General features: G+C 61.1%; 52 protein-coding genes and 4 pseudogenes (1 of these 56 running past the window's edge). 30 read left to right on the top strand and 26 right to left on the bottom strand.

All coding sequences use genetic code 11. From position 1 onward, the window contains the following. The 6 genes from M9924_20310 to M9924_20285 all read right to left on the bottom strand — a co-directional run. On the bottom strand, positions 1 to 349 hold the start of the coding sequence (locus M9924_20310; protein MCO5066729.1) for an SDR family oxidoreductase. It extends 437 nt beyond the left edge of the window; only the first 349 of its 786 coding nucleotides appear in the window; the start codon lies at positions 347 to 349; its stop codon lies off the left edge, out of view. Between the two features lie 39 nt (positions 350 to 388). Further along, on the bottom strand, positions 389 to 1,483 hold the full coding sequence (locus M9924_20305) for an ABC transporter ATP-binding protein (protein MCO5066728.1): 1,095 nt from the start codon (positions 1,481 to 1,483) through the stop codon (positions 389 to 391). Next, positions 1,476 to 2,471 (bottom strand): NAD(P)-binding domain-containing protein, encoded by a 996-nt coding sequence (locus tag M9924_20300; GenBank protein MCO5066727.1) that lies wholly within the window; start codon positions 2,469 to 2,471, stop codon positions 1,476 to 1,478. Before M9924_20300 ends, M9924_20305 begins: the two co-directional genes overlap by 8 nt. A 23-nt stretch (positions 2,472 to 2,494) precedes the next feature. Continuing rightward, the gene (locus M9924_20295; GenBank protein ID MCO5066726.1) at positions 2,495 to 4,273 is read right to left on the bottom strand and encodes an iron ABC transporter permease; all 1,779 of its coding nucleotides are present in this window, start codon (positions 4,271 to 4,273) and stop codon (positions 2,495 to 2,497) included. A 54-nt stretch (positions 4,274 to 4,327) separates the two neighbouring features. Then, entirely contained in the window at positions 4,328 to 5,311 is a 984-nt protein-coding gene (locus M9924_20290; protein ID MCO5066725.1) for a fumarylacetoacetate hydrolase family protein, read from the bottom strand. Positions 5,312 to 5,549: 238 nt separating this feature from the next. Continuing rightward, positions 5,550 to 6,647, bottom strand: coding sequence for an extracellular solute-binding protein (locus M9924_20285; GenBank protein MCO5066724.1), 1,098 nt, complete (start codon positions 6,645 to 6,647; stop codon positions 5,550 to 5,552). A gap of 103 nt (positions 6,648 to 6,750) precedes the next feature. Between M9924_20285 and M9924_20280 the strand changes: the two genes are divergently transcribed. Next, positions 6,751 to 6,954: a hydantoinase B/oxoprolinase family protein gene (locus M9924_20280; GenBank protein ID MCO5066723.1), complete on the top strand. Its 204-nt coding sequence runs from the start codon at positions 6,751 to 6,753 to the stop codon at positions 6,952 to 6,954. A gap of 134 nt (positions 6,955 to 7,088) precedes the next feature. On the opposite strand, the gene M9924_20275 is transcribed toward M9924_20280, so the two are convergent. The 8 genes and pseudogenes from M9924_20275 to M9924_20240 form a co-directional block, all read right to left on the bottom strand. After that, positions 7,089 to 7,427 (bottom strand): transposase, encoded by a 339-nt coding sequence (locus tag M9924_20275; GenBank protein MCO5066722.1) that lies wholly within the window; start codon positions 7,425 to 7,427, stop codon positions 7,089 to 7,091. Positions 7,428 to 7,493: 66 nt separating this feature from the next. Then, on the bottom strand, positions 7,494 to 7,682 hold the full coding sequence (locus tag M9924_20270) for a hypothetical protein (protein MCO5066721.1): 189 nt from the start codon (positions 7,680 to 7,682) through the stop codon (positions 7,494 to 7,496). A gap of 74 nt (positions 7,683 to 7,756) precedes the next feature. Continuing rightward, positions 7,757 to 7,891: a transposase family protein gene (locus M9924_20265; GenBank protein ID MCO5066720.1), complete on the bottom strand. Its 135-nt coding sequence runs from the start codon at positions 7,889 to 7,891 to the stop codon at positions 7,757 to 7,759. A gap of 194 nt (positions 7,892 to 8,085) precedes the next feature. Continuing rightward, positions 8,086 to 9,039 carry a LysR substrate-binding domain-containing protein gene (locus tag M9924_20260; GenBank protein ID MCO5066719.1) on the bottom strand — a complete coding sequence of 318 codons (954 nt, stop codon included), beginning with the start codon at positions 9,037 to 9,039 and terminating at the stop codon, positions 8,086 to 8,088. A 35-nt stretch (positions 9,040 to 9,074) separates the two neighbouring features. Beyond that, positions 9,075 to 9,392 (bottom strand): annotated as a pseudogene (locus M9924_20255) (transposase). A gap of 1 nt (position 9,393) precedes the next feature. Further along, a pseudogene (locus M9924_20250) lies at positions 9,394 to 10,481 on the bottom strand (IS1595 family transposase). Between the two features lie 344 nt (positions 10,482 to 10,825). Further along, positions 10,826 to 12,442 carry an MFS transporter gene (locus M9924_20245; GenBank protein ID MCO5066718.1) on the bottom strand — a complete coding sequence of 539 codons (1,617 nt, stop codon included), beginning with the start codon at positions 12,440 to 12,442 and terminating at the stop codon, positions 10,826 to 10,828. Positions 12,443 to 13,190: 748 nt separating this feature from the next. Continuing rightward, a complete protein-coding gene (locus M9924_20240) occupies positions 13,191 to 14,039 on the bottom strand; it encodes a TauD/TfdA family dioxygenase (protein MCO5066717.1) in 849 nt (282 codons plus the stop codon). A 589-nt stretch (positions 14,040 to 14,628) separates the two neighbouring features. Here M9924_20240 and M9924_20235 point away from each other — a divergent pair. Next, a protein-coding gene (locus M9924_20235) for an IS6 family transposase (protein MCO5066716.1) occupies positions 14,629 to 15,326 on the top strand; the annotation gives its coding sequence in 2 pieces (ribosomal slippage) (positions 14,629 to 14,815 and positions 14,815 to 15,326; 699 coding nt in all). A 54-nt stretch (positions 15,327 to 15,380) separates the two neighbouring features. Here M9924_20235 and M9924_20230 read toward each other — a convergent pair. Beyond that, positions 15,381 to 15,695: pseudogene (locus M9924_20230) on the bottom strand (transposase). A gap of 139 nt (positions 15,696 to 15,834) precedes the next feature. On the opposite strand from M9924_20230, the pseudogene M9924_20225 reads away from it, so the two are divergent. Continuing rightward, positions 15,835 to 17,389, top strand: a pseudogene (locus M9924_20225) (ISL3 family transposase). Positions 17,390 to 17,736: 347 nt separating this feature from the next. Here the strand turns inward: M9924_20225 and M9924_20220 are convergent. Further along, entirely contained in the window at positions 17,737 to 18,636 is a 900-nt protein-coding gene (locus M9924_20220; protein MCO5066715.1) for a LysR family transcriptional regulator, read from the bottom strand. 164 nt (positions 18,637 to 18,800) lie between these two features. On the opposite strand from M9924_20220, the gene M9924_20215 reads away from it, so the two are divergent. The 10 genes from M9924_20215 (at position 18,801) to M9924_20170 (ending at position 29,983) form a co-directional block, all read left to right on the top strand. After that, positions 18,801 to 19,616 (top strand): enoyl-CoA hydratase/isomerase family protein, encoded by an 816-nt coding sequence (locus M9924_20215; protein MCO5066714.1) that lies wholly within the window; start codon positions 18,801 to 18,803, stop codon positions 19,614 to 19,616. Beyond that, a complete protein-coding gene (locus M9924_20210; protein ID MCO5066713.1) occupies positions 19,613 to 21,286 on the top strand; it encodes an acyl--CoA ligase in 1,674 nt (557 codons plus the stop codon). Before M9924_20215 ends, M9924_20210 begins: the two co-directional genes overlap by 4 nt. Then, positions 21,283 to 22,785 carry an extracellular solute-binding protein gene (locus M9924_20205; GenBank protein ID MCO5066712.1) on the top strand — a complete coding sequence of 501 codons (1,503 nt, stop codon included), beginning with the start codon at positions 21,283 to 21,285 and terminating at the stop codon, positions 22,783 to 22,785. Before M9924_20210 ends, M9924_20205 begins: the two co-directional genes overlap by 4 nt. 49 nt (positions 22,786 to 22,834) lie before the next feature. Beyond that, a complete protein-coding gene (locus M9924_20200; GenBank protein MCO5066711.1) occupies positions 22,835 to 24,592 on the top strand; it encodes an ABC transporter permease subunit in 1,758 nt (585 codons plus the stop codon). After that, positions 24,582 to 25,706 (top strand): ABC transporter ATP-binding protein, encoded by a 1,125-nt coding sequence (locus M9924_20195; protein MCO5066710.1) that lies wholly within the window; start codon positions 24,582 to 24,584, stop codon positions 25,704 to 25,706. The genes M9924_20200 and M9924_20195 overlap by 11 nt, the downstream gene beginning before the upstream one ends. Positions 25,707 to 25,829: 123 nt before the next feature. Continuing rightward, positions 25,830 to 27,293, top strand: a complete 1,464-nt coding sequence (locus M9924_20190) for an amidase family protein (GenBank protein MCO5066709.1) — start codon at positions 25,830 to 25,832, stop codon at positions 27,291 to 27,293. A gap of 84 nt (positions 27,294 to 27,377) precedes the next feature. Further along, a complete protein-coding gene (locus tag M9924_20185) occupies positions 27,378 to 27,689 on the top strand; it encodes a hypothetical protein (protein ID MCO5066708.1) in 312 nt (103 codons plus the stop codon). Further along, positions 27,686 to 28,510 (top strand): enoyl-CoA hydratase/isomerase family protein, encoded by an 825-nt coding sequence (locus M9924_20180; protein ID MCO5066707.1) that lies wholly within the window; start codon positions 27,686 to 27,688, stop codon positions 28,508 to 28,510. The genes M9924_20185 and M9924_20180 overlap by 4 nt, the downstream gene beginning before the upstream one ends. A 268-nt stretch (positions 28,511 to 28,778) precedes the next feature. Beyond that, positions 28,779 to 29,399 (top strand): hypothetical protein, encoded by a 621-nt coding sequence (locus M9924_20175; protein MCO5066706.1) that lies wholly within the window; start codon positions 28,779 to 28,781, stop codon positions 29,397 to 29,399. Beyond that, the gene (locus M9924_20170; GenBank protein ID MCO5066705.1) at positions 29,396 to 29,983 is read left to right on the top strand and encodes an RES family NAD+ phosphorylase; all 588 of its coding nucleotides are present in this window, start codon (positions 29,396 to 29,398) and stop codon (positions 29,981 to 29,983) included. The genes M9924_20175 and M9924_20170 overlap by 4 nt, the downstream gene beginning before the upstream one ends. A 172-nt stretch (positions 29,984 to 30,155) precedes the next feature. Here the strand turns inward: M9924_20170 and M9924_20165 are convergent, their stop codons facing one another. Then, the gene (locus tag M9924_20165) at positions 30,156 to 30,356 is read right to left on the bottom strand and encodes an SDR family oxidoreductase (protein ID MCO5066704.1); all 201 of its coding nucleotides are present in this window, start codon (positions 30,354 to 30,356) and stop codon (positions 30,156 to 30,158) included. A gap of 451 nt (positions 30,357 to 30,807) precedes the next feature. Continuing rightward, entirely contained in the window at positions 30,808 to 31,803 is a 996-nt protein-coding gene (locus M9924_20160; GenBank protein MCO5066703.1) for a hypothetical protein, read from the bottom strand. A gap of 142 nt (positions 31,804 to 31,945) precedes the next feature. Between M9924_20160 and M9924_20155 the strand changes: the two genes are divergently transcribed. The 6 genes from M9924_20155 (at position 31,946) to M9924_20130 (ending at position 37,914) form a co-directional block, all read left to right on the top strand. Next, entirely contained in the window at positions 31,946 to 32,737 is a 792-nt protein-coding gene (locus M9924_20155) for an aldolase/citrate lyase family protein (protein MCO5066702.1), read from the top strand. A gap of 42 nt (positions 32,738 to 32,779) precedes the next feature. Then, complete coding sequence (locus M9924_20150) at positions 32,780 to 33,718, top strand: DUF6282 family protein (GenBank protein ID MCO5066701.1); 939 nt, start codon at positions 32,780 to 32,782, stop codon at positions 33,716 to 33,718. Between the two features lie 107 nt (positions 33,719 to 33,825). Further along, a complete protein-coding gene (locus M9924_20145; GenBank protein ID MCO5066700.1) occupies positions 33,826 to 34,545 on the top strand; it encodes an SDR family oxidoreductase in 720 nt (239 codons plus the stop codon). Positions 34,546 to 34,595: 50 nt separating this feature from the next. Beyond that, the gene (locus M9924_20140) at positions 34,596 to 35,384 is read left to right on the top strand and encodes an IclR family transcriptional regulator (protein MCO5066699.1); all 789 of its coding nucleotides are present in this window, start codon (positions 34,596 to 34,598) and stop codon (positions 35,382 to 35,384) included. Positions 35,385 to 35,549: 165 nt separating this feature from the next. Then, on the top strand, positions 35,550 to 36,641 hold the full coding sequence (locus M9924_20135) for an amidohydrolase (protein ID MCO5066698.1): 1,092 nt from the start codon (positions 35,550 to 35,552) through the stop codon (positions 36,639 to 36,641). Next, a complete protein-coding gene (locus M9924_20130; GenBank protein MCO5066697.1) occupies positions 36,631 to 37,914 on the top strand; it encodes an amidohydrolase in 1,284 nt (427 codons plus the stop codon). Before M9924_20135 ends, M9924_20130 begins: the two co-directional genes overlap by 11 nt. A gap of 17 nt (positions 37,915 to 37,931) precedes the next feature. Here the strand turns inward: M9924_20130 and M9924_20125 are convergent, their stop codons facing one another. The 8 genes from M9924_20125 to M9924_20090 all read right to left on the bottom strand — a co-directional run bounded on the left by M9924_20125 (position 37,932) and on the right by M9924_20090 (position 47,275). Beyond that, the gene (locus M9924_20125) at positions 37,932 to 38,672 is read right to left on the bottom strand and encodes a TetR family transcriptional regulator (protein MCO5066696.1); all 741 of its coding nucleotides are present in this window, start codon (positions 38,670 to 38,672) and stop codon (positions 37,932 to 37,934) included. A gap of 192 nt (positions 38,673 to 38,864) precedes the next feature. Next, positions 38,865 to 39,617 (bottom strand): hypothetical protein, encoded by a 753-nt coding sequence (locus tag M9924_20120; protein MCO5066695.1) that lies wholly within the window; start codon positions 39,615 to 39,617, stop codon positions 38,865 to 38,867. A gap of 133 nt (positions 39,618 to 39,750) precedes the next feature. Further along, the gene (locus tag M9924_20115) at positions 39,751 to 41,025 is read right to left on the bottom strand and encodes a Rieske 2Fe-2S domain-containing protein (protein MCO5066694.1); all 1,275 of its coding nucleotides are present in this window, start codon (positions 41,023 to 41,025) and stop codon (positions 39,751 to 39,753) included. 169 nt (positions 41,026 to 41,194) lie between these two features. Next, a complete protein-coding gene (locus M9924_20110) occupies positions 41,195 to 41,980 on the bottom strand; it encodes an enoyl-CoA hydratase/isomerase family protein (protein ID MCO5066693.1) in 786 nt (261 codons plus the stop codon). Continuing rightward, positions 41,973 to 44,129: an acetate--CoA ligase family protein gene (locus M9924_20105; protein MCO5066692.1), complete on the bottom strand. Its 2,157-nt coding sequence runs from the start codon at positions 44,127 to 44,129 to the stop codon at positions 41,973 to 41,975. Before M9924_20105 ends, M9924_20110 begins: the two co-directional genes overlap by 8 nt. Then, on the bottom strand, positions 44,126 to 44,908 hold the full coding sequence (locus M9924_20100; GenBank protein ID MCO5066691.1) for an aldolase/citrate lyase family protein: 783 nt from the start codon (positions 44,906 to 44,908) through the stop codon (positions 44,126 to 44,128). Before M9924_20100 ends, M9924_20105 begins: the two co-directional genes overlap by 4 nt. 16 nt (positions 44,909 to 44,924) lie before the next feature. Then, positions 44,925 to 46,076 carry a lactonase family protein gene (locus tag M9924_20095; GenBank protein ID MCO5066690.1) on the bottom strand — a complete coding sequence of 384 codons (1,152 nt, stop codon included), beginning with the start codon at positions 46,074 to 46,076 and terminating at the stop codon, positions 44,925 to 44,927. A 155-nt stretch (positions 46,077 to 46,231) separates the two neighbouring features. Beyond that, positions 46,232 to 47,275 (bottom strand): PDR/VanB family oxidoreductase, encoded by a 1,044-nt coding sequence (locus M9924_20090; GenBank protein MCO5066689.1) that lies wholly within the window; start codon positions 47,273 to 47,275, stop codon positions 46,232 to 46,234. A gap of 429 nt (positions 47,276 to 47,704) precedes the next feature. On the opposite strand from M9924_20090, the gene M9924_20085 reads away from it, so the two are divergent. From M9924_20085 to M9924_20035, 11 genes are all read left to right on the top strand, one after another. After that, on the top strand, positions 47,705 to 48,715 hold the full coding sequence (locus M9924_20085) for an ABC transporter substrate-binding protein (GenBank protein ID MCO5066688.1): 1,011 nt from the start codon (positions 47,705 to 47,707) through the stop codon (positions 48,713 to 48,715). 93 nt (positions 48,716 to 48,808) lie between these two features. Continuing rightward, positions 48,809 to 49,603 (top strand): ABC transporter ATP-binding protein, encoded by a 795-nt coding sequence (locus M9924_20080; GenBank protein ID MCO5066687.1) that lies wholly within the window; start codon positions 48,809 to 48,811, stop codon positions 49,601 to 49,603. Further along, the gene (locus M9924_20075; protein ID MCO5066686.1) at positions 49,603 to 50,376 is read left to right on the top strand and encodes an ABC transporter permease; all 774 of its coding nucleotides are present in this window, start codon (positions 49,603 to 49,605) and stop codon (positions 50,374 to 50,376) included. Before M9924_20080 ends, M9924_20075 begins: the two co-directional genes overlap by 1 nt. A 17-nt stretch (positions 50,377 to 50,393) precedes the next feature. Further along, positions 50,394 to 51,188, top strand: a complete 795-nt coding sequence (locus M9924_20070) for an SDR family oxidoreductase (GenBank protein ID MCO5066685.1) — start codon at positions 50,394 to 50,396, stop codon at positions 51,186 to 51,188. Between the two features lie 368 nt (positions 51,189 to 51,556). Next, positions 51,557 to 51,907: an NIPSNAP family protein gene (locus tag M9924_20065; protein ID MCO5066684.1), complete on the top strand. Its 351-nt coding sequence runs from the start codon at positions 51,557 to 51,559 to the stop codon at positions 51,905 to 51,907. Positions 51,908 to 51,966: 59 nt separating this feature from the next. Next, positions 51,967 to 53,241, top strand: a complete 1,275-nt coding sequence (locus M9924_20060; protein ID MCO5066683.1) for an FAD-dependent oxidoreductase — start codon at positions 51,967 to 51,969, stop codon at positions 53,239 to 53,241. 291 nt (positions 53,242 to 53,532) lie between these two features. Beyond that, positions 53,533 to 54,672, top strand: coding sequence for an ABC transporter substrate-binding protein (locus M9924_20055; GenBank protein ID MCO5066682.1), 1,140 nt, complete (start codon positions 53,533 to 53,535; stop codon positions 54,670 to 54,672). A 3-nt stretch (positions 54,673 to 54,675) separates the two neighbouring features. Further along, a complete protein-coding gene (locus M9924_20050) occupies positions 54,676 to 55,395 on the top strand; it encodes an ABC transporter ATP-binding protein (GenBank protein MCO5066681.1) in 720 nt (239 codons plus the stop codon). Beyond that, the gene (locus tag M9924_20045; GenBank protein ID MCO5066680.1) at positions 55,367 to 56,356 is read left to right on the top strand and encodes a branched-chain amino acid ABC transporter permease; all 990 of its coding nucleotides are present in this window, start codon (positions 55,367 to 55,369) and stop codon (positions 56,354 to 56,356) included. The genes M9924_20050 and M9924_20045 overlap by 29 nt, the downstream gene beginning before the upstream one ends. A gap of 5 nt (positions 56,357 to 56,361) precedes the next feature. After that, a complete protein-coding gene (locus M9924_20040; protein ID MCO5066679.1) occupies positions 56,362 to 57,135 on the top strand; it encodes an ABC transporter ATP-binding protein in 774 nt (257 codons plus the stop codon). Further along, positions 57,128 to 57,671, top strand: a 544-nt coding sequence (locus M9924_20035) for a branched-chain amino acid ABC transporter permease (GenBank protein ID MCO5066678.1), incomplete at its 3' end; no start/stop codon positions are given. The genes M9924_20040 and M9924_20035, both read left to right, overlap by 8 nt.

Below are 57,671 nucleotides of genomic sequence, written 5' to 3'. Positions count from 1 at the left end.
CTACCATCTTCTCGAACTGTTCACGCCAGACCTCTGGCGATTGACCACCTGCTGGCGCCGGCGGAGGCCCCCCAGAGATATTCACCAGAATATCGATCGAGCCAGCCCACTCCTGAATTTTTCCTACGACCGTCTGAAACGAATCGATCTCACGAAGGTCGCATGGGAACGCCTTCGCACGTCCAGCGGCCTTCTGGATTACGTTCCCGGTGGCGGCGAGGCTTTCTTCGCTTATGTCTATCATAGCGACGGACGCACCTTCTGCGGCGAGTGCCTCAGCGATGGCACTGCCAAGTCCACCCCCGGCACCTAAAACAAGAGCCGTTCGCTCCTTGATCTCAAGATCCATCGACAGTGCTCCCTATATGTAGGAATCGAAACTCGAAATTTATCGCTCGTTCTCGTCCACAAGGATGTGCACGTCGTCAGGATCTACAACGACGGAAATGCGGATGCCTTCGTTGCAACTGATGTCAGAACTGCATTTTGCCCGGAGGAATGAACGAGGTTTGGCGCCGGCTGGCAAAAGGTCCAGTTCCACCTGTCCGCCGATGAACCTGCGGTTAACAACTACACAATCGAATATCTGTTGTGCCGATTCGTCCTGGTCTCCAATGAACGGCTTTATCTTCTCAGGGCGAATAAACAAATGTACGGCACCTGTCGCCGACTCGGACGAAATGACCTTTCCGATCTCAGTCTCAATAGCGCTTGCGCCGTTGGGACGCGGAAATGCATGACCAGATAGAATATTCGCACCGCCAATGAACTGAGCGGCCGACACAGTTCGCGGCCGTTCATACAGCTGCTCCGGAGACGCCAATTCCAAAATCCTTCCGTTCCACATCAGGGCGACCTGATCGGACATCGACAGTGCTTCGTTCTGATCGTGGGTCACGCAAATTGTCGTAATCCCCAACTCTTTCTGGAGGGCTCGGATTTCACCACGCATCTGGTCTCGCAAAGAAGCATCGAGGTTGCTAAGCGGCTCATCGAGCAACATTAAGCTCGGCTCGGCGACTGTTGCCCTTGCGAGCGCCACCCGTTGCTGCTGACCACCGCTCAGCCGGGAAGCATTTCGGTTGGCAATGCCTACGAGACCTACCTTGGACAAGGCGGCAAGGGTACGTTCCTTAATTCGTTCCTCCTTTCGGATAATTAGCGGAAAGGCGACGTTGTCATAGACGCTCATATGCGGCCAAATAGCATAGGATTGGAACACCATGCCTAGGTTCCGTCTGTTAGCGGAGATGTTAATACCATCCGCGGCGGAGTAAACGATCTGATCGCCGATGGCGATGGTGCCGCTCGAAGGATGTTCAAGGCCGGCAAGGCACCTCAACAAGGTAGTTTTGCCGCATCCACTGGGGCCAAGCAGTGTAAGAAATGAACCTTTCGGGACCGAAAGGCCGACGCTATCAACGGCCTTAACCGTTTCGCTGCCGGTTACAAAGAACATCGTTACATCTTTGACCTCAAGCATCTATTTCGCCTTGTTTACCACCGTCAGTGGGTGCATTCGTCACCTCATATTCCGGCGCTTCGCCGGCAAGGACGCGACGAATGTTGCCGACTGCCACCTCCGTCAGTTTCGCCTTCACCTCTTTCGTAATCCCCGCGTTGTGAGGCGTGAGGAAAACATTCGGATGCTTGAGAAGCGGGTCTTGCGGGTCCGCAGGCTCTTCCCAAAACACGTCGAGCCCTGCCCCGGCAATTCTGCCTGTTTCCAAGGCCTCCGTCAGGGCTGCTTTATCGACGATAGAAGCGCGAGAGATATTAATAAGATACGCGGATCTTTTCATCATACCCAACTCGCGTTGACCGATCATTCCGACAGTATTTGCTTCCAGCGGTAAATGGAGAGAGACGAAGTCAGACTGACTCAACACATGATCCATACTGGAAAAGTCACCCATGAAAGACAAACCAAGGTCTTTTTCAGCGCGCCTGTCGATGGTCCGTTTGACGGTCATGACTTTCATGCCCAAGCCCGCGACCAATCTCGCGAGCTCGGTTCCAGTATTACCCAACCCGATCAGGCCTAATGTCTTTCCCGCTAGGGATACTGCTTCGACCTTTCCGAGCATCCTGTCCTGGACGTGTTTCAGATTCTCTCGCGCGCGCTTGGCAACCGCCATTATTAGAAACAATGCATGCTCTGCGACCATCCGATCTCCCCCCGAAACCCGCGCCGGTATCGCCGCTACGCGAATCCCCCGCTGACGTGCCGCCTTGATATCCACACCTACGAGATGATGACCGAGACGCTGCAGCAATTTGAGATTACGGCAAGCATCTAGGATATCCGCAGACACGGGCACGTCCCGAAGAAGAAACACCGCGGCATGCCGGCCCTGCTCCTGGAGACTACGGCTCGGATCATACTCAAGAACCTCGTACCCTTCACCGAGAGCCTGTTTTATGTTATTGTGGGAGTCCAATCCAGGCGCAGCTTTCAAGATCGTAATCATGGAATTGTTTCCTTGTTTAGACATCAAATCTTATAGAGTACTTGCCGATCCAACCGCGAAAACAAAACCATCAAAAGGAAGGCGATGCCACCTAGAAGCGCTACGACCATCGTCACGTAGGCCGAGAGAAGGCCGAAGTTTCCACCTTCCCACATGTCAAGAACAATAACGGAAAACACCTCGGTACCTGCTGTTACCAAAAATATAGACGCCGAATATTCCCGAAATGCCCTCAGTGCGATGAATATTGCCGAGCTTAACAAGCTCGGCATCATGATCTTTACTACGATTCGAAAAAAAACGGAGGTCCAGCGCGCCCCGCTCACGAACGCAGCTTCCTCGAGTTCGCGGTGCAACTGGCTAAGTCCTGCGGAGCAAATACGGACCGCGTACGGCAAAAACAGTGTTATGTAGGCCAGCAGCAGGATCCACAATGTACCGTAGATGGGAAACGGCACGAACAAATATACCCACATGAAGCTGACGCCGACGATGAGACCTGGCATCGCCACAGGCAGCGTCGCCATCTGATCAAGAATGATCAGTAGCCACCGCGGGCGATCGAAGCGAAGGATGATCCAAGATATGAGCATCCCAATCATGGTAGTGATCACGCCCGCTAGCGATCCCAACAACACGCTATTTGTGAGCGCACGCACTGCCGGTCCGTAGTTCAGCGCCGCCGAGAAATTGTCAAGCGTAAGATACTGTAGACTCTGGATTGAAGGTACTTGCGGAAACTGCATGAAGGCGTTCCAAAGGAACACCAACATGGGGAGTCCCGTGCCCAAGCTCAGAACAGTGCCAATCAAAATGGCAAGGGGCCACCGGAGTTTGCCGATCCGGGTTATCCGGGGCCGAAAGGCCTTACCAGTCACAGTGATAAACTTCTTAGAGTCCGCGGTCGCCCGGTGGTAGACAAACATACCGACGATACTTACTACCAGATAGATCAAACTCAAGGCGTTAGCAAGGTTGAGGTCGGGCGGGTAGCGATAAATCGTCAGGTAGATTTCAGTCGAGAAGAAGAACATCCTCCCCGGCAAGCCTATCAGGAGCGGGACCATCAGAGATCCCAGCGAGAGGATGAAGAAGATCAGCCAGCCAGCGGAAATCGCGGGAATGAGCAGCGGTACTGTAATTTTGCGAGCCACGATCGTACCGTTCGCACCAGCTACTAAAGCAGCTTCCTCCAGTTCCGGGTTCATCGCGTGAAAGGCGGGCCTGAGCCATAGGAAGGCCAGCGGTAGTTCCTGCAGGACGCTCACCCAAACCATTCCACTAAACGAATAAATGTCGAATGGGTCACGATCAAAGCCGAAGTACTCTGTGAACACCGCGTTGAGCATGCCGTTATTTGGCCCGAGCAGCATAATCCAACCCGTGACGAACAGCACGGAAGGGACGAGTATGGGAATGAGCGCGAAAAGCTGAGAAAAGCGGCGAAGTGGAGCATCTGTTCGCTCAACGAGCCAAGCGATTACGCCGCCGAGCAAAGTGACGAGGGTTGCGGTAATCGTGGCCAGAAGTACAGAATTATACAAAGAATGATAATATTTCCCGTCCGTATAGGCCGCTATCAGTGCGTCGCCAGACGAGACGACACCGGTACTAGCGCTGTATTTGACGACACTTCCGAATATCAGCCCGACAACCGGCGGACCGATCAACACGATCACGCCGGCAAGAGCGACCCCGAGAAATAATCGCTTGGAGGTTAGGCCGGCGCCAGTTTTTCGGCGGGACGCCGCGTTGGGTTGCCAGTTCGACTTTGCGTTCCCAAGTTTTACACCGAATGCCATGACGTGATTCTTTCTCGAGTCCGAGAAGACGGCTTTGCCGTCAGTTCATCCCAACTAGGCGATCTCCGGAAGTGGCTCCAGAACGGACTTCCACTTCTTTTTTCCGATCATGTTTTCGAGGACTCCGATCTGCTCCATTTCGCATCGGACGACTTGCCCGACCTTGAGGAATTTTCCAGTTGTATGCGCATTTCCCTTGGTGCTGCCGGTGATGATGATGTCGCCAGGCCCGAGGCGGATGTGGCGGGAAACCGCGGCAACAAACCGCTCTACCGGGAACAGCATGTCTGAGGTATTGCTCTTCTGCCGAAGTTCATCATCGACATGCGTTGTGAAATCCAGATTGTTCGGGTCCTTGCCGAGAAACTCCGCTGGCACGATCCAAGGCCCACAAGGACCACAAAAGTCTCCTGCTTTTCCGTGTGGCGAATCCAGCCCGTTCGTCCATGAAGGCAGGTCGCGCACACACGCATCGTTGAAGATGCTGTATCCGAAGATATAGTTGGCTGCGTCGCGCTCGGAAACATCAGAGCATAACTTGCCAATCACGATGGCAAGTTCATTCTCGTAGTCCCATTCCTTGCTGTCCTCAGGAAAGAAAATTGTTTCGTTGTGGCCGACTAAAGCGCTCGGATGCTTGAGGAAAGACATCTTAACGTCTTTCGGCCAACGTCCTTCCGTGGGCTTGTAGCCCATCTCGACCAAGTATCCTCGATAGGAGCTCCCACATCCGACCAGCCGCGCCGGTGCAAGCACCGGCGGCAGCAATCTCACGGAGTCGACGGCTTGCGACAACCCTGACCACTCTTCCTGTTTGGCGACTTCCAGCATATCGCGAAAGTATCCTGTGCGCTGGTGGTGAATCCGGATGAACATCGCCATATCGTGCGGAACCAGTGCCTCCGCAATCTCCCGACAATTGGGTAAACGCTCCTTCTCGAACAAATACAAGGAAGTCAGAGATCGCAGATCCCAAATATAACTACTGTCAACGAGGCCCAACTTAGGACCGTTATCAAAGTACGTAGCCAACTTCATAACATTCTCCATTCGGTAATGCTGCAGGAACGTCAGTCCTTATTCTGCTTAGTATATTCACTTGTCTTCAGCGTTCGACGTCGCATGGCGCTATCCGTTTCAATGCGGCCCTCTTCCAGAAGGCGACTGACATATTTTCAATGGGGAAGATTCGTATCGCCCGGGCCCAAGTATTTCTTAAGCCCGCGCTAACCTCGAGCTGGAAACCGACGGACCAAACAAACAGTAGGATGAGTGATCACCTACGCAGGAAAGTCCTCTCCACAATGGGGCTTAACTTGCCCATATCCTCATCTGTGAGCGGTCTCTGCATATGCAGGTTCGCAAAGTCAATAATGCTATTGGTATAGTTCCCGGCACGATTGGCGAAGGCCCGGCCCGGCTCCAAGGGGTCCAAGACTTCAAGCACCTTCGCATCGGTCAGGTACTCCATGAACAACGCGGCACCGTAGGGATGCGAAGAACCCTTGGCGATGCTCACCGAAAGACCGGTCGCGAAGGTCGGATTCTCGAACTCGAAGTCAATTGGCGCGCCTGAAGCCTTTAGAGGCGCAGCGCGGTAGGCACCAATGTTCCATGCTATATCGATCTCGCCCGACGACAGCGCACCCGACAGAGCGCCGATGCTGGGGTATAGGACGCTATTCAACTCTCCGAGCGCCTCTACCCATTTCATACCCTCCTGGTCGCCGTAGATTTGGAGGAAACCGTCAACGATGGGTTCCATGTTAAGTATCGACCCGACGCGGCCATTCCAATCCCCGTCGATCAGAGCTTGGAAGCTACGAGGCGCCTTATCGAGCGGAACCTTGTCCGTACGCCAAGCGATCGCATAGGGAAGAATCTCATACACCAGGCCGGTCCAACCCTCGGCCGCGCTACCATAGCGGAATCGGGGATCGAAGTCGTCCCAACTCACCGGTTCGTACGGTGCCAAAAATTCCTTCAACCGATCGGTGAGGATAAGATCATAAATGATAATATCTGCGCTTATGCTCCCCGCATCGCGCTCAGCCTGCAGCTTCTGCGCGATCTGTGCCGTCGTCATCCGTACGAACGAGATATTCAAGTTGGAATACAGCTTCTTGAAATGCTCCGTTAGAATCTGCGCCCGGTCGATACCTAGGACCCCATAGACCACGATGTCGCCTTCTTGTGCCGCGCCCTCTACGAGCTTGGCAGTGCGCTCAAGGCTCGACATGGCGGAAATGGAACGCCAAACTCCCTCATTCAATGTTGCACCCTGCTGCGCAACGGCTGGGCCACAAAGGGATGATACTACCGCTAACCCCACGCCGGACAGCAATGCACGTCTTCCAATCGATCCGGCACCCATCATGATCTTCCTTTCGACAGCTATCCAGATGGCGAAGGTAAGGTGATGAAGGGGCGGTGATATTGCAAACGAGAAAATCTCTGCTGCCCAATAAAATTGTCTTATGACGCCGCTACAGGTGCGCCGCACGTTAGATACTTCAGGAGGGCATCCGCATCCCTCCGAGAAGGCTTTCTTTCGTGACGAGATTAACGAGACGGTACGGCAGATCATTCTCACGAATGTGCGCATGCCGACCCACAACCGGGCCGACATGAACGTGCAGATTGCCTGCGTCAACATCGGCGAACCCAAATTACTGATATGATCCAGTGCTTGGACGTGAAGGTGTTTAGGGCGGCGACGGCAGACCCTGCTCGACTATGCTGTCAATGATCGGAAACTAGGCCCCTTCTTTTTGCCGAAAGAGGACCCAGTTTGGGGTCGTGAGGGGCACGCCGGTTAGCGTCGAGGTGTGAGACCAAAGCAAGCGCCCGCACTCGATGAGCGTCTGAAGCGTAAGGCATCATCAAACGCCGAGGCAACCGACAATGCCGTAATCACGCCGATGCCAGGTGAGGTCATGAACAGCCCGCACCACCGGCGTCGCTCTGGCGACAGCGGAGAGGCGTCGGTCCAGCATTTGATCTGCTCCAGGATCGAGGCCCGCGCCTTCATCAGCGTCTCGGCCACCAAGCGCATCTCGGGCGAGGCGTCGAGTTCGCCTGCAATAAACTCGCCGGCACGGTCGGTGAAACTGCCGACGCGTTTGCCGAACAGGACGACGAAGGTACGCAGCAAGGCGTTGCAAGAGAAGTGGGATTGTCTCCGGCTCGCAGCTTCCCTCCGCCGCCGCCTGCTGGCCCATTACCAGGCGTCACGTGTGGCGAAGGCCGAGACCAGATGCAGCGCTGCCCGCCCATGGCCGCGATCATGGCTGCCGCGCGAGGTCTTCCCATCAATGGCCACGAGATCGGGCACGTCCGGCCGCATCGCCGCCGCCCAGAACTGGAAGCAGTCGGCAAACAGCGCCGGGTCGTGGCGGTTCATCAGCATGCGCAGCCAGCGCCCGCCGGGGACCCCGTGATAATAGGCAAGACGCGGCGCAGGAAGGCCAGATTGTCCTCACCTCAGTCGGCAATGTCGTCGAAGTCGTCGCCGGCTGCGAGGGTCCCGCACACCGCCAGCAGCAGCACCTCCGGCAGCGGATGTGCCGCCCGCCATGACTCGCGATCGTCCTCGATCAGCTCGAAATGGTTCAGCAACAGCGCAACCGCGGCTTTATAGAAGTCTCAGGCATGGCAGCGGTCTCCCAGTCACTACCACCAACAGAATCAGAACTACCGCAACCCCGAAACCGCCGTTAATCGAGTTCACCGCCATGGGGCGTGTTCGGGAGTTCTCGACAAGAGATAAATGTGTTCTTCTTTTGTTCGGTTTGCTGTCGCTTTTTGAACAGTTATGAGGTCATTGGGCCATATAGCGATTCGCTATATTCTTTGTGTAGAGTATCAATCCCGTTCTTGAGTTCCTCCTTCACCCAGGTAGTGAAAATCCGTGATGCCTCCCTCCGCTCAGTATCATGCCGGTAGACAGCAAAGTAGGCGAACTGCACAGGTTGAATGAAATCGAACGGTGCAACCAACCGCCCGCTTTCAATATCGTCGGCTACAAGCGGCCCATGGGCAATTGCCCAACCAAAGGAGTTCAGCGCTGCTTGAACAGTAAGGCCGCTATGACTCAGCCATAACTCTTCCACAGCTTCGATCTTGCCAATTCCGCTGGCCTCCAGCCATTCACGCCAAGCATTCGGCCACCTTTCATTATGGATCAATGGATGCAAAGTCAGATCAGCAAGACAGGCAGCTTTGTCCTTAACGAGGGTTGGACTACAGATTGGTAGGGCATAGTCCTCGGCGAGGAACTCGGCATGCAGTCCTTCAAAGTTACTCTCTATCGGGGCGTTTACGATAGCAACGCTACCGTTATGAGAGAGAAAGTCGTCAACACTAATCGTCTCTTGTCCACTGAAGAATGTTATTATGGCAACTTCAGTCTCCTTCTGCCTGTCCCGGATCTTATGAAGACGGGGGATCAACCAAAGGCTGGCGATAGCTTGAGGCACCAATACACGCAAAGTTTTATTTTGGGTACCAATCGCTTGTAGCGTTCCGACCTCCAAGCGTTTAACAACATCGGAGGCGATTGGAAGATAAATTTGTCCGACCTCAGTTAAGCTAAGACTGGGACTGCGGTTGAACAACTTTACCCCGAGAATTATTTCTAAGTCGCGAACGCGCGTGCTTATAGCAGCCTGGGTGAGAGACAAATCGCGCGCGGCATCGGTAAAGCTTTGTAGCCGGGCAGCGGCGACGAAGGCTTTGAGCTGATTTATGGTCGGAAGGTGTTTCATGAGCACCCGTCTCCACGAACTAGAGCGTGTCCGGTTTAACCCGGTTCGTATCCTGCTGCCTTGAAGTAGTTTGCGCATTCTGCGGCTGTGAAGAGATCGACGAGAAAGCCGACCGTATTCCAGAGGGCGTCGATGGTCCGCTCTGCCTTTGCGCGCAGCAGCGCCTTGAGCTTGGCGAAGGCGTTTTCGATGGGGTTGAAGTCGGGGCTATAGGGCGAGAGGAACAACAGCCTCGCGCCAGCCGCCTCAATCGCGTCGTGAACGCCCGCGGCGTTGTGGGCCGGCAGGTTGTCCATGATGACGACCTCGTCCGGCGCGACCGTGGGAACCAGCACCTGCTCGACATCGCTTTTATCAACCAAAAACAGCTACAGCTGATTTGATGATGATGCCGCCATCCTGGCTGCGGCGCATCTGACGTCCAACGGCGGTGCGAAAGACGCTGATGATTTGCAGGGCCGGCGGTATCCGTGACCACAGGGTCCGGATAGTTTTGCGGCCATGCCGCGTTTTGCGAACGGCATTGCCTGTGACGACGCGCTGCGACCAGCGAAGGCCGATCTCATGGAAATACAGCTGCGGGCTGATATGGTAAAAAACGCCGGCAATCGTGCGGCGACACGCGAATTGAACCCTTCGACCGAATTGACGTGAACCGCATCGCGAACATATTCGCCGCTGGAGTGCTTTACGGTCTCATGCTCGGCGAAACTCTCACCAATGGCCATGAAAGCTTTCGCCTCGTCGCTCATCAAGCGGGCATCATGGGTGATCTGCGTTTCGATGACGCGCTCCGCACCGCGGAACGAAAGGCCGGTCACAATCGCGCCACGTGCATCGCCGGCTGGAGTGCCCGGCGTGTCGCCGTTCGGCCGCTGCACCATCGCCATGACCGGCGTTTTCTGCGTATTCGGCTGACCCTTTCGGCCTCGTCCGGGTGGCGGATCGTCCGGATGCTTCCTTGGGCGGCCACCGAGATGGCAATGGTCAATCTCCACCGTGCCATCAAGCATGTGATCGCGCGCAACCATCAGGCGTAGCGCATGTCCCATCCACCAAGCGGTGGGCTGGCTCACCCCGAGAGCCTCGGCGAGGCGCACCGAGGACAAGCCCTTGTCCGACTGCGGCATCAGCCATATGGCCTTCAGCCAGACACGCAAAGGAAGCTTGGTGGAGTGCAGCGGCGTGTGCGTCGTCACTGTGAACTGGAACCGGCAGTCACCGCTCGAGCACTGATAAAGCCCCGGTCGTGCGGGTCGCTTGCCCATATCCCGGCCGGCAATTGCGATCGAGCGCTTGTAACCGCAGGCGGGACAGATCCTGCCATGCAACCACACCATGCTTTCCAGCAGCCGCCGACAATGATCTTCATCGCGGAAGGCCGCGATCATGTCCTCAACGGTGCAAATGTTGGAAAGCGCTACCACCATCGTTTCAGACATCCCGATCCCCTTTCACTACCTGGACGGAAGAATTGCACTGAAAGTCGTGAATCACAATGAAATCACTGTCTTTGGTTGATAAAGGCGACGTACGATTTCGCACTGCTCTTGCTCTGACCCCAAGTCGGGGCAGTGTCGAGGGCGCAGAAGATGCGCAGTGGCGAACGCGGGGCCAGCCCGATGTGGGCGCATGGCCCGCCTAAGAGCAACGAAATCCAAGTCCAGGTTCACGTGGTACGCTGGATCTGATTGGACATCGTGGCCATTGGCTTCGAAGTAGTTTGCGCATTCTCGGCCACTTCTTCTTATCAGATGCACAAAGCGATCTTATTGGTGAGGATCGATCATCCGCTCGGCCGCACGGCCGAGGCGTGCCGTCTCTGGGTACGCTCAATCAGGCGCCGAACAGTTGGCGCTTCTTTTCCGCTGTGCAGACGTCTGATCTGTTCGACAATCACGGCGTCCGCGTGTGTGATCCGTTGTGTGTATCGAACATACTCGATCCATGTGGAAACCTGATAGCTCTCGATCCAGTGGTCGGGATGCTCCAGATCTCGGATCAGATTCCAACGCCGCGCGCCATCGCGCCTTCGAATTCTCCTGCGCTCCGCCATTAGGTTCAGGAACTCTGGCGTGTCCTTTGCAGCAATGATGTATTCGATCATGATCTTGATTGGTCCGCTGCGCGGCCTCAAGTCAAATCCGACGTGCGGCTCTCGCCAACTATTGAGCGGATCGAGATTGAGCTGCATCTGGTCCGGCAGCGCAAGTCTTCCGAGTCCTATTGTCGCTCCCAAGGCCATTGTGAGGGCAGCCAGTTGAAGAGCCGTTTCCAGGCCGTACCAATCTGCTACAATACCCCAAACCCAACTTCCGGCAGCCATGCCGCCGAAAGCTGCCATATGGAAGAGCGAAAGCGCTCGCCCTACGACCCAGCGTGGAGTCCATAGTTGTATGGAGATATTGCATAGAGAGAAAGTGACCACCCAGCAGGCCCCTCCGATCAACAGTGCAGTTCCCGTTAGCCACGGAAACGAGCTCAACCCGATTGCGGCGGCACAAACTCCACACCCGGCGAAAGACAGCCGGACAATCCACTCGCCAGTAAGCTTCCGTCGCAGGATGCCGCTGATAAGTCCTCCGCTGACAGCGCCAGCGCCAAATGCTCCTAATAGAAAGCCGTAAAGAAACGCGTCGCCGGAAAGGGTATCTCGTGCGACCAGCGGCAGGAGCGCCAGCAACGAGACCGCCGTCAATCCAAAGATAAACGTACGCAGCAGCACTTTTTGGATGTTGGGTGACATCGCAACATAGCGAAAGCCAGCGACGATCGCTGGTCCTAAAGCCTCCGGAGGTAGGCTTTGTGACGTGATTGCAGGCTTCCATCGGCACAACACAAAAATCAGCGCGAGATAGCTCGTTGCGTTGATCAGAAATGCCGGGGCAACTCCAGCCGTGGCAACGATGGCGCCGCCAAATGCTGGGCCAACGCTGCGCGCCAAATTGTTTCCAGTTGCATTGAGAGCGACTGCTGCGGGCAACTCGGACCTTGGCACCATGTCACCTACGGAGGCTTGCCAGGAGGGATTGTGCAGCGCAGTCCCGCAGCCCATGAGGAAGGTGAACACTAGCAGCAGCCACGGCGACATCGCTTCGGCATAGACTGCCAGCGTCAGGGAAACAGAGGTGAGAAGCATGAAAACCTGTGCAGCCAGCATGATCTTCCGTCGATTAAAATTATCGGCAATCGCGCCAGATACCGCCGAGAACAGCATGATTGGCAAGGCGGCCGAAGCCTGAACAAGGGCAACCATATCCGCCGAAGTGGAAATTCTTGTCATCAACCATGCTGCAGCGACGGTGTGGATCAAGGCTCCAAAATTGGACAGCAAAGTGGCGATCCAGATGGAGCGAAATATCACATGCTGAAATGGAGACAGGGTCGCCAGGCGGTCGATCATGATGCCGTTTTTCGCAGCGTTGGAACGTGAAGGAAGAATGGTCGCGTTGTCTGAACAGTCCTGTCTAGAGCGTCTCCACATATGAGTAACGCTTTTCGCATTGGGCGAGAGGGTAAAGAATTCGGCGACGGAGGAATTTCTCGACGTCCTAGGCTATATTCTCGACGGGCATGCGATATCTAGAAATCTCGAACAACGAGCAGCTAAATTGCGATCGCTACAACGATTGCACTCCGGCGCAGTCGACTTCAACGCCTGCGAACGAGGCCCCGCTTCACAATTGAACGTCTATAGCGACCTGCGGCAAACGCTTGAGATGCGCAAGCAAGACGGGTTGCGCCTTCACGGACATTTGCTCGAACTCTGACGGACTGCGCGTAGTCATCCGCGTGAAGATGCAGCTTGGTCTTCTGTGCGATCAGCGACGTCCGGAGCAGTTCAATCCGTAGAGACTTGGCATGAGGATTTCTGAACAAAGCTGGTTATCTCACATTTATCTCACTTTCCCTTTTGCCGCTCGCACGCAAAACCCGAGATGAATGGTTTCGCTCTCGACCAACCCGACAACGCAACGCAATACAGAGATGGCGCCGGATTTGTGCGCTGCGTCGCGGCGTTTGAGGACCCTGCGAACGGTGTGGCGACGCTCGGTCGTTCGGGCTTCATCTCCGTCGGCATGCACCTGTCTTTGCGCCGCCTACTCGACCGACCTCGCGCCAACATCCTACAGCAACCCGCATGAGCGTTTTCAAAAGGGTCGATCACCGACTATGGATACTCGCTGCATGTGCCTTCGGTGTGGCTGATTTGGCCGCAAATTGTAGAAATAGTCCGCGGTAACTCTGTGACGGGTACAGCGATTATCCCAAAATGCGAGTGAATTAACCTTCCAGCGAAAACGGCAGCAAAAATCGGGATTCTCCGCATGACGTTGAAGCATCTCCATCAAGGCAGTACCTTCTGCATCATTGAGCTCTTTGAACGTCCCCGCTCCTTCACGCGGCAGAAACAAGCTCTTCTTTTTTGTAACGGGATGAGTGCGTACCAAAGGATGCTCGGCGACAGCTGGCGGAGCATCAGGTTGCTTGAGTTTAAAAGATTTAATAGAACGGTTTGCTGCACTCTTCTGCTGCACGTGGACACACGTTAATCTATCAACCAAAGTCTTAATGCGATCAGAAAGAGTATCGTATGCCAAATACATGTTTGCCCACATCGTGTCTCCACCGTATGGAGGAACGTCCTTGGCATATAGGAATGATCCGAGATTCGGCTTTTCGAAGTGACTCTGATCAATATGCCAGTTATCGCCTACATTTACTTGCTCATCCGCTTCCTTTATGATTTCCCACATTTCCGGATGCCCTGGAATGGTCTCTACATACGAAAGCTTTTCCAATATTCCAAAATTGCTCGCAAATGCTTTTTGCTGTTCGAGATCTAAATTTTGGTTTCGAAAAAAGATGACAAGGTGTGTTTTGAAGGCCTCTTTAATGGCTTCCACCGTTTCCTGATTTAAGGGCTTCGACAGATCTACCCCTCCGACTTCCGCCCCTAAAGCACCCGCAATTGGTTCTACTGTAATGCCAGACAGCATTTGGATCCTCCATCGAATTCAGGTTGCATGTGAATTGATTAAGAACGGATGTCACCGAACTATTCTTCCTTCGTCGCCAGTTCCGCCCGCGAGCTAATTGACGCCGGAGCAAGGAGCAGAGACATCATCGCGAGCCAAACGCCTGACAATAATGCACGTCTTCTCTTCCGGATCTTATGGCTATAACATCCACCTGTGTCGCGTGGTCCCAGCGGTTCTTCCGCACCCAAGGTGACGAAAGGAAACTTAATTGCAAACGAGAAAAATTATCTGTGCACATAACGTTATCTTATGAGGTAGCCGCTAGAGCGCATGCGGGAATCGATGAATCGATTGTGATGACGTGCATGGTTGCTGGTGATTCAACGTCCACTTCGATGGAGGTGGACGATGGCGAGGATTTGCGGTTGCGTGTCGTTAGGCTTCGGATGAAGGGGCATCGGCCTGTCAGTCGGCGGCACGCTTCGGAGTCGGGGTATCGAGCGCGATCCGCTGGATCGCGCGGGCCAAGATCAGCGGCTCTGTTGCAAACTTTCCGGTAAGCCTCGGATGGCATGAGGGCGGCTCCAATTGCGGAGCTCATTTCATGATGTTCAAAGGCCGCCATTTCGATCGATCAGTCATCCTGTTATGCGTGCGGTGGTATCTGGCTTATGGCCTGAGCCTGCGGAATCTGAAGGAGATGATGGCCGAGCGCGGCATCAGCATCGATCATTCGACGATCCACCGCTGGGTTGTCCATTTCTCGCCCATGCTGTTGAAGCGCTTCAATCGCAGAAGCGAACTGTCGGTAGCAAGTGGCATATGGACGAAACCTACATCAAGGTCCGCGGTCAGTGGATGTACCTCTACCGAGCCGTCGACAGCGTCGGTGATACCGTCGAATTCTGGTTCAGCGAACATCGGGACTTGCCAGCTGCGAAGCGGTTCCTGCGCAGGGCTTTGCAGCGCCATGACCGGCCTGGTCGCATCGTCATCGACGGAAGTCAAACCAATCGGGAAGCGATCATTTCTTGTGATGCTGAACACCGTTTGCGGGATCGATCGCGTCGGGCATTGATGGCGATCCGCATCCGCAGGAGTCAATATCTCAACAACAGGATCGAACAGGATCATAGGCGCATCAAGCGCCGGGTGCGCCCGATGCTGGGCTTCAAGTCATTCTCTTCCGCCGCCGTCACGCTGGCCGGCATCGAGATGGTCCACATGATGCGCAAGCGCCAAGCCCGTTTCGCATTCAACACCGCGCCTTCGCTCAAGGAACAATTCGACGCAATCGCCGCCTGAAATGTGTCCACACGAAAGTCGCCTTTCCCCTTCTCCAAAATTTGCAACGGAACCGGTGGGTCTGGTTACCGCCTCGCAAATAGCTTCGGCATCGGCAGCATCGGTCTTGTTGCGTTTGACGTAGGCCTTCACATAAGCCGGCTGCATCATCCTGACCGTATGGCCGAGTTGCCCAATGGCATTCGCCCAGTAGTGCGAGCTTGCACACGCCTCAAGCCCGACGAGGCATGGATCGAGACCGCGGAAGAAGTCTAGCAGCTGTGATCGCCGCAGGGATCGACGGACGACAACCCTTCCGTCACCGGCAACACCGTGGACCTGAAAGACCGACTTGGCCAAATCCAGGCCGATCGTGGTAATCTTCTCCATGGATAGTTCCTTCTGTCTCGTGGCGGTAGACATCACCACGATAGGCATCTTCGATGCCGCTTCGAAGGGCCGTTCCACATCATCAATTCTGATGCAGATCGCAGGTGATTTGCGCTGAGTTCCGGGAAGAATCAGCGCGATGAATCAAACGCTTCGGTCATGTCAGCTGGTGCCGAAAGGCTTCATCGTTGAGCGATGGAATCAGGAAGGCTGATCAGTTCAGCCTCTGGGTTCGATCAGACCGTCCCGAGGCTCGATGCCCGAACTGTGGCACGATCTCGCGCAGGGTTCGCAGCCGGTATTGTAGACGGCCCGCTGACCTCCCTCTCTCTGGCCATCTCGTCCAGCTGCACGTGACCGTGCGGCGCTTCCGGTGCGAAGCGGTGCTTTGCCGCCAGCAGGTGTTCGCCGAACGGTTCGCCCAGGACGTGCTTGCGCCGATGGCGCGACGCACGGCACGGCTGGAGCGGATCGTGCATCATCTCGGCCTCGCCCTCGGCGGTCGACCGGCTGCCAGCTTTGCCGAGAGGCTGATGCTGCCCGTCAGCAACGATACTCTGCTTCGCGTAGTGCGCCGTGGGGCGCAGGTTCCGGTAGAACAACTGGCGGTGATCGGCATCGACGACTTTGCGTGGCGCCGCAATCACCGCTACGGCACGATTATCTGCGATCTGGAGCGACGGCGGCCGTTGACGCTGTTGCCGGATCGCGAGCCTGCGACGTCCGAGGCATGGCTCGGGCGCCATCAGTCGATCTTCATAGTCGCCCGTGACCGTGGTGGCGGCTACGGCGAAGCGGCCGCCAGGGCGTTGCCGCACGTCACTCAGGTGGCGGATCGCTGGCACCTCATGGAGAACGACAGCCGAGCTTTCCTCGACGCCGTGCGCAAATCCATGCGCCGGATCCGCCGAGTGCTCGGTGCCGGCAGCATCAAGCCCGAGCTGCTCACCAAGGCCGAGCGCATCCAGTATGAGGGCTATTTGCGTCGGCGCGATATCGACGCTGCGATCATGTCGCTGGTCAAGGAAGGCGTGCCACTCAAGCAGATCGCCAAGCGACAGGCCATAGCCGCGGCCTGGTCCGGCTGGTGGTGAGAGGCGAGCGGACGGACATCTTCCGCACCAGGGAAAGTTCGCTCGAAGCCCATCTGCTCTGGCTCGACGCGCAGTGGGACGCCGGCTTGCGCAATGCTACCGAGCTTTGGCGGCGCATCAATCAGCGCGGCTTCCGCGGCTCACGGCGGGTTGTCAGCGAGTGGGCGACACGCCGGCGCCGAGCCGAGCAGGCCAACGACAAGAACCTCCGGCGCGTCCCTTCGGCCCGCACCATCGCGCGATTGATGACTTCGCACCGCGACAGGCTGTCGAAGGCCGAGACCATCATCGTCGCCGCAGTCGAGGATGGCGTGCCAGCCTTGATAGAAGCTAGAACGCTCGTCGCCGAGTTCCACGCCATGCTCAGGGACAAGGACATCTCCAGCCTCGAGCCATGGCTTCCGCGCGCGATCGAGCCTTATCGCATCCTTCGCCCGTGGTGTGCTCAACGACGAAGCTGCGGTCCGCGCCGCGATTACCTCATCGTGGTCCAACGGTCAGACCGAGGGTCAAATCACCAAGCTCAAGCTCGTCAAACGCCAGATGTACGGGCGCGGAAAGCTAGATCTCCTGCAAGCCAGGCTGATCGGTGCATTGTGATGGTCTTGTGCATCGAGATTGCGTCAGAGCCAGTTTTGCAAGCCGTTTGACAATCTGGTGGATGTGTTTCGGCGGTGTTTCCACATTGATTTCGGCGGCACGAGCCTACCCGGACGCCATTCCACGACATAGATATTTCGCGCTTGATGTTGGCCGTAGCAGCCGACGACATCGCACAGGCGACACGCCATCTCCTTCCCGGAGGACAAATCCGTGTTGCGGAGTTCGGAGACACTGCGGCCTCGTCGGACGGAACGAGCCAAAGACGGAGTCTCCATCGCGGGTTTTCTTGGAGATCCGTCGTCCACAAGCCTGTTACGGCCTGATATCGATCAAGCTGCTCCTCATCAGTTCTGACCATATTTCGCCAGAACGGAATCAATGAAGACTTCAGCCAAATAGCTGAGAGGCCGCGAGGCGCATGTCAGCATCTGCACATTCAGATGAATGATCGGATGGAACGGCAAGACTTTGAGGTTCTGGTAGTTTTCGGGCATGCGCAGCCCCTTCATGCCGCTGAAGCTTTCGGCGAAGAACGAGTCAACTAGGGCAGTTCCAGCGCCCGTCGCCACCAGATTAATCGCCGGCAGGGTTTGCCCGATCTGCAGCGCGCAGTTCGGCGTGATCCCAGCGCGGGTAAAGGCTGTCATGATACGCCTCCCGGTCAACTCCGCTTCTGAAAAGGTAATGAGCGGCTCATGGGCCAGATCGGAGACGGAAATTTCCATTTTCGCCGCCAGCGGATGATCCTCGCGCAGCACGCAAACTACCGAGCCGCGAAAAGATATGTGGCTGACGATGTTGTTCTCCATACCGTGCAACTGGCAAAATCCAAGCTCGACATCGCCTTTGGCGACCAGGTCCACGACGCCCGTGGTGCGGGCGGTCACGATGTCGAGCAAGGCATCGGGCGCAGCTTGCGTGAATTCCTTGTAGCCGGCTTCGACGACCGCCGTCACGCTTGAAGGCGCGCTGGCGATCCGCAGAACGCCGCGCTTGCCGTCGCGGAGATCTGCCGCATGGCGGGCGAGGCCGTCGATTTGGCCCAAGACACGGTTGATACCGGGAAGCAGGGCGTTGGCATGCAGCGTGGGTACGAGGCGACCGCTCGCCATCTTGAAAAGGTCGAGGGAAAGCTCCTCTTCGAGCTGGCGGATTGTTCGGCTGACTGCAGGCTGCGAAACCCGAAGGTGAGCCGCCGCCTGTGTCACGGATCCGAACTGTACGAGTGCAGCGACCGCGCGCATTTGATGGATCTTCAAGCCATAACTCTCAATTATAGTTGCATGACATCTTTATGGGTACACAACACGACGATTTGGCAGCAAGGTAATTCTACCGGAAATATACGTACAAAAAATACTGCAATTCAATGAGGGCGAAGCCGTCCTGTCGGGGTAGGGAGTATTCCATGACCGTCAGTTATGCCGTCAACGACGGTATCGCTCATATCGTGCTGGACAACGGAAAGATGAATGTTCTGACGCCAAAGATGCACAAAACGTTTTTCGACATTCTCGAACGTTTTGATCTGGATCGGGAAGCGCGCGTCGGTCTGCTCTATGGCGCCGGATATGACGAGGGACGGTCGTTCTGCGCCGGTGACGACATCAAAAACCGCTACAAGCCGGAACGCACGAAGCAGCAGGAAATCGAGGCTCTGCTGTTCCTGCATCAGGATGAAAAGGACCCGACCCGACCCGGCTGGGAAGAGGATGTTTACCGAAAGCGCCGCTACAAGCCCATTGTGGCGGCAATCAGCGGCTACTGTCTCGGGGCCGGGTTCGCCTATGTCATGCAACATTCCGACCTCCGGATTTGCGACCATTCGGCGAAGCTAGGGTTTCCCGAAGTGGCGTTCGGTGCCGCCGGCCTCTCGGGGGTAGTGCGGTTGATGCAGCAGATCAGCCATGTGGATGCCGCATGGGTTGCGCTGACGGGCGAACATATTTGTGTCGGGCGGGCAAGAGAGATGCGGCTGGTCAACGAGGTCGTTTCGCCCGAAGCGCTGATGCCGCGTGCGCTCGAAGTCTGTTCGATGATTGCAGCGCATCCGCCGACATCCGTTCGGGTCGAGATGGAAGCGCTGGAGATCGGCCTGGAAATGAACCGCCATGAAGCGGCCCATTTCGGTCAACGCCTCTATCGCCTGCACCGCTTGAACTACCAAGGCTACGGCTCGGCAGAGGGCTTCTTCGCAGATCGTAAAACCGATGGCAAAAAATGAACATTCACTCCGCAGCTGATCTTCGCCACGAGTCATATGAGAAGCTAAGAAAAGCAGTGGAGGCCGCCGGTATCGCCCCCGATCTCGGCACGCTCCTCGATACTGCCGTCGCCCGGTACGCGGACCAGCCGGCATGGGTCCATGTGGAGCAGGACCTTCCCGATATTTCGTGGTCGCAACTGGGAGCGCGTGTTGCGCGCGCTGCAAATGCGCTGTGTGGCCTGGGCGCGGGGAAAGGGTCGCATGTGGGAGTGATGCTGCCCAATGTCCCCGACAGCCTGATTTCATGGCTGGCGATTGCGCGGCTGGGTGCGCGGATGATCCCGATCAATCCCGGCTACACGCCGCGCGAAATGAACTATTGGCTGACCGACGGCGATGTTGATACGCTCATCATAGACGTCACGCGTTTCGCCGTCTATGACGCCGTCGCTGCCGAGGCGCCGCTCCTGAAGAAGGAGCGCGTGATCACCTGGGGCGATGGGTCGGTGGCGGGCTTCCGGCGCTTCGACGAGCTTGTGGCGAATGCCGCGGTGCAATTCACGCCGCCGGTGTCGATCGACACTGACGACATCGTCAACATCCAGTATACTTCCGGCTCCACGGGCCTGCCCAAGGGTTGCCTGCTCTCGCACCGCTACTGGATCCAGTGCGGCGCGGTTATGAACGCGGCGTGGCCGAGCCTCAAGCGTATCCAATGCGACCTCCCGTTCCATTATATGGGCCCGTTGTGGCGCTTTGCTATGGCCGCGCATTCGGGCGCCGCGCTTTGCGTGCCGCCTTCATACAGCCTGTCGCGCTTCCGGGAGCGTTTGCGCTCGGGTCGCTATGACATGTCCTGGATGACAAATCCGGTCGCGATGCTGGATCCGCGCCCGGACGAGAGTGACCATGAGCTTACCATGATCGCCACCTTCGGAATGACCCCCAAATTGCAGACGTCCATTGCCCAGCGCTATGGCGTTCCGGTGCGCGATGCCTTCGGAATGACTGAAATCGGCTTCGGCTCCGCCGTTCTGTTGAGCGATGACAGCGTCATGGGAACCGGCAGCTGCGGAAAGCCCTTGCCATGGCGTGAAATGATGATTGCAGACGAGAAGGGCAACGCGCTTGGCGACAATGAGCTTGGCGAGCTGTGCGTCGCCGGACCCGGCATGCTGCAGGGCTATCACAAGAAACCGGAGGCGACTAACGCCGCATTTCGCGGCAAATGGTTTCGCACAGGCGATCTCGCGCGGCGCGACGAGCGCGGCTACTATTTCATCGTGGGCAGGGTCAAGGAAATGATCCGCCGCAGCGCCGAGAACATCTCCGTCACCGAGGTGGAAGGCGCACTGAGCCTGCATCCCGATGTGCAGAGCGTGGCGGTGCATGGCGTCAAGGACGCGCTGCGCGGCGAAGAGGTCAAGGCCTGCATCATCCTGCGCCCGCAACTCGATCCGACAAAATGCGACCCCATGGTCTTCATCGGGTTCGCCCGCGAGAATCTGGCGAAGTTCAAAGTGCCCCGCTACGTCCAGCTTTACGGCGGCTTCCCGATGACGCCGTCGAACAAGATTTCACGCAAGCGGCTGCAGGAGGGCGAGGGCGAAACCCTTTCGCAGACCTATGACGCACAGGAGGGCGTCTGGATCGACGATCCCGCCACGACAGAGGGGGTGGCTCCATGACGTCGTCCGAAGAGCAATTGAAGCTCGAGGTTTCGGATCCGAGCCATGCGGCGAAAATCAATAACCTGCAAAATGGCGCAAAAAGAACGCGCTGGCTGATCTGGGACAGTATGAAGCCGGTTGTCGCCGTAACTCACGGCAACCTTGCCGGCGCGTTTGAATCGAGACCTGACGATCGCCGCGAAGTGCACGATCTTGGCAAACTTTTCGTTTCGGGGCCCGCATTCGTGATGGTGCCTTGGTTCTTCGGCCAAAAAAGCAGGCCAAGGACATGCTGCTTCTGGGGCGCGACTTACTCGAAGCGACCACGATGTCCGCGGCGATCAGCAGCCGCGGCAGTTCCTACCACTAGAAACCCACCGCACATCGAAAGGATGTATACGGACATGCTCGGGATCCATTCAGGGAAGAATCTGGCTGCGACCGGCAGCCTGGCTTTCGCAATCACCCTCGCCATCACCGGCTACAGCGGCGATACGGCCGCGGCGCAGACAATGTCAGGCGCCCCCATCAATGGTGATGGACAGCCGTTTCTCGTTTGGACGGAAGGTGGTAGCCAGGACTTCCAGAACGCCCTCATGGACACCTACCTCAAGGGCTTCGCGAAGGACACCGGGTTCGTCCCGTCCACAGACGCCTTCTGCTGCGGCACAAGCAACCTGCAGCAGCAGGTAGACTCGGGCAACGTCAAGTGGAGTGTCCTGCAGTTTTCCAGCCAGGCAGAGTTCGAGGCGGCCAAGAAGGCCGGCCTGCTCGAGAAGCTCGACCCGGAGGTCGTTCAGACGAACAAGCTCGAGCCGGGCAGCTACGACGACTATGGGTTCCAGACGTTCCTGAGCGCTTTCGTCGTCGGCTACTTGCCAGCGTCTTATCCGGACGCGAGCACGACTCCTCAGAAGTTCGATGATCTCTTCGACACGAAGAACTTCCCCGGCAAGCGCTGTCTGTACAAGTACCCGGAGTTCAATGGCCTGCTCGAGGGTGCCCTCATGGCGGACGGCGTTCCCCCGACTGAGGTGTATCCGATCGACATCAACCGCGCGTTCGCCAGGCTCGCGCAGATCAAGTCGGACATCGTCTGGTACGACTCGGGTTCGCAAGCCACTCAGCTGCTCGCCAACGGCACCTGCAAAATGGCCCAGATCCTTAACGGGGTCGCGCAAAGCGCACACGCGAACGGAACCGAAATCACGATCAGGTGGGACCACACGGTCCTCGTGCCTGCGATGATGGCCTTACCGAAGAACGGGCCGAATCAGGCCGCGGGCCAGGCGTTCCTCGGGCGCATGATCTCGAACTCCCAAGAGGGCGTGGACTTCCTCAAGTACGTGGCCTACCCGCTGCCGATGAAGTACGAGAACGTGCCGGGAGATGTCCTCAAGTGGGCTCCGCTCGGAAAGAACCTGAACGGGACGATGGTTGAAAACTGGGAGTGGTACGCCAACAACATCAAAGAAGTGACCGACAAGTTCAACAACTTCCTGGTCACCGGACAGTGATGATGCGCGCGGCATCCGCCCATCTCGACGGCCAAGCGGGAAAGAGCGCATGACCAGCATGCGCGTGATTGGGGGCCGGCGCTCCGGAGTGCACCGGCCCGCACTCTGGCAGTGGTTCGCTGTGGCGCCCGGCTTTTTGCTCGTCGTCGCGCTGTTGATCTACCCCCTGGTCAATATCGCCCTTCGCAGCTTCAACCCGGACGGCGAGGCGGCGATCTCGAGCCACGGCATGACGTGGGCGAACTATATCGGCCTGTTCAACGATCCTGCAGCGCGGATCATCCTCCACAACACCTTCGTCGTCGCCGGCATTGCCGCCGTCATCTCGCTCATTGTCGCCTACCCTATGGCGATGTTCATATGCCAACTGCCGACGCGGTCTCGCCGTATCGCCCTGTGGTTCCTGTTGCTCCCTCTGTGGACGTCGGTCGTGGTGCGGATGTACTCGCTGCAGCTGATCCTGGGACAGGCCAATATTCTCTACACCCAGACCGCGGCCATCATCGGCATGACCTCCTACCTTGTGCCATACCTCGTTCTCATCCTCTATAGCGGGATGTCGCGCATCGATCCGACTCTGATGGTAGCGTCCAGGGTTCTCGGTGCGAGTCCATTGCGGACGCTGCGGCTGATCTTCATGCCCCTCGCCAGCTCTGCGACGTGGGCCGGTCTCATGCTCACATTTGTCATAGGACTTGGCTTTTTCATCACCCCTGCGCTGCTCGGCGGCAGCGGCGACATGACCGTCGCCATGTACATCCTTCAGCAGGTCCGCATCAACGACTGGGGCTCCGCGAGCGCGATGGGTATGTGTCTGCTCGTGATCGCTGTCGTCCTCTACCTGGCGATCGACCGACTGTTTGGAATCGATCGACTTGCGACGGTCGGAGCGGACGGGAGTGGGCTCGGGACGAGTTCCGGCACGTACCGCTGGATGCCACGCTGGATGCGGTTGTTCCTCGGCTGGTGGTCGGGTGTCGCGTTCGCCGCGCTGACTCTTCCACTCGTCTACGTGATCGTCGTTTCGTTCTCATCGAAGTCCTATCTGAGCTTTCCGCCGCCCGCGCTTTCGACGAAGTGGTACGCGGCGCTGTTCTCCGACCCGAGCTGGCAGAGCTCGATCATGCTCAGCCTGCGGGTCGGGCTCTGGGCGACCGTGATCGCGACCGTCGTCGGGCTTCTCACGGCACTCGCGCTGACCCGCTCCCGCGTGCTCAACAAAGGTCCAGTCCGGGTCGTTCTGATCCTCCCGGTGATCGTTCCCGTGACTCTGCTCGCTGTCGGCATCTACGACGTCGTGCTGCGCACGCGGACATCCGGTACGCTCCTCGGATTCGCGCTGCCACACGCGCTCCTCGCGCTTCCGTTCACTGCGCTGATCCTCGTGGGCGCACTCGCCCAGGTCGGTCAGTCGTACGAGCTTGCGGCGAGAACCCTCGGAGCCCGGCCGCTGCGCGCGTTCGCGTCGGTTACGCTGCCGCTGATCGTGCCCGGCCTCGCCGCGGCGGCAGCGATAGCATTCGTGACGTCGTGGGACGAAGTAGTGATAGCAATGCTGGTGCAGTTCATCACGCCGACTCTGCCCGTGAAGCTCTTCACCGTCGTCCAGGCGAGCTTCACACCGGTCGTGGCCGCCATGTCGAGCCTCATCCTCGTCGGGCTGGTGGTGGTGGTGGCGCTGGCCGAAATTGCGGGCTGGGCGCGGCGCCGAGGTGAATTGCGCGGCACGCCCAGGTCCGCGGTGGATGGGCTGATCCCCGACTCCGGGAACACGCCCGCAGCTAAGGAGTTCGTCGATGTCGAATGAGGCGTCACAGTCGGTTCATGACCAGGCCTTCGTAGAGATCTCGAACGTCACCCACTACTACGGCGACGTGCGCGCGCTGCGCGACGTCAGCCTGGGTGTCGCGCGCGGCGAGTTCCTGACGCTGCTCGGGCCGAGCGGGTCGGGCAAAACCACGCTGCTGCGCATCCTCGCCGGAATCGAGCTTCCACGCGCGGGCGCCGTCCGGATCAGAGGACGCGACGTTACGCTGCTCCCACCAGAGGCTCGCGGGATCGGTGTCGTCTTCCAGAACTACGCGCTCTTCCCGCACATGTCGGTGAGCGCGAACATCGGCTATCCACTGCAGGTCCGGCGGCTACCCAAGGCGCAGATCCGAACGCGTGTGGATGAGCTACTGGATCTCGTCGACCTCGCCGGCTACGGTCCGCGGCGCCCGAGCGAGCTGAGTGGCGGACAACAGCAGCGCGTGGCGCTGGCGCGCGCGCTGGCCTTCAACCCGGAGCTCCTCCTGCTCGACGAGCCGTTCGGCGCCCTCGATCGCCGGCTGCGTGAGCAGTTGGGCCTCGCTGTACGGCTTGTGCAGCGTGAGCTCGGCGTCACGACGATCTTCGTGACGCACGACCAAGATGAGGCGTTCACGATGTCGACCCGCATCGCCGTAATGCATGGGGGGAGGCTGATGCAGATCGCGGATCCGACGACCATCTACCGCACACCGAGCGACATCTACAGCGCGCGGACGATCGGCGCACTCAACGAGTTTCAAGGAACAATCGTATCCGAACCGGGTGAGCGTGTCTCGATCCGGATCACCGACGGCTCGGTGCACCAGGATGTCCGCACCCATCCCGCCGAACTCCGCCGCGGAGCGCCGGTCAACTGCGCTGTCCGTCCCGAGCACGTGCGCGTCTCGCATGAGCGCGTGGGCCAGTCCGACTTCCCGTCCACCGTGCTGGCGGCCATCGAAGGTGGCGGCTGGCGGAGATTCCAGGTCAAGACCGTGCACGGGCTCGTCCTGATGTCGACGGACAGTGGCCGCTCGTCGGCTGTCAACGATGGAGACGATGCCTATGTCGGCTTTGCCGACAACACGCTGATGATGTTCGACGCTCAGAGCGGTTCGAGACTTATCTGATCGAGGCAAATCGACAGGTCCTGACCCGAGGGCTCGCGGGCACAATGCAAGTATGGCTACTCCAACCGATCTGCCAGCAAGTCGGCAGTCACGTGATCATCAGACGAGAGAGTGGGAAGAGATATGAACGAGATGACGTCCGAGGCACTGGCGAATGTGGACCGTGCGACGGAGGCGTTGCAGGGCGTGGCCGAGCGCGCCCCGAACCTGCGTGCTCTCATCTCGTCCAACGAGAAACTCCGTGAGGAGGCCGAACGTGTCGACCGCGGCCACGCCTCGCTAGCCGGCCGCGTCATCGTGATCAAGGACAACATCGACACGATTGATCTCCCGACCACGTGCGGATCGTTCGCGCTGGACCGGACGGCCCGGGATGCCGACCTGGTCGTCCGGCTGCGGCGTGCCGGCGTGCTGACCCTCGGCAAGGCAAATCTGTCGGAGTGGTCCCACTTCCGGGCACACCGCGCACCCCGCGGCTGGAGCGCACGGGGAGGGCTCACGCAAAACCCGTTCGTCCTCGATCGAACGGCGGGAGGCTCCAGTTCCGGGTCGGCGGCGCTCGTCGCGGCGGGCGTGGTCGATCTCGCGATTGGCACCGAGACCGACGCATCCATCGTCGAACCCGCCGCGTTCTGCGGCGTCGTCGGGCTCAAACCGACGGTTGGTCGAATCTCGCAGGACGGGATCGTCCCTATTTCGCACACCATGGACACAGCGGGCCCGATCACGCGTACGGTGCGGGATGCCGGAATCCTCCTGGATGTTATCAGCACCACGATGCGCGACGAGCGAGGCGAAACGACGGCTACCTTCGCCACCAGCTCCGCGGCGTCCGCCCGGGGAATGCGCGTCGGACTTCTGTCGCGCGACTACTGGACGGAACGTGTGCCTGGGCTCGATGAGTTCGTCGACGCCGTAATCGAGGTGCTCGGGGCGAGCGGGGCGGACATCGTCGACGAGCTGACCGTGCCTAATCTCGACATCCTCGGCCAGTCCGGACTCCAGAGTCTCGTGCAGAAAAGCGAGTTCGGCCCCGATCTCGCGGCGTATCTAGCCGGTCGCGGCACTCCTGGCTCCCGGTCGCTGGAGGACCTGATCCGCTTCAACAACGAGCACCCCGAGCTGGAAATGGCCCATTTCGGCCAGGAGGCGTGGCTCTCGTGCCTCGACGCGCCAAGCACCGAGTCCGCCGAGTACAAGGAAGCCGTGGCGCGCATTGTTGAGTTGGGTGGTGCGCACGGAATCGACGCGGCCCTCCGCGACGCAGCTGCGGACGTTCTCATCGCACCGTTCTTCGGACTGCCTTGGAAGGCCGACGTCGACGGCGGGGTGCCCAGCAGGGTGAGTTGGGCAGCCGATCCGCTGACGGCTGCGTCGACGGCGGGATATCCTGTCATGACTGTTCCCATCGGCAGCCGCTACGGGCTTCCGGTTGGGATGACGATCCTGGGTACAGCCTGGAGCGAACGGAAAATGCTTGCCGTGGCGGCCTCGATCGAGCGCGGTCTCGATCTGTATCTGCGACCGGGATTCCTGACAACGGTTCCAGAGGAAGCGCCAGCATCGGTTCGCGATTATTCGGAGTGACCATGCTGTCGCCGCGGCCGATCACCAGCCGCGGCAGTTCCTACGACTAAATACCCACTTCACATCGGAAGGATGTACACGGACATGCTCGGGATCCATTCAGGGAAGAGGCTGGCTGCCACCGGCAGCCAGGACTTCCAGAACGCTCTCATGGACACCTATCTCAAGGGCTTCGCGAAGGACACTGGGTTCGTCCCGTCCACGGACGCCTTCTGCTGCGGCACGAGCAACCTGAAGCAGCACGTGGACACGGGGCAACGTCAAGTGGAGCGTGCTGCAGTTTTCCAGCTGGGCGGAGTTCGAGGCCGCCAAGAAGGCCGGCCTGCTCGCGAAGCTCGACCCGAAGGTCATCCCGCCGATGTCGCCATCGCCGTGACCGTAGAGGATCAGAAATGACTGTTCCTATGCCGCTTACCGAGATGCGGGAAGATGTCCTGTACATCACGCTGAACCGCCCGGAAAAGCTCAACGCGCTGACGCCAGAGATCTACAGCTTCATCGGCGACCGTATGGAGGAAGCCAGCACTGATCCGGCCTGTCGCGCCGTGGTGCTGCGTGGCAAGGGCCGCGCCTTCTCGGCGGGCTTCGATCTTTCGCTCCAGATGCGGGACCTCTCGTCCGAGGACAAGCTGCATTCCCTGCACGAGATCGCCAACCGCGCGCGCTGGGCGGTGTGGCGCTGCAAGAAGCCGGTGATCGCGGCCATCCATGGCTATTGCATGGGCGGGGCGTTCGAACTGGTCCTGCCCTGCGACTTCACCATCGCAACCGAAAGCTGCCGGTTGGGCGAGCCTGAAATCCTGTTCGGTGAAGGGCCTGCCTTTCTGATGGTGCCTTGGCTCGTCAACCACAAGATCGCCAAGGACATCCTGCTGACCGGCCGCCAGTTCACCGCGCCTGAAGCGCTTCGGATGGGCATCGTCAGCACGGTAGTGGCGGATGACGAACTGGACGCTGCTGTGGAGGCGCTGACGCAGACCTTGCTGCGCCTGCCGCCATCGGCGGTATCCATCAGCAAGGCCGGCATCAACCGCACCTATGAAACGCAAGGCATGACCGCGCATATCAACAGCTGGGTCGAGGCGGCGGCCTATCTCTCGCTGATCGATGACGTAACCGGCACCGAATTCTTGCGCCGCGTGAAGGAGGAAGGCCCGAGCGCCGGCATCCGGTGGCGCGCGCAATATTACGCCGGCAAGAGCGCCGATGGAGGCTAGATGTGAGCTATCAGGAGGTTGTCCATTCGGACCGGACCGAGGAGACTGGAGCTACCAGACTTCAGCATCCACCGGAGGGTCTAGGGCTTGTGCAGCGCATGACGTGACAGCGACGCTCCAGCCACGATGGTTGCGTTCGTTGCTCTGGTTGACAAAGTTGCTTTGCACGCCATATTGTTGGGGCATAGAGGTGAGACACATGGCAGACAAAGCGCAAGCCAAAGCTTCGGCCCCCCCCGCGAAGGCTCGCGGCGCGGGCGTTCTGACAATGTTCACGATGAAAGGTGATCCGACCAAGGCGTTAGCCGGCTTTAAGCTGCCAGCCGACGCGCGTGTGGCGATCATTTCGGGAAAGCCCGAGTCCGTTCGGGCGATCAAAGCGTCTGTCCGTGGCCGCGTCGCCCGCGTGACGGAGGTCGTGGAGCAGGTCCCGCGCCCTTCGGTGAGCGAGCGCAAGCCCGCGGTAGACAAGTCGGCCTTCGAGCCGGACGCTCGCAGCCGTGCGATGCTCGAAGGGGTCCGCATTGCGCAAGAGGATTTGCGAGAGGCTGGCGGAGCTTACGACCTTGACCAGGTCCGCACCCTCATGCGTGGTGTTTCCCGTCAGGCAATCGACAAGCGCGTGCAGGAGGGATCCTTGCTTGCGGTGCCTGGCCCGAGCAATCGTCGCAGCTACCCCACGCTACAGTTCAACCGCGACGGCACAGTGGTGCCCGGACTCAAAGCCGTTCGCGAGGCGCTGCAGACCAGTAATTCCTGGACTGTCCTCAACTTCCTTGCTCATCCCGATGTGCGGTTGGGAGACCATAAGCCGATTGAGCTGCTCAGGTCGGGTCAACTAGAGCTCGTGCTTGAAGCGGCGAGGCGGCATGGTGAGCAGGGGGCGTGAGCGGGCCGCTTCCTCCCGCTGACCTCACTAGTCGACTGCCCGAAGTTGTGGAACTCCCAGCGGGGCAGGAGATCCATCGCTTCTACACGTCCAAATGGAACCCGATCTTTTTTGATCGGTCGCAGGACGGCCGGTTCAACGCGCCGGACGGTTCGTATGGCGTGCTTTACGCGGCAAAGCAAACTTATGGCGCGTTCGCCGAGACCTTTCTGCGCACGCCCGGACGTACCCTCATCGACGCAGACATGCTCAAGCGGAAAGCTTATGTTCGCCTCCGCGTCGAACGCGACCTGAAAGTCATCCGACTTGCCGGGCCTGGCCTTGCTCGGGTCGGGGCGACCGCCGAAGTTGCACACGGCGGATTGCCTTACGACCTGCCCCATGCCTGGTCACGTGCGCTATCCGATCACCCCATTGACGCGGACGGCATCGCCTATCATGCCCGGCACGATGACACGGAGCTCTGCTACGCGATCTTCGAGCGTGCAGCGGATGCCGTTTCCGAGGCTGAGCGCCAACTTGATCTCGATCAGGATTGGTTCTGGCTGATCGCCGTACGCTACGGAGTGGGTCTGGCACCCTAGGGCAAGACTAGGTTTGATTGCCGATTAATGGCGGGGTCATCGGGCGCCTTACAACTAGGTGCTCGCGCTCTTTTTCATAAACGAGGAGCCGTCAACGACCTGAAGCTCTCAGAGGCCTTTCCGCTCACCAGCGGTGCGTACCGGATCTGAAGCGGCACGCCGTTAGAGCGGTTCAAGAGATCTTTGGCGGCGTCGTGAGAGTGAGTCCCATTTCCAGCGAGATCCGGCGCGCGGCACCGCCGCTCCTGACGCCGCCATCCACCAAAATATCCTCGCCGGTGATGAAGCCGGCCCCGTCGCTGACGAGGAAAAGCAGGAGGTTGGCAACGTCCTCGGGCCTGCCGAAGCGACCGAGCGGCGTGGCCTGCGCCATGGCTCCAGATGCGGCTCACCGGCATTCGCGTCGGTGACGATGGTCCCTGGACACGTCGCGTTGACCCTGATGTTCCCGTCCGCATATTCCAAGCCCGGGAACGCACCAGTCAGATTGGTCGCGATCAGCCGTTCCCAATCCTTGCGCGGGGTCCCCGTGATCCCGGTCCGGTTTAGAATGGCGGCGTTGTTGACCAGCGTCGTAACCTTGCCCTTCCAGGCAAGCGCCCGTGCGAGAACCGCGGTCCACTGCGCCTCGTCCGAGACGTCCAGACTGAAGAAGATGGCTTGTCCCCTTCTCCATTGATCCGGTCGGTGACGGCGCCACGCGCGGCCTCAAGCACGTCGCAAAGGACGTCAATATAGCGGAACCGAAGACACCTACATTGACACTGGAACGTTTCCCGGGGCGATCGGGCTTTTCGAGCCCTTGGAGCTCCGTGCCTGCGATTTCATGAATGCTGCTTTAAGAATCCGTCGCCAGGCAACGGATACTCTTCAGCATTCAAGACCCATCCGTCCTTCTGGGAAAAGTCGAGCCGCGGCGGTGCGAAGATGTCGACGAGCTGGTTGGCTCCCGAATCCATGCCCCTCGACGTATGGATCGCAGGCGGGGGAATGACGGTGACAGACGGAGACAGGACGTGCGGATGCTGGTCCTCGAGCCACGCATTCATGTCGACCGTCCAGGGCCACCGCATATGGTGTACAAACGATCCATCGAGCGCGAGCGAACACTGTTCGAAATCATCGTGATGGTGGGGCGACAGCTTCGTTATGTCGCGCGGACCCATCTGCACGGGAAGGAAATTCAGCATGACCGTCGTGCATCGCCAGATCCGCCCGAACCGCCCCGGCTGGTCCGGCACGTCGAGCGAATAGACGCGTATCTTGAACCCGGCCACAGGCTCAGGCCAAGCCTCGAACGGCGGCACGTGCGGATGCGGCTGCGCGAAGGCGGCGGCGTTGGCGCATTTGGCATTGAGGTCGGGCGACCGGGTCGAGAAGACGCGGACTACACGTCCTCCGGACGGCAGGCGGATCTCGCCCCGGCCGGGCGGCATGATGACGACGCTGTAGCCTGAGGCGGTTTCGGTTTGTTTGCCTGCTTCCGCCACGAACGGCGTCTCGCGGTCGGGTATCAGCACCATATACTCGTCAAGCTGCTCCGGCCGTGCGAACACCGCGCCGGCCCGGGCCTCGCTGTACGCGATGACGAAATTCTGGCCCCGGCAAAACCAGGTCCTGCCGTTGGCGTCGTCTTCCTGCGGATTATCATTGTAGAAAAGGCCGAACTCCGCTTTCGCGAAGGCATTGGCCGACGGTGCTTGGCGCGCGCCACCTTGGCTGAGCGCAGAGCGGGGATCCGATGGGTCGTACATCTTGTTTCGTGTCTTTCCAAAGCTACCGTGCGTCAACGCTTTAGCTTTACCGTTGACAGAAATCAAGTTTCGAAATTATCATATGAAGGGTGGCGAGATTCGCGATCTCTACGTTGTGACGATACCCAATTTGAACCGGCTTGCTTAGGCCAAGTCCGTTTAAGTGAAGAAATCCAGTTGCAAATTTGCGCTCTGTTTCGGGAATGAGATGATCAGTCGATTCAACCAGACCCGGCCCGGGTTTCGCCAGCGCCTCCTCGCAGGCGCCAGGCTGGTAGGCACCTTCATTAAGACGCCGACGGTGCATCCCACGGAAATCATCTGCAGCGTCGGCTTCGACTTCGTCGTCATCGACGCCGAGCATGCGCCCTTCGACCGCTGCGCCACCGACCTGGCTTTGCTGGCGGCGCGCGCGAGCAATGTCGCCGGGCTCGTCCGTGTGGCCGAGCCGACGGCGGCCAGCCTGCTCGCTGCGCTAGACGACGGCGCCGCAGGCGTGCTGATCCCGCACGTGTCCAGCCCGGAGAAGGCGCGGGATGTCGTCGGCGCCTGTCGATACCGCGGGGGACGACGCGGCTTCTCGAATTCGCCGCGCGCCGGAAACTACGGCGCCCTCGGATTCTGGGACCATGTCGACCGCCAGGACGAGGCGGTGGCTGTCATCGGCATGATCGAGGACCCCGAGGCGCTCGACCAGCTCGACGCGATCATGGCCGTGGAGGGGCTCGATGCCGTGTTCATCGGCAGGGGCGACCTGACCGTGGCCCTCGGCGCCGCTGGCATGGAATCGCCGGAGACGATGGCCGCGACCGGGAAGATCTGCGAGGCGGCCAAGCGTCGCGGCAAGCCGATCTGCATGATGGTCGCCGGCACGCCTGACGCCAAACGGTTCCATGCGCTCGGCGCCACAGCCTTCATCGTGTCCTCGGACCAGGGGCTGCTTCGGCAGTCCGCGACGAAAGTCATCGCGGAGTTCGACGAGTATCTTCCGCGTGCATGACGTGGCCTTGCCGGAACGCGGCTCAGACGTAGGGCGATCATGATGTCACAGACAGACACGCAAGCGGCGGAGCGTCGCGTCGATGCGCTCCTCGTCGGGGCGATCGACCCGCATGTGCATACAGGCCCGTCGATCGCCTCGCGCAGCGTCGACCATGTCGATCTGGCGCGCGCCGCATCCGCCGTCGGCATGAAGGCCATCGTGACGAAGGATCACGACTATGCGGGCGTGACGACCGCGGCGCTGATCGCCAAGCAGTTTCCCGACCTTTCGACCAAGGTGTTTTCGAGCATCGTGCTCAACAACGTCGTCGGCGGTCTCAATCCCTACGCGGTCGAGCACACCGCTGCCATGGGGGGGAAGATCGTCTGGTTGCCGACGCTGGCCGCCGAAAATCATCTCCGCTGGGAGAAGACGTTCAGCGGCACCCATCCGGGGTCCACCAAGAAGATGCGGGCCGCGCGCGCGGTCCCGGTGGTGGAGGGCGACGGAAGCGTGCGCGACGATGCCAAGGAAATTCTCGACATCGTTGCCCGCACAGATATGGCGCTGGCCAGCGGGCATCTTCATATCAGCGAGACATGGGCCGTCTTCGAGGAGGCGCAGCGGCGCGGCGTGAAGCGGCTCGTGCTGACGCATCCGGAGGAGATCGTCGATGCCTCACTCAGCGACGTTCGCAGGATCGCCGCCATGGGCGCCTATGTGGAGCATTCGCTGGCGATGTTCCTTGACGGCTGCGCCTTTGAGCCCCTCGAGTCCGAAATCCTTAAGGCGCATATCGACGCGGCCGGTGTCGGCAACACGATCTTGTGCACGGACCTAGGCCAGGTGGGCGCGCTCCATCCGATCGAAGGAATGCGGCGCGGAATCCAGCTTTGCATCGATCTGGGATATGCCGACGACGATATCCGCAGGATGGTGTCGACCAACACGGCCGCCATGCTTGGACTGGAAGACACGGTCGTAGGGGAAGCCGCATAGCGGTCGCTCAACGCTGTCACATCAGCCGGTGAGGCGCGGCGAGGACGCCTGCGTTCAGCGGGCCGGCGCGGGCGATTGCCGGTGACGGTCCGGGAGGAGGGTAGGGTATGACAGGCTTGGCGATCGTGACCGGCGCGACAGGCAGCATTGGCGAAGCGACCGTGGCGCGGTTGATGGTTGACGGCTGGACGGTCTTGTCCGCCGACGTCTCCCCGCCGAAGGATGCAGCGAAGCATCCGAATTTCGTGCAACTCGACGTGACATCGGCGCATAGCGTCACAAAGCTTTTCGAAGCCGTGGCGCCGCTGGGCGAAGTCCAGGCCCTGGTCATCAACCACGGAATCCTCGAACCCACCAGCGCTGCGACATATGACGAGGACGTTGTCCAGAAAACCCTCGAGGTAAATCTGAAAGGATCGCTTCGGGTTCTTCAGGCGGTCGCGCCTCACATGCGATCCCCGGCGTCGATCGTGCTGACGAGCAGCGTCACAGCATCGATCGGAGGCATCCAGGGGTCCTACATCTATCAGGCGACAAAGGCGGGACTGGAGCAGATCACGCGTCACTTCGCGGTCGCGCTCGGTCTTAGGGGTATTCGGGTCAACGCGGTCGCGCCGGGCATGATGGCGGATCCGATGCGCGGCTCGGGCGCGAAGGTTCGCGCAGCCACGCACACGGCAGGCGTCACGCGCAGCCGCGACAATCCGTTGGGCCGGCCGGTAATCGCCGCCGAGGTCGCCAACGTCATCGCGTTTCTGTGTTCCGACGAGGCGTCGGCGGTGGACGGCATCGTGTTGCGCGTCGATTGTGGCTTGTTGGCAGTATAACGCCGGATGGAATAGGGATATCCCGACTGCGGAGTACAGGGACTATAGTGATGGTTTTGGAATCGGAGTCCGGTGCGTCGGACGGTCTGCAAGGCAGCGTTTTCGGACTGCTGCTGATCGAGTATCTGGCCGACCAGGCCAGGCCGCTCAGCCTTACCGAGATTTCGACGGCCCTGACCCTTGGGAAGAGCCGCGTCTTCCGGCATTTGCAGACCCTCGTCGCCAACGGCTTCCTCGTCCAGGATCAAAGCACCGACCGGTATTCGATCGGGCCGAGGTCGCTCGCGCTCGGCATTTCGCTCGAACGCGGCAACGACCTTCTGGAACTGGCTTTGCCGGTGTTGAAGGAATTGCGCGATACGCTTGGCCACACGACCGTCATCTCGCAGTCGGAAACGGACGGGGTCAGGGTCCTCGCCACCGTGACCGGCCGCTCCATGATCGAAATCGGGGTTCGGAGGGGATCGCTTCTGGCGCTGCACGCCACCGCCCAAGGCAAGGTCGCCCTGGCCTTCGGCGAGCCGGACATCCAGCGCGTGACGCTGCGCCAGCCACTCGAGCGGCTGACGCCATATACCATCGTGGACCCGCTGCGGCTCAAGGCCGAACTGCGCCAGATCGAGGAGCAGGGCTGGGCATCGGCGTTCAACGAGATCATGGTCGGTCTGAACACGCTGGCCGCGCCGGTGCGGAATGCCGAGGGCAAGTTGATCGCCACCCTGGCCGTCGTCGATTCCATCCAGATGATAGCCGAAGAACCTTCCGCCAAGCAGATCCGGGAGACGACCCTCGCCGCCCTGCACCTGTCGGAGCGGTTGGGGTTCCGCCGGCAGGTCTGACTGGGCAGGGAAGCAGTGAGTCCCTCCGTCCTCAGCCTGCCGCGCTTCTATTGCCAAGCCTGACCAGATGTCTTCAGCGGTTGACAACCTCTATGTCGCACGCGAATAAAATCAGAATGTTTTTTCTGTGAACGGAACAGGTGCGGCCATGGGCGCGATCACTCCATGACGATTCGCGGATCGTCCCGAGCGCCGGAACCGCGGTTCGATCCGCCGGAAGGGCGCCTGATCGACGTGCATTTTCACGCAATGCCTCCGCGGTATCGCGATGCGGTGTTGCAGGCGCTGGGGACGTCGGTCCGCACGCCGGAATGGAGCCCCGATCTGTCCCTGTCGATGATGGATCGCCATGGCATCGGCTGCGCGGTGTTGTCGCTGTCGGCCCCAGGCGTCCACTTCGGCGACGATGCGCAAGCAAACGACCTTGCGCGGGCGTGCAACGACGACCTGGCCGCCGCGGCCGCATCCAGTCCCCGCATCGGCGCGTTCGCGGTCTTGCCGCTGCCCGATGTCGAACGGGCGTGTTCGGAGGCCATCCGGGCGCTCGATGACCTGCGCCTGGATGGCGTCGGCATCCTCACCGGCTATCGCGGCCGCTATCTCGGGCATCCGGACTATGATCCGCTGCTCGACGTGCTGGATGTGCGGCATGCCGTTGTCATGGTGCATCCAGCTGCCCATCCTTCAATCAAGCAGATCGCGCTCGGCGTGCCGAATTTCATGCTCGAATATCCGTTCGATACGACGCGGGCCGGCGTCAGCATGCTGTTTGCCGACGTGCTCGAACGCTTTCCCAACATCCGCTTCATCCTGTCCCATGGCGGCGGCACGCTGCCCTATCTCGCGTGGCGGATCGGCGCGATCGCCGAGCGCCAATTGTCCCGACCGCCGCCGCATGACCGGGCCCTGAAGGATCAGTTCCCCACTGCGCTTACCAGCCGCAACGAGAACCTGACGGCGGACCACCTCAAAGGCCTGATGCGGCGGTTCTATTTCGACGTGGCACTAACGGCGGACCCGGCTGGCCTTGGCGCGCTGGTCCATTTCGCCGACCCCGAGCGCCTCCTGTTCGGGAGCGATTGGCCCTATGCGTATGACGGCTTCGTGACCGACCAGCTTGGCTCCATGTCCGACATTGATCTCGTGCCTGCCGACGCCTGGCCTCGCATTGCCCAGCGCAACGCCCTGGCGCTCTTCCCGCGCTTCTCCTCGATTCTCGCGTCCCTCGGAACGGAAGGTGGCGGCCATGTCGCCTGAAACGGTAGTTTTGCGAGGATTGGATGCAGGCATCGCGGCCGATGTGGCCGCTGTCGAGGCGATCGACCATCATGCGCATCCGATGGCGCTCGGCATAGAACTGTCCGGCGATCCCGACCAGCCGATCCAGCCCTACGACTTTGGGCAACCTTTGCGGATGCGTCCGGACAATCCGGAATATTTGGACGCGTGGGCGGGCCTTTGGGGTTACGAGGATCGCGACTGGTCGCTCGCCAATCTCGCCCGCCTCGTCGAGCGTAAGGAGGCTGTGATAGCCGAGCAGGGCGCCGACTACAACGTCTGGATACTCAACCGGCTCAAGATTCGCACCATGATCGGCATCGCGCCCGGGCCGCTTGCATCACTGCCGCCGCCCCGTTTTCGCTGGTGTGCGTTTTCGGACTGGTTCCTGTGGCCGTTTCCCGTCGAAGGCGTCCTTTCGCCGATGCAGACGGGCTACCGGGCGACCAACGATCGGCTCACGCATGAACATAGTCCGGCTGGCCGGCCTAGCTCGGTGGACGCCTACATCGCAGACGTGATGATTCCCGTGCTGGCACGATACGCGGAGCAGGGGGCAGTCGGCATCAAGTTCCACGGGCCTTACAACAGGCCGCTGAATTTCGATTTCGTCGGCGCCGCGCACGCCGACGCGCTCTACGCGCGGGGTCTGGCGTCAGGGTCGCTTTCGGCAATCGACCATAAGGCGCTGCAGGATTTCCTGTTCGAGCGCCTCGTGATCCTCGCCGGCGAACAGCAACTCGTCGTCCAGATGCACACGGGCTACGGCGTGCGGCCAGACTTCGTCATCGCTGGCAGCAACCCGCTTCTGATGGAACGCATCGTTCATCTGGCCCATCGGACGAAATTCGTGCTGCTGCATGGCGGCTGGCCGTTCGTGCGGGAGACGGTTACGATGCTGGCCAACGAGAATGTTTTCACCGACTTCTCCTGCGCCTGCCTCTTCCATTACCCGCGCGCGCTCTCCCATCAGATCCGAGCGGCGCTGGAATGGTATCCGGAGAAGCTGCTTTACGGGACCGATGCCTATTCCGAGCGAGCCATCGCCATGCTCGCAGGGCTGCCGCCGAAGGCAAATCCGCTCGGCGGCTGGGAGGAGAAGGCGTGGCTGATGAACCGGACCGGCCGCACCGCCCTGGCGCTCGCCTTGAGCGGTATGCAGGTGGATGGAGAGATCGGTTCGGAACGCGTGGCGGAGTTGATCGACAAGGTCATGGGCGGCACCGCCGCCGAACTCTACCGGGGCCTGTAGTCAGAGAACGGCGCCGCTCATTCCGCGACGGGTTTGCGCGCTTTTGATACCGCAGGCTTGCGTGAGGGCTTGGGTTTGGTGGCGTTCGCTCCAAAGCCGGCAATCAGCACGGGCAGCAACTCTTCCATCATCGCATCGACATCCTTGGGATCGCAGAGTCCGTGCGACAATGTCTTGATGCGCTCGGGATTCGCGACCGTGTGGCTCAACAACGAAAGCATGACGTGGATGCGCCAGAAGACGGAAACCTCGGGCAGGCCCGGAACCGCCCTCAGAAAGGCCGAGGCGAAGCGCTGCTGGAATTTGTTCAGCAACTCGCTCGCCAGTTCCGCGGTCATCTGGCTGGTCCCGGCGCTCAGACGTGCCGTTATGATGACAAAGTTCCGATCGTTGCCGCCCTTTGCATACATCTCAAGGACGGGAAGCATGTAAGCTTTGATGAGCCGTTCCAGGAACTTCTCGTCCTTGGGCTGCAGCTCCGCCTCTTCCAGCATGGCTAGCCGCTTCTCGTTCATCACCGTGAGCTTGCGCTCGCAGGTGGCGCGAAGCAGGTCCTTCTTTGTTCCGAAGTGATAGTTGAGCTGCGAAAGGCCGACCCCGGCCACGTCCATGATGCGGCGTAGCGAAACCGTCTCAATTCCTTCTTCAGCAAACAGCTTCTCCGCCACGTTCAGCAGCTTGCGTTTGGTCTGGGGCCCCGTCTTCGGGCCCCGCTTGGCCGGCTGCTTCGATAATTCGGAATGCGTCGCAAGCGCCATTTGCGGTCCTTCAATACACCGAACGATGCGGGATCGAGTGCTGCGGCCGGGTGGCGGTCCGAATCGACCGCTGCCTGCGCCCTCGTAGGGAGACAATACTAGTAGGCTTCAACTCCTCACAATAGAGTAGAAGAACAGTTGTGCGTCAACGTGCAGCGAAAAGTCGGCTTCGCCACCTTCCGCCGCCGCGCCTCACGCGGCGCTGCACTCCCAGACTGGCGCCTTGGTGGTCGGTCTCCCGATGGAGCCCATGGCCATGCAGATCGCGCAATTCCAGACCGGCCGGCGCACGGCCTTGATGCCCGCCTTGATCGAATGGGCGTAGGAGCTCGTGGCCTCGCTGAGGCGCGATCGCCAGGTTGAGGGATAATTCTGCTGACCATAGATGCCGGCCAGTTTGAAACCCGACGGCCAGCAGGCGTTGCCTTCGACATCGTAGATGAGACGGTCGTCAGGCCCGAGAGGCTCGTTGTAGGAGAACAGCAGTTCGAGCGTCTCGCCGGCTGTGATGTTATTGTGCTGATGAATGGCGCGCGGTGGCGGCGGCATGATCGAGGTCGTATGGGGCGCCACCACCCTCTCCTCGACGAAGCGCACTTCGCTGTAGCCGGGCTTGGTGCCGCCGTCGAGCCGTTCGTACATCTTCCAGCGATCGACACCGCGGTAGCCGCAAGCGATAACCCAGAAGTTCCCGTGCTCGTGGACGGGCGACTGATAGTGCGGTGCGAAACCCGCGATCATCACGCCCATCGTTCCGTTTCGCAGCAGCATGAAGGTGCTTGTGGTCGCGTCGGAATGGCCGACCGGCACGGCAAGGCTAAGCAGATCGTCGCGACGCGACAATTCAGACAAAATGTCTGCGACCGCCGCCTGCTTTTCGGGCAATGGCGCGCTTTGCAGCATGATGTCTTTGGCCTCCTTGGCAAATTCCCTCACCGTGATCATTATACCCTCCTAAAGTCAAAAAATGGCCCGTCGATCTGCTCGTGTCAGGTTTTCCAGGGGAGCACCCTGACCGCACGAACCGGAACCCGTCAGGGACGACGACTGATTCCAGACCGTAGAAAAACTGGAAACTCTAAGCGACAGCTTCCGCCTCTGGGTTCTTCACGAGTTCGCGCCAGTTGCTGCCGGGAGGCAGGAAGCCTTCGCCCGCCAGCATCTTGGCTCCGTCGCCGGGCTTCGGCATCACCGGCTCGTTACCTTTCTCCAGTTCGGAAAGGGCAGCCAGCAGCAACCGGCGCGCACGTACGACACCCACATCCGCTGTGGCGATAAGGTGCTCCTTCGTGCGATCGACGATCGGGCCCATCGACACGACGACGGCCGAGTCCTCCGCAGCAAAGCCGGGAATGCCGCTGAAACTCTCGTTGCGCTTCATCGCCTCGCGGTTCTGGAACCAGCGGTTGGCAGCCGTGCCTTCGAACGTCTTGGAGTCGTTGTGGAGACCGACAGTATACATGGTGGGATCGCCCAGGATGGGATCGAGGCTTGCAACCGGTTTGTCCGGATCCCAAACGACGAGGTACATGTTGACATTGTAGTCGTCGACGGGAACCTCGAAGAGGTAGGACCGCGGCGGCACCACCGACGTGAACGGCAGCACGTAGCAATGGACGCGCGCAAACTTGCCACTTTGCCCCGCCATGTCGCCGTTGCGCAAGGCGGCGAGGTGGAAGCCGTAGCGTTCCAGGTCGGCGGCCTCGATCGCGGGCCGGATGTCTTGCGACTTAGCGTCCGAACGATCGTCCCTGATGATCGCCGCGATGTCCTTAGTTGCTTTGCCGGTGAACGGATCCCAGTCGTGATGCAGGATCGCCGCATGTGACGAATCCAGGTGACCTTCGAGGCACTGCAGCCAATTGCACCGCATGACCGTCTTGGTCGCCTGACGGTGGCCGTCCGGCGCGTCGAAAAAGGGCAGGTCGGGGAATTCTGGCATCTTGTCGGCCGGGCCGAGATAGACCCAGATGAGCCCGCCTGCCTCCCGGCACGGATATACCGTCGCGCGTACCTTTGCCGAAAGCTGCTGCTCGGCATTGGGTGCCTCGACCACCCCGCCGTCGACCGCGAATTTCCAACCGTGGTAGATGCAGCGCAATCCGTCCTGCTCGCAGCGCGCTAATGCGAGGGAGGCGCCGCGATGGGGACATGCCTCGTCGAAGAACCCGACGACGCCTTCCTCGTTGCGCCAGGCGACGAAGGCCTCTCCAAGGATTTCGACCCGAGCAAGGTCGCCCGCCGCCAGTTCGAGCGAAAGCATGGCCGGTATCCAGTAACGCCGGAACAGAGTGCCCATGGGCGTGCCCTTGTTGGTGCGTGTGAGCAGGTCGTTGTCCCGTGCGTTCAGCATTTCCATCTCCCTAGGTCGAACAATAAGAATATCGATCGTTCGATTTAATATACGAGCGTTTTCCTATCCGGGTCAAGACGAAGCAGGGATAGGAAGCTGCGCGAAAGTTTGCGGCATTATGCGCATGACGATGCGGCCGAGTACCGCCCGCGCCGATGCGATTCGGCCTTCAGCCGCCGGTTCCAGCCTGCGGGCCGCGCTGCCGGCGCCTGAGAAATGCCTCCATGATCGTTGTCGCCTCGCCGCTGGAATAGCATTCCAGCTGGTAGCGTATGCCGGCGTTGCAGGCTTCCTCGAAGCCGGCCTGCGTGCGCTCCCGGAACCGCTGTTTGGTCACGCGCATGGCCGTGCGCGGCAGGTCCGCCATCTCGCGTGCTCGCGTGACGGCGCGTTCGACGACCTCGCAGTCCGGCACCAATTCGTTGATGAGGCCGAGTGCCTGTGCGCGTTCGGCGCCGATCGGCTCCGCGGTCAACGACATTTGCTGGTTGAGCGATTGCCCGATCTGCAGCGACATCAGATAGGAGCCGACGATGCTGGCGAGGCCGGCGCGTACTTCCGGCTGGCCCAGCCGCACACCCGGGTGGGCGATGCGCAAGTCGCACATCAGCGCCATCTGGAAGCCGGCGCCGAAGGCGACGCCGTTGAGGGCGGCAACGATTGGCTTGTCGAGATCGCGCAGCGCTTGATACGTTGCGTGTAAATGGTTCAGCCAGCCGGCGACGGTCGACGGCGTCAGCGCCACCGCCTCCTGCAGATCCTGGCCAGCGCAGAAGGCCCGTTCGCCTGCGCCGGTGAGGACGATGGCATCGGTCTCGTTGCTGGCATTCAATGACCTGAGCGCGGGGCCAAGCCGATGTCGGATCGAATGGTCGATCGCGTTCATAGCCCGGGGGCGGTTGAGGCGCACCACTGCGATGCGGCCCACATGTTCCACCAAGACGCTTTCATCCATTGTCCGCAACCCCGCATTCGATAACCCCATCGACGGCCCAACCCCCGGTGCCTGCGGCGCCCACGATGATTGGATTGACGTCGATCGAAACGACATGGTCCGCACTGCGCGCAGCATAGGCTCCCAACGCCACGGCGGCGCGAGCCAGGAACCCGAGGTCGACCGGGGGGTCGCCGCGCAGCCCATCGAACAGGGGGGCGATCCGCAGTCGGCGCAGCCTGTCGATGACGTCCTGTTCTCCGAATGGGTGAAGCAGGACGACGAAATCCCGCAAGGCCTCGACATATTTTCCGCCGTCGCTGATCATGACCGCGGTGCCGAACATCGGATCCTGCTTGACGCCCAGCGCGAATTCTCGGACCCCGCGCACCTGCTTCGCGACCAATACCCCATCCGAGGGCACGCCCAGGTCGTGCACCCGCTTCACGCATGTTTCGTAGGCTTCCTCTACGGCGGTTGCGCTGGTCCGGTTCAGGAAGACCAGGCCGTATTCGGATTTGTGGGGCAGGGCGGCCGAACACGCCTTCACGACGACTGTTTCCCCGATGTCGCGCCACGCTTCCACGGCCTCCGCCGAGGAACGGCAAAGCCGATGGGAAATGACCGGAAGCCCGGCCTTCTCCAGCAGGGCGAGGCTGGCTGCTTCATTGAGCGTCGCTGTCCGCCGATCGCCAATTGGATGACCCTGCCGCCTCAAGACAGCAGGGACAGGTCTTGAGGCCGCCGCATCGGCAATAGCCGCGTGACGGCCGAACTGGTTGAGCGCCGAGAGCGCGTCGCTTTCATGCCGGAATGTCGCAATGCCGGCGGCACGGAAGAAGTCGCGCACGGACGCCTGCGGTGCGGCGACCGCCACCGGCTTGCCCTTCCGCTGTATAAGCCGCGCGGTATCCGCCGCCATGCCTGGAAGATCGTAGCCCTCTCCGGCTACAGGCACACCGATGAGAAACATGTCGCCGGACGGGTCGTGCGACAGCGCTTCGAGCGTACGGCCGAACAATGTCGGATCGGAGAGCACGGCGCCGGTCAGATCAACTGGATTTTGCGCAATCCCGAAGCTTGGCATGATCTCGGACAGTGCCTTGCATGTCTGCGCGTCGAGCTCGGCGAGAGTCATGCCGATCCGATCCGCCGTGTCTGCGCAGATGACGCCGAATGCGCCGCTGTTGCTGATGGCGATAAGGCGCGGACCCGGCCTGCCACCGGTTGAGAGGTAAAGCTCCACCGCATTGACCAGGCCATGCACGTCGTCGGCGCGCCAGATGCCATGCTGCTCGAGGAAGGCGTCGATCAGCGCGTCGTCTGTGACGATCGCGCCGGTATGGGAAGCGGCCGCCCTGGCACCCGCTGCGCTGCGCCCGGCCTTCAGCGCGATCAGCATGGCGCCTCGCGTGCGGGCGACATGCGCGGCCTTGGCAAGCATGTGCGGATCGGTCAGCGACTCGACATAGACGAGAACCACCCGGATTGCGGGGTCGGCGGCCGCGGTCAAAGCCATCTCGCACACCGAAGTCTGGGCGTCGTTGCCTGTCGCGATAACATATCTCACCCCGATGCCGGCTTCGCGCAGATGGGCATAGGGTATGACGCTGGCCGCGCCGCTTTGGCTGATAATCGCCACCGGCCCGTCCTGGGGTGCCACCTCCATGAACATCGTGCTGAAGTTCAGCACCGCACCCGTGCCGAAGTTCGCGACGCCCTGGGCGTTCGGGCCGACCAGGCGCACGCCGCCGCGCTTGGCGGCGGCGACCAGTTCAGCCTGGCGGCGCATTCCATCCGGCCCTGTCTCGCTGAAGCCGGAACTCATGATGACCGCGCCGCGGACGCCTGCTTTCGCGCACTGGTCCACCGCCTCGGCCACCCTGTCGGCGCCGATCGCGATCACCGCGACGTCCGGCGCCTCTGGAAGGTCGCCGATCGTCGGATACGCCTTGAGGCCCTGGACCATGTCGCGGCTGTGGTTCACCGGATAGATGGCTCCCCGGAATCCGAAACGTTGGAGGTAATGCAGGGGTCGCCCGCCCACGCGGTTGTGATCCTCGGCGGCGCCGATGATGGCGACGCTCGACGGCCGGAGCAGCGGCTCGATCGACGGATCGCCGACAGCGTCGTCCGCAAGGTTTTCCGCTTTGCCAGCCACTTGCGTCATGCCTTGCCTGCCACGGCCCGCACCGACGCGACCAGCTCGAGGGCGGCGGTCCTGATAATGGTCGCGTCGCCGAGTAGGGTGACGTGCCGGTATCCGAAGCCGCGCAGGAGGCCGAGCTGCTGTGCGCCATGGCAATTGACGGCGCAGCTTATGCCGCGGTCTTTGCAGAGTTTCGCAATCCGCTGAAGCCGGGCAACATGCGCCGGGTCGCGGATTCCGTCGCCGGGTTTGAGGCCGTAGTCCAGTGCAAGGTCGCTCTGGCCGACAAACACCATGTCCAGGCCGTCGACCTCTAGGATCGACTCGAGGTTGTCCACCCCTTCGCGTGTCTCCAGCATCATCGACACGACCGGCCTGTCCTTGTCGTCGGGAAAGCCGCGCCCGCGCATCGTGGCCCTGATTGGCCCCCAGCTGCGCGTGCCGGAAGGCGCGTAGGTGCACAACGAGACGACGGTTCGCAGTTGCTCCGGCGTACCGACGAGCGGCGCCATGACGCCGGCTGCGCCGGCATCCAGCGCCCAACCAAGAAGCTCGGAATTGTTTTGCGGCGCCCGTACGATGGCCGGGACGCCCGCCGCGTCGAGCGCCCTTATCATGTTGAGGATGCTGGAGCGGTCGCTCAGCCCGTGCTGGAGGTCGAGAAGCAGCCAGTCGAAGCCGCAATGCGCGAAGATTTCGGCAACTTCCGCGCTTGGTAGCGAGACCCAGGTGCCGAGAGAGCCGTCCGAATTCAACCGGTCGCGGAGCGCTGCGGGGCCGCTGTCGTTGGTGGCGCTCATGGTGGATCGCGGGCCTCTATGCGTGTTCCAGCGGGATGCATGTCACGGTCGGAATGTCGCTGGTGGCTAGGAATTCCGGACGTCCCGACGCGCCGACGCGGAACGTCGCCACTGTGCGGCTGTGCGTGTTCGATACGAAAAGCATGTCGCCGGCCTTGGAGACGCTCATGTTCATCGCGAAGCGACCGTGGGTTTCGGTCCAGCCGAGTGGCACGAGCCTGCCCGCGGCGTCGATGCTGAAAGTACAGATGCTGTTGTGTCCGCGGTTGGTGATCCACAGCCTGGACTGGTCGGGACTGATGGCGATGCCGCTGGCCGTATTCTGTTCCGCCGAGTCGGGCGGTATGGTCGAGACCGTCTGCATCTCGGCCAATTCGCCGGAGGCCAGATCGAAAGCGATCGCGGTCACGGTCGATTCCTTCTCGTTGACCACGTAGACGACCTTTCCCGCGTCGCGCAGCGCGAGGCCGCGCGGACCGGCAACGCGACGCTGGTCGAGGAAGTGTCGCGGGAGCATCTCGCCGGTCGCGGGGTCGAAACGCACGGAGTGGATTTTTCCGGCGCCGGCGTCAGGCACCAGCAGCCAGCCGCGATCGGGCGTCTGCACGATGGCGTGCGGCATCGTCGTGGTTCCGTACCAGGGCATGCGAGTCACCGTCATCGGCGGCGCCTGACCGCCGGGAGGCGCTGGAACGGGAATCGGGGTCGGCACCTCGCCCTGCTTCACCACGACCTCGCCGGGAAACTGCGCCGCGGCCGCCACGTCCCCGATGCTTCCGTCGGCGTTCAGGCGCAATGCGTAGATGCCGCCGCCGAACGAGCATGCTGCAAAAGCGTACTCTTCCGCGTGGTCGAGCGACACCATCGTCGCATGCGGGCGATCGAGCCGCCGGCTGTTGATGCGCGAAAGCCGGCCTTCCGGCGAGATGGCCAGCGCGGTGACGCCGCTTCCGGGCGAGCCTTCGAACATCACGCCGTGGCTGGCCGCATACACGATCCGTCGCTTTCGTGACACGGCGACATAGGTGGGATCGGGAAGCGCGTGGTGGTCGACGATCGAAAGGGCGCCGGAAGCCGGATCAACGCTTGCGCAATAGACGCCTAGCCCGGCGCCGCCGAAGACGCCCCCGAGGCCGGGTTGGCTGTGCGAACCGATCAGCACCAGCATGCGTTACCTTTCATGTCCGCCCCGCGCCAGACGCCTGCCGGAGCCCCGCATTTTCGGCGACCCGGCTTTTCGCCGGGAGCCATTGCTTTTCTATATCATTCGATCGATAATAATTCTGAGCGCGCACGAAAGCCAGCCCCTGTTTTCACCATGCGTCAGAGATCGATGGTCAACTCGCTGGACTTGGCGCGCGAGCAGCAAGGCAGGAACACGTCGTTGGCTTCGCGTTCGCGCTCGGTGAGGAACCAGTCCCTATGATCGGGAACGCCGCGCAACACGCGTGTCAGGCAGGTGCCGCATACGCCCTGTTCGCACGAGGTGGTGACGTCGATGCCGCAGGCCGCCATCGCGTCTGTGGCTGCCTGGCCGGCTTCCACCCGAATCCGTTTGCCCGTGCTCGCGACCACCAGGTCGAACGCTTCGTCGGCGCTATGCGAGACGGCAGCAGCGGCGTGGAAGTATTCCCGGTGCAGAGCATCCGCGCCAAGTCCCGCGCCGATGGCGGCGGCATGGACGGCATCCATGAAGGGCGCCGGTCCGCAGAAATAGACCTCCGTGCCCGCCGGCACCGTCGAGAAGATCGCCGCCAGATCAGCGCGTTGTCCGGTCTCGCTCACATGGCTGTGGACATTCGACCGCCATTCGGCCCGATCCAGCTGGTCCCGGAAGGCCATTCTCGACCGGCTCCTGCCGCTGTAGTGCAGTTCGAAGCGCGCATCTGCCTGCGCGAGCGCCTGCGCCATCGGCAGCAGCGGCGTGATGCCGATGCCGCCCGCGATGAGCAGGTAGTGCGCGGCGCCGGGCGCCAGCTTGAAATGGTTCTTCGGCGCGCTGACCGTCAGCCTGTCGCCGGGATGCAGGGCGTCATGCATGGAGGTGGAGCCGCCCTTTCCGGCCGGCTCCTTGAGGACAGCGATCCTGTAGGTGCCGCTGTCCGCATATTGCTCGCAAAGCGAATACTGGCGGACGAAGCCGGCCGGCGTCTTCACGTCCAGGTGGCTGCCGGGCTCGAAGGCCGGCAGGGGCCGTCCGTCGGAGGCGGTGAGCTCAAAGCTCAGAACGCCCTCGGCCTCCTTGCGGATATCCTTGACGACGACCTCCAGCCAGTCCGCTCCGGCCGGCGCGGTCGCCTCGTCGGAAAGCACTTGTCCGAATTTTCCGGCGTCGTCGCGGGCTATCCGGCTTACGGCCATCTGCATCACTGGGGACCCTGGGCGACCGTCGCCGCGACGGTGGAGAATTGCGGAAGGACAGATGCATGCATGCCGTTCATACTCGCGACGTGGGAGGGGATGCTTTTGGCGGTCTGGACGGGCTGCACCGGTCCAAATTTCGCCCAGCCAAGTAGCGAAACCTCGCCACACATGTCAACCAAAATCAAAATCAGATATTGTTAGGAGAAACAAAATCTGACATACGAGCGGCCGTGGACGCAGGCAATGACGCCCGGGTTAGACGCAAAGAGGAGATGAAATAATCGAAATCTGATTTCGATAATTTGGGGGCGCGGAGGAGCGCCGCCCTCGACGTAGGAGCTGTCTGTGCCTCGCTTGCCCAAGCGGTGGCCTGCGCCGAGGTCTCATTTCCCAACGCTTGAGAGAATTCCAACCATCAGGAGGAGCATTGAAATGCGTAAAGTGTTTGCCAGCCTCGGAATCGCCGCGGGGGCGTTTCTGCTAGCCGCAGGCGTATCGGCCGCCGATACGAAACTGACGATTCAGATCGGCTCGCCGGCTCCGGACATCGCCTATTCGGATATCTTCGTCGCCGAGCAGCGCGGCTACTTCAAGGAAGAGGGCCTCGAAGTCGAGACGCGGCTTTCGTCAGGCGGCCCGCTCGCCATCCAGATCGCGTCGAGCGGCGGCGCCGATCTCGCGGCGACCACCCTCGAGCCATATCTGGCCGGCTACGAGAGCGGCATCCGTGGCAAATTCATTTTCAACAAGTATCACGAACTCATTTATTACATCGCCGTCCCGGAAGACAGCAAGATCACCAGCGTGGCTGATCTGAAGGGAAAGAATATCGGCGTGACCAACATGGCCAGCGTCGCCGTGGTCATCGCGAAATCCATATTGCGGCACGCATCCATCGATCCCGTGGTCGAGATGTTCACGCCTGTCGGCCTCGGCAACAGCGCCATCGTCGCGCTGAAGAATGACCAGGTCCAGGCGCTGGCGATGTGGAGTAGCGCTTTCGCCAGCCTCGAACAGAACGGGTTGCGCCTGCGCTATTTCCACCATCCGGTCGCCGGCGACATCGGCGATGGCGGCTATTTCGCGCCGGCCAAGACACTGGAGGAGAAGCCTGAGGCCATCGTCGGGTTCCTGCGCGCCATCGTGCGGGCGCATGTCGATATCCGCAAAGATCCGGACGTTGCCATCAACGCTTTCTGGACGGCGTATCCCGCCGGCAAAGTCGGCGACATGCCGGAACTGCAGCATGAAAACGCGATGCGGCAGCTGAAGACAATGGGCATTTATTTCGGCGACACGCCTGCCGACCAGATCGGCACGTTCGACCTCGAAAAGATTCAGCGCTACCTAGGCATCCTGAAGGAAGAGGGTTTGACAATGTCTGACCTCAAGGCGGACGATGTCGTGACCAACGAATTCCTCGCCAAGGCCGCTGCGAAGTAAGGCTTCGGGAGGGGCGGTTGCATGGTTGAAGCTACCCAGAGGAATCGGCGATTGATGACGATAACGCAGCCATCCGCGATGGCCGGACAAGACATGGCGGCGCAGGTGAAGTCGCCGAGGCCCGAATTTATCCGTGTCGACAATGTTAGCAAGGAATTCACCGGAGCGGACCTCAAGACGGTGCGCGCCATTGACTCGATTTCCTGCTCCATTGGCCAAGGCGAATTCGTCTCAATCCTCGGTCCCTCCGGGTGTGGCAAGAGCACGCTGATGATGATGATCGCCGGCCTGCTCAAGCAGACGGAGGGAACGATCACCTTCCGCGGCAAACCGGTGACGGGACCGCACGTAGATTGCGGCATCGTCTTCCAGGACGCGGTGCTGCTGCCGTGGCGCACCGTTCAGGGCAATGTGGAACTCCCCTTGGAAGTCAGGGGGGTGCCGCAGCGAGAGCGGGTCGAGGTGGCGCGGAAGATGATCGACCTCGTCCGCCTTAGCGGCTTCGAGGGCAAGCGTCCCTCGGAACTCTCGGGCGGCATGCAGCAGCGTGTCGCCATCGCCCGCGCCATGTCGCTCAAGCCTTCTGTTCTGCTCATGGACGAGCCGTTCGGCGCGCTCGACGCCATGACGAGGGATGAGATGAACCTGGAACTCCAGCGCATCTCGCTGGAGTCGAACGCGACGGTAATCTTCGTCACCCATTCGATCCTGGAAGCGGCTTTCCTGTCGGACCGGGTGCTGGTGATGTCAGGCCGGCCGTCGACGCTGCGCAAGGTGATCGACATCCCCATCCCGCGGCCGCGCCCGATCGACCTGATGAATTCTGACCAGATAGGCGGGATCGTCAGCCGGTTGCGCGCCGTTCTCGAATCCAAGGGACCACACTGATGGCGACGGAAAGCCCCTCAATCACCTTGAAGTCTCGTACCCGCGAGAATTTCCTAGTCGTTGCGCTCATGCTAGCGTTCTTCCTTGCCTGGGAAGCCAGCGTCGTCTGGTTCGACGTGCCGGAATATGTGATCCCGACGCCGAGCCGCATCCTGCAGAAACTTGTATCCGACATCACCAGCGGCACCATCCTGCCGCATCTGCAGGTGACGCTCATTGAGGTCCTGCTCGGGTTCGTCCTGGCGGCCATCGGCGGCCTTGCGCTCGGCACAGCGTCGGGCCTTTTCCCGCTCTTCGACCGCCTCACCTATCCCTTCATCCTCGCCTTCCAGGCCGTTCCGAAGGTCGCCATCGCCCCGCTTCTCATCATCTGGTTCGGCTACGGCATCCAATCGAAGGTCGTCACCGCCGCGGTGATCGCGTTCTTCCCTCTGTTCGTTAACGTCTCCGCGGGGCTGAAGGAGGCGGATCCGCGTCGACTGATGCTAATGCGCTCGCTGCGGGCATCGCCCTTGCAGACCTACATCAAGGTGCGCCTGCCCGGCCTCATGCCCTATCTCTTTTCGGGGCTCGAGGTTGCGCTGGTCCTGTCGATCATCGGCGCGATCGTCGGCGAATTCATCGGCGCCTCGGTCGGTCTCGGCAGCATCATCGTCCAGCGCCAGGCCAGCATCGACGTAGCGGGCGTGTTCTCAGTCATCATCATTTTGTCGCTGATGGCCGTGATCCTCACCTGGCTGCTGCGCTTGGTGCAGGCCCGATACCGCTTCTGAGCCGGGAGACCGCCTCAATGCTCACGATGGCAGGCAAGGTCGCGATGGTCACCGGCGCGGCGCGCGGCATCGGCGCGGCCCAGGCGAGCCTTATCGCTAGGCAGGGCGGCGCCGTCGTGCTGTGCGACGTGCTGGAGCGCGAAGGCAACGACGTCGCAGACCGCATCAGGCAGGACGGCGGCGAGGCCATCTTCTGCCGCCTCGACGTCTCGGACGAGGCGCAGTGGGCATCAGTTCTCGCGCAAACCATCGCCTGGAAGGGCAAGGTCACCACGCTGGTCAACAACGCCGCGGTTCTCAATCGGACCGGGGTCACCGGCACGCGCCGGGCGGACTGGGACCGGGTCATCTCGATCAATTTGACAGGCCCCTTCCTTGGGATGCAGGCTGTCGCCCCGGCCATCCGCGACGCAGGCGGAGGCGCGGTCGTCAATGTTTCCTCGATCTGCGCCCATGTCGGGCACAACGACGCGGCCTACACGTCAAGCAAGGCAGGGATGCTCGGTCTGACGAGGACGGCGGCGGTCGAATATGTGGACTGGAACATCCGGGTGAACGCCGTCTGCCCGGGCATCATCGTGACCGAAGCCAATGCCGGCGCGCCGCATCTGCAGCCATGGCTGCGAGCCACGCCGCTCAGACGCTACGGCACGACGCAGGAGGTCGCCAACCTCGTCCTGTTCCTGGTCAGCGACGAAGCAGGGTTCATCACCGGCGAGGACATCCTGGTCGATGGCGGTTTCAAGAGCGGCGGCGCGGCCCGCAGGATATCCCTTGAGATGGGCCTCGATCTGACGGCCCCGCCGAAATAGCCGGGGCCGGCGCGTCCTCGAAAGGCGTCAGGCCGCGAAGCCCTGCCCTTCCGGTAGTCCGCGTAAGGTCGGACGGAGGAGGTGTTGGCGGCGCTCGAAATGGCCCGCTGCGAGAGGCCGCCCCGACATATCGATCGGCGTCGATCGATGGAGCGAGCGGCGGCTAGTCGATAACGTCGCCAGTGACGGTCATTGCAGATCGGTGTGCCCCCCGGTCGTTTCCGCACGTCGCAGACGGGCCTTTTTCGTCGACGGAAATTTGACAGCAAGGAATTAATTATTAATAATATGCTCGGAAGTTGATGGCGCGCTTGCCGACCAGCCGGTCCTGGTCAGGCCCCGTCTCGGTGTGTCCCGGAGGAGCAGATATGGGAACGTTTGAACTGAGGATCTACGAAGTCGTTCCGGGCAAGATGCAGGCCTTGCAGGCGGTGTTCCGGGAGTTGGCTGTCCCGCTCATGCTTGAACACGGAATCAATCCCCATGGCTTCTGGGAAACGCCGGACGACAAGACGCTCTATTACGTCGTCGAGCACGAAGACATGGAAACGATGGCCTCGAACTGGAGCGGGTTCTACGCCGACGATCGTTGGAAGACCGGCTTGGCTGCCCGCAACAGGGGCATCAGGTTTGTCGCCGATGTTCGCAGCGTTCCGATGCTGGCGGTTCCCGACCTCCCGTCCTTCGGCGCCGGTGCCGGAACGTCCGCTCCGGTTTGAACGGCGGAGCGAGACCCAACCGCCTCGGTGCCCGAAACAGGATGGCTCGATCGACAATCATGAAGACCGTCATCGTCGGCGCAGGACTGGCAGGCCATACAGCGGCGATCGAACTCCGTAAGCTCTCGTCTGAGGCGTCCGTCACGCTCCTGGGCTCCGAAGCGGGACTTCCTTACGACCGGCCGCCTTTGTCGAAGGATCTGCTCCTCGGCCAAGTCGGACCCGAAGGTCTGGTGCTACCGGAAGCGTTGGACTATGCGCGCCTTGGCGTAGAATACCGGCCGGCAACGACTGCCGTCGAGATCGATCGCGCCGGCAGGCAGGTCGTCACGGCGGATGGTGGCGCCTTCGACTACGATCGGCTGCTGCTGGCCACCGGCTCGCGCCCTCGGCTGCTACCGGTCGCGATCGCGTCGTCGCGGTTGTTCTACCTGCGTTCGATTGAAGATGCCGTTGCCATGCGCACGGTCCTGCGACCCGAGGCGCGACTGGTGGTCATAGGCGGAGGATTCATCGGTCTCGAAGTGGCGGCGGCGGCAAGACAGGCCGGCAGCGAGGTCACGGTCGTCGAGGCGCAGGACAGGCTGTTGTCCAGGGGAATGCCGCGTTTCGTGGGGCGAACGATCGCCGCCATCCACAAGAACCATGGCGTTGAGGTTTTGCTGGGCTGCAGCGTCGAGGGTGTTCGCATGCGCGGGCCGGACGCACTGCTGGTGGATACGAGCCTCGGCACACTTCATGCGGACGCGGTTGTCGTCGGCATCGGTGTCGAGCCGAACGTCGAACTGGCTGTCCGGGCAGGGCTCGCGACAGAGAACGGAATCGTCGTCGACGAGGCTTGCCGGACGTCGGATCCGTTGGTCTTCGCGGCGGGCGAGGTCACGGCACACAAGACATGGGGTGGCACGCGCCGGCGGCTGGAATCATGGAAGGTGGCGGCCGACCAACCGCTCGTTGCGGCACGCGCCATGCTCGACCTGCCGGCGATCTACGCGGCGGTTCCCTGGCTGTGGTCGGATCAGTTCGGAAAAAATCTGCAGTTCCTTGGCGCGACGGACCATGCGGCGGGCTACTGGCTCCAAGGTCGTCTTAACGCCGATCAATGGACGATCGTCGCGGTCGATGCGGACGGCGCGCCCATCGGGGCAATCGCGATGAACAATGGACGCCAGATTTCGATGGTTCGCCGGGCCATTGAAAACAGCGCGGCCTTGTCTGAGGCGTTCCTTGCGGGCGCTGTCCGCCTGCAACCCAGCGCGTTGGATGGGCTCCTCGACGAGCGTCAGCATGAAAACTTTGCCGGCCGCCGGATGGCTGGGAGCGGGGGCTCATAAGATGGAAGTTCGGAAGCGGATTGCGAATTTCTCCCTTGCGCCCGGATCGATCGTTAATTATTAATAATATGGCTCGCGAGAGGAGCGTCCTTCTGGGAGGAGGCTGCTTTCATTGTTGTGATACCGACCATGGCGATCAGGCGTTTCTGAGCGTCGGGATCATGGTTGCGAGGATGCCCGGTCGCGGTGCTGCTCGAGAAGCGGATCGCAGGCCGGGCGTTGGAGTATTGATGGTCAATATGGCGTGAGGCGACCGCTTGGTGCCAGATCAGAAAAGGGAGGGTTTTTGAAATGCGTAATCGCATCGCATATGCCGTAGCGACTGTCGTCGCGCTCAGTTCGCCATTCGCCGCGAAAGCGGAGGAGACCTACAAGATTGGCTCGTCGCTTGGCCTGACTGGCTATGTCGCGGTCTACGATCGCGCCTGGCGTGACGGCATGGACCTCGCAGTCGAGGCCCTGAACGCCAAGTCGGGCATCAACGGCAAGAAGGTCGAGCTCTTCGTCGAGGACAACAAGTCCGAGCCGCAGGAAGCGGTGGTCGGCTACCGCAAGCTGATGTCCGTCGACGGCGTCCAGATCTTCGTCTCGGGTTGCGTGTCTGCGGGCAACTTCGCCGCCGCCCCATTCGTCGCGAAGGCCCAGTTGCCGATGGTCCTTTGCTCGATCTTGCCGCCCAAGCCGGAAGAGCAGGAATGGGCGTTCTCGACGCTCGCCCCCGCCAAGTTCGAGGTCGGCGCCCGCTACCAATATCTCAAAGAGAAGACCGACATTCGCAAGGTCGCGATCCTCCACGATCCGACGCCCTACGCCATGCTGATGAAGGACATCGGCGCCAAGATGGCCGCCGACTACGGCCTCGAAGTGGTGGCGACCGAGACCTACAAGCAGGACGACGCCGACATGAGCGTCCAGATCGGACGCGCCCATGCGGCGGGCGCCGGCGCGATCGTCAAGATGGGCCGGGGCGGTTCGACCGTGACGGTCGCCAAGAACATCCGCCAGCTCGGCCTCGACAAGATGCTGCTCCTGTCCAGCCTGGATGACGGCTCCGTCTTCGTGCAGGCCGGAGAGGCCCTCGGCGCGCAGTCGCTCTTCGTGGCGACGGCGATCCAGCTTTCCGGCACCATGGCGGACGAGGCCCAGCGGGCGGTCGCCGAGCCATTCCTCAAGCAATGGCACGAGCGTTACGGCATGGACCGCGACACCAATGCCGGCGCGCGCGGCTGGGACGCCATCATGCTCGTCGCCAAGGCGGTCGAGGACGCCAAGAGCGTCGAAGGCCCGGCGGTGCGCGCCGCGCTCGAGAAGATCGCGGGCTTCCAGGGCGTCATGTCGAAATACACCTTCGCGCCGGGCGCGCATGTCGGCGTAACGGAGAACCCGTTCGTGGTCGGCGTCGCGCAGGGCGGCATGCTGGTCGCAAAGTAGACAATGGCGCAGTCCGCAACCGCGCTTTTCGAGGCGAACACGCTGTCGGTCTACTACGGCGGCGTGCATGCCTTGAAACCCACCAGCGTGACGGTCGGCGAGGGCGAACTCGTCACCGTCCTCGGCCCTAACGGCGCCGGCAAGTCGACGCTGCTCCGGGCCATGACCGGGCTGACGCCGTCGAGCGGCAAGGTGTTCTTCCAGGGCAGGGACATCACTGCCCTGCGGACGCACCAGCGCGCCAGGGCCGGCATCATCATGGTGCCGGAGGGGCGCGGTCTGTTCGGCCAGATGACGGTCCGCGAGAACCTGATCCTCGGCGGCTACCTGCTGACCCAGGAAGCCGAGATGGCGGAGCGGCTGGCCGATGTCTTCCGGCTGTTCCCGCGGCTGAAGGAACGGCTGGAGCAGGTGGCGGCGTCGCTGTCGGGCGGCGAGCAGCAGATGCTCGCCATCGGCCGCGCCCTCATGGCCAAGCCGAAGCTGCTCATGCTTGACGAGCCGTCGCTCGGCCTCGCGCCGCGCGTCGCCTCGGAAATCCTCGCAACGCTCGGAGAGCTCAACCGCCAGGGCCTCGGCATCCTGCTGGTCGAGCAGAAGGCCCCGCTGGCGCTCAAGCTCGCCAAGCGGGTCTACGTCCTATCGCTCGGCACGGTGGCCGCCGAGCTGCCGACCCACGAGATCCAGTCGCATCATGACCTTGCCCGATATTACCTCTCCTAGGCCCGTGTCGCTCGTCGCGAAATCGGTCGAGACCTGGCTGCCGGTCGCCATCGTTCTGGCCGTCCTGGCCTTCGCGCTCGGGTCGAGCGGCTACATCGTAACGGTGATCGGCTTCGCCGCGATCTACGGCATCTTCTGCACCGGCCTGAACCTCTTCATGGGCTACACCGGCCAGGCCTCATTCGGCCAGAACGCCTTCGCGGCCTTCGGCGGCTACGGCTCGGCCATCCTGACGGCGACCTATATGTGGGACCCGGTGCCCGCGCTGTTCGTGTCGATGACTTTCTCCGGCGTCGTCGCAGCTGTGATCGGCTATCCGATCCTCAAGCTCCAGGGCCACTACCTGGCCATGGCCACCTTCACGCTCGGCCTCATCGTCTACGAGATCTCGGTCGAATGGGCCGGCCTGACCCAGGGCTATATGGGCTATTCCGGCATTCCGCCGATGGGCATCGGCAGCTTCGTGCTCGGGACCGAGAAGCAGCAGTTGATCCTGCTGGCGCTGATGCTTCTCTTGGGCGTGTGGGTCTCCATCCGGCTGCGCCATTCGCGGTTCGGCAACGCGCTGGTCGCCATTGCCGGCAGCGAGCAGGCGGCGCGCGCGCTCGGCATCAACGTCTCGCGCTACAAGCTCGCCGCCTTCGTGATCTCGGCGCTCTACGCCTCGGTGGCCGGCTCGCTCTTCGCCCATTTCGTCGGCTTCATCTCGCCAGAGATCTTCGGCCTGGCGATGATCATCCAGAGCTTCACCATGCTCTTCCTCGGCGGCATCGGCACCATCTGGGGGCCGGCGGTGGGGGCGCTGGTGGTCGTGGTCCTGCCGGAATTCCTTCGCCGCCTGAGCGAGGTTCAGGACATCGCCTATTCCATCATCCTGATCCTGATCCTTATCTTCGCGCCGAAGGGCGTCTTCGCGCTCGTGGCACGGCGCGCGGCGCGCCGGCAGAAGCCGGCGGAGTGACGACCATGGCGCTTCTTTCCGTCCAGGACGAGACGATGCGCTTCGGCGGGCTCGTTGCCAACGATTCCATCAGCTTCGACGTGGAAGAAGGCGAGCTGTTCGCCGTGATCGGACCGAACGGCGCCGGCAAGACGACGCTGTTCAACGTGATCTCCGGCGCGCTGATGCCGACGAGCGGCACGGTGCGCTTCGACGGCGAGGACATCACCGGCAAGCCTCAACACGAGATCGCGCTGCGCGGCCTGGTGCGCACCTACCAACTGGTGCAGCTCTTCAAAGACCTGACCGTCGCCGAGAACATCAAGGTTGGCTTTCACCGCGTCAGCAAGGGCGGTATCGCCGCAGCGCTGTTCCGGCCTGCCTGGGTGCGCCGGCAGGATACCTCGATCGAGCGCCGCACCGAGGAACTGCTGGATTTTGTCGGCCTTCGCGGCCACGCCCATCTGCCGGCCGACAAGCTGCCCTACGGTCGCCAGCGCCTGCTGGAAGTAGCACGGGCGCTTGCCGCCGAGCCGCGCCTGCTGCTGCTCGACGAACCCGCGGCCGGCCTGAACACAGAGGAGACCTCGGCACTGGCGACGGTGATCGAGAAGGTGAACCAGCGCGGCATCACCGTGATCCTGGTCGAGCACGACATGAGCCTCGTCATGCGCGTCGCGCGGCGCATCGCCGTGATCGATTTCGGCCGCAAGATCGCCGAGGGCGACCCCGCCGCGATCCGGGCCCATCCCGACGTGCTGGCCGCCTATCTTGGCGATACGGAGATCGCGAATGCCTGACGTCCACCAGCTATTGCAGAGCCTCGTCACGGGCGTCGGGCTCGGCCTGATCTACGGCCTCGTCGGCATCGGCTACTGCGTGATTTACAACGCCAGCGGCATCGTGAACTTCGCGCAGGGCGTCTTCGTGATGCTCGGCGGCATGATCTGCCACACCATCCTCACCGTGCTCGGCCAGCCGATCCTCGTCGCCGCGATCCTCACAGTCCCTGTGGTGGCGGTGATCGGCCTGGTCATCGAGATCGCCGTCGTCCGGCCAATGTGGGACCGGGGTGCCGCCCTCTTCGCCATCATCCTGGCCACCCTCGCGGCGCAGATCCTGATCGAGCGCGTCACCATCCTGACGCTCGGCGACCAGCCGCGCACCTTCGACGAGTTCACCGGCGGCGGGCCGCTGAAGTTCGGCGGCATCGCAATCAGCTACCAGCTCTTCTGGATCCTGGGCTGCGGCGCCGCGCTGGTCGCGCTGCTCTATTTGTTCTTCAGCAAGACCAAGCCGGGCCGCGCGCTGCGCGCCTGCTCGCAGAACCGCGAGG

Source organism: Rhizobiaceae bacterium, from assembly GCA_023953835.1.
In the GTDB taxonomy this organism is placed as follows: domain Bacteria; phylum Pseudomonadota; class Alphaproteobacteria; order Rhizobiales; family Rhizobiaceae; genus Mesorhizobium_G.
This window is presented reverse-complemented; position numbering and strand designations above follow the sequence as displayed.

Bases quoted from the DNA above. Each gene is read 5' to 3' on its own strand.
- M9924_20305 (MCO5066728.1), bottom strand. From the start codon at position 1,483: ATGCTTGAGGTCAAAGATGTAACGATGTTCTTTGTAACCGGCAGCGAA.
- M9924_20300 (MCO5066727.1), bottom strand. From the start codon at position 2,471: ATGATTACGATCTTGAAAGCTGCGCCTGGATTGGACTCCCACAATAAC.
- M9924_20295 (MCO5066726.1), bottom strand. From the start codon at position 4,273: ATGGCATTCGGTGTAAAACTTGGGAACGCAAAGTCGAACTGGCAACCC.
- M9924_20290 (MCO5066725.1), bottom strand. From the start codon at position 5,311: ATGAAGTTGGCTACGTACTTTGATAACGGTCCTAAGTTGGGCCTCGTT.
- M9924_20285 (MCO5066724.1), bottom strand. From the start codon at position 6,647: ATGGGTGCCGGATCGATTGGAAGACGTGCATTGCTGTCCGGCGTGGGG.
- M9924_20280 (MCO5066723.1), top strand. From the start codon at position 6,751: ATGACGCCGCTACAGGTGCGCCGCACGTTAGATACTTCAGGAGGGCAT.
- M9924_20270 (MCO5066721.1), bottom strand. From the start codon at position 7,682: ATGCTGATGAACCGCCACGACCCGGCGCTGTTTGCCGACTGCTTCCAG.
- M9924_20260 (MCO5066719.1), bottom strand. From the start codon at position 9,039: ATGAAACACCTTCCGACCATAAATCAGCTCAAAGCCTTCGTCGCCGCT.
- M9924_20245 (MCO5066718.1), bottom strand. From the start codon at position 12,442: ATGATCGACCGCCTGGCGACCCTGTCTCCATTTCAGCATGTGATATTT.
- M9924_20240 (MCO5066717.1), bottom strand. From the start codon at position 14,039: ATGCTGTCTGGCATTACAGTAGAACCAATTGCGGGTGCTTTAGGGGCG.
- M9924_20220 (MCO5066715.1), bottom strand. From the start codon at position 18,636: ATGCGCGCGGTCGCTGCACTCGTACAGTTCGGATCCGTGACACAGGCG.
- M9924_20215 (MCO5066714.1), top strand. From the start codon at position 18,801: ATGACCGTCAGTTATGCCGTCAACGACGGTATCGCTCATATCGTGCTG.
- M9924_20210 (MCO5066713.1), top strand. From the start codon at position 19,613: ATGAACATTCACTCCGCAGCTGATCTTCGCCACGAGTCATATGAGAAG.
- M9924_20205 (MCO5066712.1), top strand. From the start codon at position 21,283: ATGACGTCGTCCGAAGAGCAATTGAAGCTCGAGGTTTCGGATCCGAGC.
- M9924_20200 (MCO5066711.1), top strand. From the start codon at position 22,835: ATGACCAGCATGCGCGTGATTGGGGGCCGGCGCTCCGGAGTGCACCGG.
- M9924_20195 (MCO5066710.1), top strand. From the start codon at position 24,582: ATGTCGAATGAGGCGTCACAGTCGGTTCATGACCAGGCCTTCGTAGAG.
- M9924_20190 (MCO5066709.1), top strand. From the start codon at position 25,830: ATGAACGAGATGACGTCCGAGGCACTGGCGAATGTGGACCGTGCGACG.
- M9924_20185 (MCO5066708.1), top strand. From the start codon at position 27,378: ATGCTCGGGATCCATTCAGGGAAGAGGCTGGCTGCCACCGGCAGCCAG.
- M9924_20180 (MCO5066707.1), top strand. From the start codon at position 27,686: ATGACTGTTCCTATGCCGCTTACCGAGATGCGGGAAGATGTCCTGTAC.
- M9924_20175 (MCO5066706.1), top strand. From the start codon at position 28,779: ATGTTCACGATGAAAGGTGATCCGACCAAGGCGTTAGCCGGCTTTAAG.
- M9924_20165 (MCO5066704.1), bottom strand. From the start codon at position 30,356: ATGGCGCAGGCCACGCCGCTCGGTCGCTTCGGCAGGCCCGAGGACGTT.
- M9924_20155 (MCO5066702.1), top strand. From the start codon at position 31,946: ATGATCAGTCGATTCAACCAGACCCGGCCCGGGTTTCGCCAGCGCCTC.
- M9924_20150 (MCO5066701.1), top strand. From the start codon at position 32,780: ATGTCACAGACAGACACGCAAGCGGCGGAGCGTCGCGTCGATGCGCTC.
- M9924_20145 (MCO5066700.1), top strand. From the start codon at position 33,826: ATGACAGGCTTGGCGATCGTGACCGGCGCGACAGGCAGCATTGGCGAA.
- M9924_20140 (MCO5066699.1), top strand. From the start codon at position 34,596: ATGGTTTTGGAATCGGAGTCCGGTGCGTCGGACGGTCTGCAAGGCAGC.
- M9924_20135 (MCO5066698.1), top strand. From the start codon at position 35,550: ATGACGATTCGCGGATCGTCCCGAGCGCCGGAACCGCGGTTCGATCCG.
- M9924_20130 (MCO5066697.1), top strand. From the start codon at position 36,631: ATGTCGCCTGAAACGGTAGTTTTGCGAGGATTGGATGCAGGCATCGCG.
- M9924_20125 (MCO5066696.1), bottom strand. From the start codon at position 38,672: ATGGCGCTTGCGACGCATTCCGAATTATCGAAGCAGCCGGCCAAGCGG.
- M9924_20120 (MCO5066695.1), bottom strand. From the start codon at position 39,617: ATGATCACGGTGAGGGAATTTGCCAAGGAGGCCAAAGACATCATGCTG.
- M9924_20115 (MCO5066694.1), bottom strand. From the start codon at position 41,025: ATGCTGAACGCACGGGACAACGACCTGCTCACACGCACCAACAAGGGC.
- M9924_20110 (MCO5066693.1), bottom strand. From the start codon at position 41,980: ATGGATGAAAGCGTCTTGGTGGAACATGTGGGCCGCATCGCAGTGGTG.
- M9924_20105 (MCO5066692.1), bottom strand. From the start codon at position 44,129: ATGACGCAAGTGGCTGGCAAAGCGGAAAACCTTGCGGACGACGCTGTC.
- M9924_20100 (MCO5066691.1), bottom strand. From the start codon at position 44,908: ATGAGCGCCACCAACGACAGCGGCCCCGCAGCGCTCCGCGACCGGTTG.
- M9924_20095 (MCO5066690.1), bottom strand. From the start codon at position 46,076: ATGCTGGTGCTGATCGGTTCGCACAGCCAACCCGGCCTCGGGGGCGTC.
- M9924_20090 (MCO5066689.1), bottom strand. From the start codon at position 47,275: ATGCAGATGGCCGTAAGCCGGATAGCCCGCGACGACGCCGGAAAATTC.
- M9924_20085 (MCO5066688.1), top strand. From the start codon at position 47,705: ATGCGTAAAGTGTTTGCCAGCCTCGGAATCGCCGCGGGGGCGTTTCTG.
- M9924_20080 (MCO5066687.1), top strand. From the start codon at position 48,809: ATGGCGGCGCAGGTGAAGTCGCCGAGGCCCGAATTTATCCGTGTCGAC.
- M9924_20075 (MCO5066686.1), top strand. From the start codon at position 49,603: ATGGCGACGGAAAGCCCCTCAATCACCTTGAAGTCTCGTACCCGCGAG.
- M9924_20070 (MCO5066685.1), top strand. From the start codon at position 50,394: ATGCTCACGATGGCAGGCAAGGTCGCGATGGTCACCGGCGCGGCGCGC.
- M9924_20065 (MCO5066684.1), top strand. From the start codon at position 51,557: ATGGGAACGTTTGAACTGAGGATCTACGAAGTCGTTCCGGGCAAGATG.
- M9924_20060 (MCO5066683.1), top strand. From the start codon at position 51,967: ATGAAGACCGTCATCGTCGGCGCAGGACTGGCAGGCCATACAGCGGCG.
- M9924_20055 (MCO5066682.1), top strand. From the start codon at position 53,533: ATGCGTAATCGCATCGCATATGCCGTAGCGACTGTCGTCGCGCTCAGT.
- M9924_20050 (MCO5066681.1), top strand. From the start codon at position 54,676: ATGGCGCAGTCCGCAACCGCGCTTTTCGAGGCGAACACGCTGTCGGTC.
- M9924_20045 (MCO5066680.1), top strand. From the start codon at position 55,367: ATGACCTTGCCCGATATTACCTCTCCTAGGCCCGTGTCGCTCGTCGCG.
- M9924_20040 (MCO5066679.1), top strand. From the start codon at position 56,362: ATGGCGCTTCTTTCCGTCCAGGACGAGACGATGCGCTTCGGCGGGCTC.